Origin of the sequence: Actinoplanes ianthinogenes (genome assembly GCF_018324205.1) — a bacterium.
Taxonomy (GTDB): domain Bacteria; phylum Actinomycetota; class Actinomycetes; order Mycobacteriales; family Micromonosporaceae; genus Actinoplanes; species Actinoplanes ianthinogenes.
In genome coordinates this window covers 4647099-4704769 of the sequence record NZ_AP023356.1, presented here as the reverse complement: position 1 = coordinate 4704769, position 57671 = coordinate 4647099, and the positions used below count along the sequence as shown (strand labels likewise).

Sequence of the window (57671 nt, the reverse complement as noted above, 5' to 3'; positions counted from 1 at the left end):
GCGCCGTCCTCGTCGGCCGAGGTCTCTCGTGACGTCTCCGCGGTGGACGTGTCGCAGCCGCCGGCCGTGGCTCGGGAGGTGTTCGGCGATCGGCTGGCGCTGGCAGGGGAGTTCGCGCAGCTGCTGGCGACCGAGGGTGTGGTGCGCGGGCTGATCGGCCCGCGCGAGACGCCGCGCATCTGGGAACGTCACCTGGTCAACTGTGGGGTTATCACCCATTTATTCCCTATCGGCGCTTCTGTCGTAGACGTGGGCTCCGGGGCCGGTTTGCCCGGTATCGTGCTCGCAGTGGCTCGACCGGATCTTGGCATCACGCTGGTCGAGCCGCTGGCTCGGCGTACCGCTTTCCTGACCGAGGTGGTCGACGAGCTGGGCCTGGACAACGTCACGGTCGTCCGCGGGCGGGCCGAGGAGGTCGTCGGGCAGGTCGGTGAGGCGGACGTGGTCACCGCTCGGGCGGTGGCGGCGCTGGACAAGCTTGCCGGGTGGTGCCTGCCGCTGGCTCGGGTCGGGGGCAGGTTGCTGGCGCTCAAGGGGTCGTCGGCGGAGGAGGAGATCGACGAGCACCGGGCCGCGATCGCGCGGATCGGTGGTGGCGAGCCGGTGATCCGGCTCTGCGGGGTCGGGTTGATCGATCCGCCGGCGACGGTCGTGGAGGTCGTCAAGGAGCGGGCCGTGGGGGGCTCGGGTGCGCGGTCGGGCTCGGGTTCCGGTGTGGGCTCGGGCGGGCCGGTTCGGGGTGCGGGTAAGGGTTCGGGTGGTCGCCGGTCCGGGGGCGCCCGGGGATCGGATCAGGGCCGCGGTGGCGGGCGGGGGAACAACCGGAGGGGTTAGATGTCCAGGCGGGGTGCGAAGAAGCGGCATGCGCGCAAGGCGCGCCCCGATCAGGCATTTGAGGTACGCCCAGAGCAGCGTGACGTGGCGTCGCCTCGTAGCGCTGTCCCGGACGACGCCTCTTCGGCCTCCGCGCTGGGGGCCTCGTCTGGGCCGGTGGCGTCGGTTCTCCCCGGTGCTTCCGCGTCGGCTGCCTCGACTGCACAGCTCGCGTCGACGGGCTCGGCTGGTCCCGCGTCGGCCGGCTCGTCTGGGCTGTTGGCGTCGGCTGCCCCCGGTGCTCCCGCGGTGGCTGGCTCATCCTCTGAAGCCGGCGACTGCCCGCAGTCCTCCGGTCCGGGCGTGCGTGGGCCTGATGGCGTCGTTTCTGACGAGGCTGAGTCGCGTCCGCGGGGAGGACGAGGGAACCAGGCGCGGGTGTCGGGCGTAGAGGCGGGGGCGTCGCGGAACCGGAGGCAGCCGGGCTCCACGGAGGGGCGTTCCCGGAACGCTCGCCATTCTGGGCCGGCTGCCGATGAGGGCGGACGGCGGTCGCGTTTCGGCTGGGGTTCTTCGGGGACCGCGGATGGCGATGTTTCACGGGAAACGTGGGGGACGGGATCGGGAGTTGGACGGCGGGGTGCGGGCTCTGGGCGTACGGAAAAGGGCGTTGTGGACGCGGTCGGCGTGGAAGCGGACCTGTCAGGAACGGACGGCCCGGACACCGGCGGGGTTGATGGGTATGGCGGCACTTTGCGGCTTGTGTCGGGCGTGATGGTGTTTGTCGGTGCCGCGGAGGGTGACGAGGCGGCGTTGCGCTCGACTCATCCTGTGCACGGAGATGGCAACGGTCGCCCGCCGGCCGTAGGCTGGCCAGGCGTCGATAGTGTGGACCGGATCTCTCCCGCCGGCCTTCACGATCAACTGGCCGACCCATTCCTAGCCAACAGGGATAAAGCGGTGCATGAGTACGGTGTTTCACGTGAAACCGAGTCGCCTCTCGACCGGTCGTCGGGAGTGAATGCAGGCGGACTGCGCGCCGGTGAGCAGGGCGTTCCTCAGCCCCGCCCAGGTGGGTACGGTCCTGCGGCCTCCCACGGCTACGGCGCGCCCGCGCCACATCACCCGGACGACTTCCGTGGACCCGCGCCGGCGCCTCGGTCCGGTCCCCCAGCGGTCGGACAGGTGTCCGTCTCGCCGATTTCGGCGGCGCCCGCCGCGAGTGTCCCCGTTTCTGGTGCATCTGTTCAGCCCGACGAGCATGTTTCACGTGAAACGCCGAGCGTGGATGAGGACGATCCGCCCCTGGCCATGGAAGCGTTGCGAGCTGTGCAGATCCTCAACCCGAGCGGCGAGATCATCATGCCGCGCCCGGACCACCCACGGGTGATTTGCGTCGCCAATCAGAAGGGCGGCGTCGGGAAGACGACCACCACGGTGAACTTGGCGGTGGCGCTCGCGCTGCACGGCAACCGGGTGCTGGTGGTCGACCTGGACCCGCAGGGCAATGCCTCCACCGGTCTCAACGTGCCGCACCACGCCGGTGTGCCGGACGTCTACGACTGCCTGATCGACAACGTGCCGCTGGCCGAGGTTGCTCAGGCGGTCGAGGGTATCCCGAACCTGTTCTGTGTCCCGGCCACGATCGACCTGGCCGGCGCCGAGATCGAGCTGGTGTCGGTGGTGGCCCGTGAGTCGCGGTTGCAGCGCGCGATCAACGGACATCCGGAGAAGTTCGACTACGTCTTCATCGACTGCCCGCCATCGCTCGGTCTGCTGACCGTCAACGCGCTCTGTGCGGCGCAGGAGGTTCTGATCCCGATCCAGTGCGAGTACTACGCGCTGGAGGGGCTGAACCAGCTGATCAACAACATCAACCTGGTGCGCCAGCACCTGAACCCGACGCTGGACGTCTCCACCATCCTGCTGACCATGTACGACCGGCGTACTCGCCTGGCCGATGCCGTGGAGCAGGACGTGCGGAACCACTTCGGAGCCAAGGTTCTGAACGCGGTGATCCCCCGGAACGTGCGGGTGTCGGAGGCTCCGAGCTACGGCCAGTCGGTGATGACCTACGATCCGGGATCAAGGGGCGCAACCAGTTACTTCGAAGCGGCTCTGGAGATCGCGGTGCGCGGGGTCAACACGGGAGGAACGGCATGAAGAACCGTCCGCGGGGTGGCTTGGGCCGTGGCCTGGGCGCGTTGATCCCCACGGCGCCGGCTCCCGGTTCGTCCTCCTCTGACAACGGCGTTGAGGTGGCGCCCGTGTCGGCCGCTCCGGCTTCCGCGGTTGCGGTGTCGTCGGATGGCCTGCCGTCGACCGCCACCTTGGCGCCGCCGCAGCCGGTGCCGGTGCCCGAGCCGATCGGTCAGGGGCAGGAGGATCTTGCGCCGGTTCCCGGTGCTCGGTTCGCCGAGTTGCCGGTGTCCTCCATCGAGCCGAACGCCAAGCAGCCCCGGCACGTCTTCGACGAGGAGGCGCTCGAGGAGCTCAAGACCTCGATCCAGGAGATCGGCTTCTTGCAGCCGATCGTGGTCCGGGATCTGGGCGATGGTCGGTATGAGCTCGTCATGGGTGAGCGCCGGTGGCGGGCGGCCCAGGCGGTGGGCAAGGAGACGATCCCGGCGATCGTCCGGGACACGCCGGATGACGCCATGCTGCGGGACGCGCTGCTGGAGAACATCCACCGGGCGAACCTGAACCCTCTGGAAGAGGCGGCCGCTTATTCGCAGCTGCTGGAGGAGTTCGGGGTCTCGCACGAGGAGTTGGCTCGGCGGATCGGGCGTAGCCGGCCGCAGATCTCGAACACGATCCGGCTGATGAATCTGCCGGCTCAGGTGCAGCGGCGGGTGGCGGCTGGCGTGTTGTCGGCCGGGCATGCTCGGGCGCTGCTGGGGCTGAGCAACAGTGAGGCTCAGGAGCAGCTGGCTGAGCGGATCGTGAAGGAAGGGCTCTCGGTTCGGTCGACCGAGGAGATCGTTCAGCTTGCTCAGCATGATGCGCCGGCTAAGAAGGCGGCGCCGGCTCGGCGGGCCAAGGTGCATGCGCCGGCTCTGAACGATCTGGCGGACCGGTTGTCGGATCGATTCGACACCCGGGTGAAGGTCGACATCGGACGGAACAAAGGCAAGATCACGATCGAGTTCGCGACGGTGGATGACCTGGAACGGATAGTCGGGATGATCGGGATCGAGGAAGAAGGGGCTCGGGCTGAGGCGGAGGAGTGAGCTCCTTGCTGGCGGTTTGAGTTTCTGATGGAAGGCACGCGGTTCAACGCGTGCCTTCTTCGTTTTCGGGTTCTGTCAGAGCCATTCTCCTGGGATTTCTTTCCTCTCCGGGGATCGGGTTCGGGAGCTTTCTGACGGGCGTTTTGGCCCTTTTGGGGTCTGGCTTGGTCGCTGGGGCCGATTCAGCCTTCCTCCTGGTGGCGACCGCCCAACCGTCGCGTCGATACCGACATCCGTCTCCGCCGTAACTCCACTGCCGTCGCAATCCCTATCGGTCCGCGGCTGACTGTCAGGGTTTGACCGTCAGCGGGCCGCCCGCCGAGCCGCCGACCCGCTGACTGGCCGGTCTGACTGGCGACCTCCGACTCACGGGCGACCGGCCCGCCAGGCTATCGGTCGGCCAACTTGGACGCCGGCCCACAACCTGTCGGCGGTTGCCTTTCGGTCGGGTGCCGTCGGCTGCGCTGCGGACTACTAACCCCGCCTACCCGTCGACGGCCGAATTGCCGATCCGTCGACTCGGAGTGCCGATCGGCGACTGCACTTTTCTTCCGCCGTGGCCCCCATAACGGCCCATCGGAGCGTCGATTTAGGACGACAGCTGCGGTCAGCGAGAGGCGAAAATAAACCCGTCCTGATGTAGGTAGGGCCCTCAACCCGCTAGTGCAGCTTCGGATCTCGTCTCCTTGCGGGCTTCATTCTGTTCGTGGTCGTGTGCCCCCGAGTTTGCCGCTGAAGTCCGGGACGGTCGGGCGGCTGCGCAGGGGTCATTCGGCACGGCTACCCGGATTGGCGTGTGTCCACCGAGTGGTTGACAGCCGGTCTCAGTGGCTCGGTCGTCCCGTGGAAGGTGCCTCGGCGGCGAAGATTTATCCATCGCCGCCACCGAGGAGCGGCCATCCAGAGGGAGATTCGACATGCGACTCGACTCCGGCATGACCGCCATGATCCGCTCGATGGCCGCAGACCTTGGACTGCCCGTGCTCACCTACTACGGACTGCACGCCCTGGGGGCGGGCGACACCACCGCCCTGTTGGCCGGCACCCTGGCCGCCGGTGCACGTTTGGTCTGGGTCGCCGTTCGCAGCCGATCTGTCAGCCACTTCTCGATCGTGATGGGTGCGGTCTTCGGCGTGGGGCTGCTCTTCACCCTGCTGACCGGCGACCCGCGATTCTTGCTGATCAAACATTCGGTGATGTCCGCCGTCATCGGCTCGCTCTTCCTGGCCACCGCCTGGCGGGGCACCAAGCCGCTCACCCTCTCCGCCCAGCAGAGCTTCATGCCGGCAAAGGCCAACGACCTGGCCGCCGAATACGCGGCCAATCCCGAAGTCCGACGCGGCCACCGAGTCGCTTCTGCCGTCTGGGGTTCCGGCCTTCTCGCCGAAGCAGCCCTCCGAGTCGTCCTGGTCTACCTCCTTCCGGTACAGGTGATGGTTGGCCTTTCCACGGTCCTGACCGTTCTGACCTTCACCCTGCTGATCGCCTGGAACGCCCGGTACATCGCCGCTCACAAACAGACCGGAGCCGCAGTTCCTGCCCTCGTCTGATCTCCCGCCCTTGCCCGCTCATGAGGCTGCGGACCGAATCCCGCTTCGCCGCCTCACCGCACCACCGCACTGGCCGGCGTCGCACTGATCAGGGCTTTAGCCTCTGAGTCTCTGGCCGTCCGGACGAAGTCCACCCGCGTTCAGTCGTCGGAAGTCGGCGGGCTGCCAGCCAGCCCCTCGGCTTCCGGCGCTTCCGACTCTCCGCTCCAGCGGGTCGGCACCTAGGCGCTAGCTCATCCCGGGCTGCTGCCTCTATATGGTTCGCTGGCCCGGGTGTGACGTCGGCTCGACGGGCCGAGATCGAGCCGTGGTGCGCAACCTTGTTCCTCTGGCGTTCGTGTGGATGGCCTGCCTAGAGAGATGTGCCGGCCTGGCGCGGGTCTCCTTCTGCCAGACGGCGCCGTGCTTGGAGCCGCCTTCACGATGTTTCACGTGAAACCATCAGCCGTGTTGCTATGCAGCGAGAGCGTCGACGGAGCGCTGCTGCCTTCAAGGCGATGGCGGCGAGGAACTGTGCCTGCGGTCCCAGCCCCAATCCGTCGGCTCAGTTCTGGCGTCTGGGAAGCCGGGTTGAACGCATCCGGTGGGCCTGCTGACGATGGCGGGTTACAGGTTGAGGTGCCCGAGGCCGGGCCAGGGCCGACCCTTCGATGCAGGAGACGAGCGACAGGCTAGTACTGCGTATGGCTCCCTAATGCTCCGAAAGAGATCATTCAGCCGGGTCGTTTCACGTGAAACGACGTGTGCTGTGTCTGAGCGACGGGAGGGTTCAGCGCCGAGAGGGTCACTTGGCGACACAGCAGCCAACTCGTTAGCCTGGGGGCCGGCTGCGTCAGCTCGCCTGCTCCCGTCTGGTAGGCCCTAACAAGGCTGAATCGCCGACAGATTCGTTGAATTGCCGCCGCCCTCACGCGGACGTTTGCCAGGGCTGCAGGTCATTCTGCTCGACCCACCGACTCGGCGAAGAGCGTCCAGCGGTGTCCGGCATGTGGCGGCATAGTACGAAGGCGGGACCGGAGCATGGGGGCGTGCCTCCAGTTCCTCGTGCGCGGGCGTCGGTCGCGCTGGCCGCACCGTTGTTGCAAGGCTGCCCCGTTGCCGTAGCACCGGCAGTGCCGTTCTTCCGCACCCTGCTGCGCGGTCGTGGGCGCCGTGCTGTCATCCCCTGTTGTGTGCATCTAGTGGTCCAGTACGCGCTGTCGTGCGCGCCGCGTCCGCTTGCGTGCCGCCTCGTCGTGCGTCCCCGGCCTTCATGCATGCCGCGCGGTGCGGCATCGTGCCTCATACTCCTCCGGTGCCCGGTGCCCGGTGCCCGGTGCCCGGTGCCCGGTGCCCGGTGCCCGGTGCCCGGTGCCCGGTGCCCGGTGTGCCGTGCGTGCCCGGCTGTCGTCCGTGCCCCGATGCTGTCTTGCGTGCCCGTGTTTGTGCCTGGCCCGCTGTCCTGCGTGCCCCGGTGCTGTTCTGCGTGCCGATGTCGTACCTGCCCCATTGTCGTGCCTTGCTGTGCTGGGGCCGCGCTGTCGCGCGTCTGTGCTCCAGCGGTGGCTTGCCATTGTCCGTGCAAGGCGGTGGCTGCCCGGGATGCGCCGGATTTGCAAGCCTTCGCCGATGGGTTCGCCTTAGAGCGGAGATCTACCTTGCACGGGCGTGCTCGGCGCGTTCCGAGGAAGCGTTTTGTTCTGGGTCGCTACGCCGTTTCACGTGAAACGGCGACCACTCGGCCGTGCAGGGCCCGCTGCGTGGAATGTCTGGACGGCCGCAACCTGGTCGGTTCGTGACGGCCTAGCCGTTACTACTGATCCACGAGCCAATTGGTCGGCATGATGTCTGTTCTCTGTGCCTCTACCCAGCCGGAAGGGCGGGCGAAGGACTGGCCTAGATGTGCTCCGTGTCGGGCGAGACACGAGCGGGCATGAGTTCGGACGAGGCCGGCTGGACCGTGTCGCGCAAACCGTGGGCGAAGTTCGGAGATTCTGACTGTGCGCGGTGCGGCTGGCAGAGACTCCGGCCGCGACGCCTGATCTGAGGATGGGGCTACATGGCGGCTGGGCGCCGATCACGGCCCGGCCCGGTGCAGCCCGAGGTGGGTTGATGGGTGGGTTGGCTAGACGCACATCAACTGACGGACGGGCTATCCGGAGATCCGTCTAGCGCGCTGGGAACGGGCTGTGGGACAACCAGTTGACGAAGACAAGCCAACGGGAACAACCCCGCCGAGATCACCTCAGCGAGGTGCCGCCGACTGAGACGACGTTAGGGAGATGCCGCCCACCGACGACCTCGGGGAGGTGCCGCCCATGGAGGTGCAGCCCATGGGAGCGACGTTCACGGTGGCGATGCCCGCGGTGGCGATGCCCGCGGAGCCGGCCCAACAGAGTTAGTCGGCGGGAACTGTTGGCGAAGGTCATCTGGCGGTCGGTTGGCGCGGGCGGAGTCGGCGCGCCGGTGCGCGAGGGACGGCGAGCCAGATCCGATGGGTTGGCTTTGTGTTACCTCCGAAGCGACTCGGCGGGATGCCGACTCGATTGGATGCATGTCTGGTGGCTACCGGTCCGCCGGTCCGTCTTACACGGGAACGAGCTGTAGATGCGCCGCCGAACAAAGCTGCCCGCCAGTAGCTGACCTATTACAACGGGGGTCGGGTTTTCGTGGCTGTTGTACGGAAGGGCTTGGCCGCAGCACGAGGGTTCCGGGTGGACTGCTCTTCCGGAGGTAGTTGACCTGTGGTCGAGTCTTCGGATCAGCACGGGCGCAGCCGATCGGCGCGGCATGGGGGTGAAGGCGGAGATGGGGCCGAAATTCTCCTCGGACTGAGGCAGGGCATTGTCCGGGAGGCGAGCGATCTGAAGCGGGCCGGTTTCTGGCACCGCAAGCGGACCACGAGGCGTGGTCGGGGGCAGATATTGGCAGGGGAAACGCCTACTGGGTGCGGTTGGCCGCCGTGGCTCGTCGGACGGCAATGGGTTCGCGATCCCATGATCGTGCGAGCGTGGCCTGGAAGCGTGTTTGCCGCGGAGGCCGGCCATAGGCGGGCCGGGCAAATCGGCGTCGGACACCTGGGCTGACGCCGGGCCGGGACCCGGGACTCGGGGATGTGTGCCGTCGAGTCGTCGTCGGTACGAACCGGAACCGGCCGCCCGGAGTCTGGGGCTGACTGCGTGGCGCCGGGGTGTGTCGTCGAGTTGTCGTAGGCGGGAACCAGAACCGGCCGCCCGGAGGTTAGAGCTGGACTGCGTGGCGCCGGGGTGTGCGGGGAGCCTCGATTGGGCTGCGGCGTACCGGCCGTGCGCGGATAACGGTTGACAAGGCTGTGGCAGTCGGTGCGACGTTCGGGCCGTCCGTTGTTCTCGCGGCAGGCGAACTGCCCCCGGGCGAGCCGGTTGTGCAGTGCGGTTGACAGGGAGTACGGACGGAGCCATGAGAGCTGCCCCGGCACTGAGCGGAGACATGAGTAGAACTCGGATCGGAACCCGCCGGCTCGGCGTGCGCTACGGGACTGAGGACGGTCAAGGTTGAACCATCTGCGATGGCTCTAACCTTCTTCCGACGTGGGATCGATCCCTTGGCCTGTAGCCGTGACGATCGCTGGGCGACCGACCTGTTGCTCCGTGGCACGGAGGGGTGTTCGGCTGATTGCGCGTCGGCTCGGCCTGAAAAGCTGCCAGTGAAACCCGGCCGGATGGGTAGACGCGGATGCTCGGGGCGGCCCTGGCGCGTCGGTTGGCCGGCTTAGAGACATGGGCTGGCGCGATTATCCACAGGCTGTGGGTTGCGGAACGGGAGCTGGGGTTCGGCGCCGTTTCACGTGAAACGACGCCGATGGGCTGCGGGTCGTCCACTGCACTATCCACAGGGCGTGCAAGCGTTCTACGTCGCGTTTCACGTGAAACGGGTGGGCCTGTGGATAACTTCTGTGGATAACTTGGGGACGAGTGTGTGGAGAGTCGCATGCTCACTTTCGTCGACGTCTCCGTAGCGGATCCGTAGCCAATCCGTAGCCGCGAGACGAGATCACAGACGCGTCCCGGCGCGCCCCGATTTGGATCGACAGGCCGGCGAACTATCGCGACCCGCGAGGCATCCGTGGCCGGTCCGGGCCGGGTGCGGGCGATCGGCTCTCGTCAACTACGCACGCCCGCCCAAGGTTCCTCACGGCCAGCATGAGAACGGCCATCGCCGTTGCCGAGGCGCCGCCACGCTCGGGCTGCGAATTCAACGTCTCGGTACGCCAGATCGGCGCCTCTCATGGAGACCGAGCGACGGACTGATCGGCGGAACCATGGACGGCAACTGACCCGCGGTGCTGCCAGCGAGGATCGCGCCGGTGCAGAGCGGAAGACGATAACCGTCGGCGAACCGGAACAGGGCGCGGGCTGAGGGGCGATCACCGGAGTGGGCGAAGGGCTCGAAGGTGAACGCCAGTTGCAGACGAAGGAGTGAGACGGAGTGCAATCCCGTGGACGGCTTGAGGTGGAACGCAATCCGTCGACGGTCAAGGGGGAGCACAGGCTTCGGGTGAGGAGTCGGGCAGACCGGAGTGGAAGGCCACTGCGGAACGTGGGCGTGCGGACCGGCCGTCTGGATCGCGGTTGCCAGGGTTGCGTGTGTGCGGGCATCCGTGTCGGGAGGACGTCGGCAGCCAGGAAGTGACTAGCAGGCAGACGAAGAACAAGCGCGGCCAGCCGACGACGAAGCTCCGGAGTGCAGGCAGATCGGGGTGGCTGCCTGGCCGGTGGTGGGACAGGCGGCGGGTCGCAGGCGGGAAGACAGAGCGGTGAGCAGCGCGGCCTGGATCGTGCCGTCCGGCGTGAAGTCCGACCGGTCACCACGTCGGCGGCGTGCTTACTGCGGCTTGAGACTCGAACGATCGAACTGTGCGACCTGACTATGGCCGCGGTGGTCGAACGATCGAGCCGGCTGCGACCTGACTATGGCGGTGGCGGTCGAACGATCGAGCCGGCTGCGACCTGACTATGGCGGTGGCGGTCGAACGATCGAGCCGGCTGCGACCTGACTATGGCCGTGGCGGTCGAACGATCGAACTGTGCGACCTGACTATGGCGGTGGCGGTCGAACGATCGAGCCGGCTGCGACCTGACTGTGGCCTGTTGGTCCAGCGATCGAGATGTCGGCGCGCGTGGACTGTGGTTTAGCTCGCGGAGAACTGCGAACGGTGGCCGAGCGACAGAGGCAGGCGGTGGGAAGAACGGCTGGGGCTGAGGGCGGTATGGCGCGTTGCGGGCGGCGGCGATAAACGGGAAGGGTCAGCCGGCCGTGGGGCGGTGAAGCAGGCAGCGGATGGAGGCTGTGGGCAAGGCCATGATGGACGGTGTGCGGCACGCGCACGGTGCGTCCGCGCCCAGGGGATCGCGCTTCAGGTAGGAAGGCTCAGCTGCCCGGATCATGCAGCCAAGTCTGTGGACAGAGACGCAGCGGGAAGCCTGGTTCCTCGGCCGGAATGGAGGTCCGGCCGCCGGCGGACACATCCGGTCTCGAGGACGGATCCGGACACCACAGGCCCCACGATGGGGAGGAGACCGCAGGGTTCGGGCGTTGGAACGGAGAGCGCCGGTCCTAAGGCGGGAAGTGGAAGCTGCACGGTCGGGATCGGAGCGGCTGCTGCGGGGCCCGGTGGATATGGCCCAGAGATGGGATCGGAGAAGCACGGTCTGAGACGGAACACTAGGTCGGCCGGATGAAGCGCGGAAGCCGAAGTTTCCGGCGACGGGGGCAGAAGTCGCAGCCCGAGAGAGGTGGCGGAGTCCGCGGTCCGAAAGACAAAGAGCGCGAGCCGCAAGCCAAGCCCGAAGACAAAGAGCGGAACCCGCACGCCGAGAGAACCGAGCGGAATCCGTCGCGGACCCGAGGTGCGACGTCGAACATCAGTCGCGGAAGAGGCCAAGACCAGGCCGAACCGCGATGAGGCCAGCACCCCCGCCCACACCAACTGCGTACTCGCAGCGCTCCCCGGACACCCCGCAAATCAGGCTGCCAGACACCGCCGCACAAGACCACCGGGAGGGCTCCCAACGCCCTCCCCCGATCGTGCGAAATTGACCCGGGACAGCCCGTTGTGACCTGGGCTAAGGTCACGTCGTGTCCGAGAACACCGCCCCCCTCCCTGACTTCACCCGCTGGCCGTCGTTCCCCTTCGAGGGCGACATGCGAGTCAAGAAACTCGCCTCGCCGGTGGAGGTGGAGCCCCCACGGAGCGGCGAGGACGGCTCCGACTGCGTGGCCTGCCGGACACCCGACGACGCCTACATCTGGGTCTCGGAGCGCTGGCGCGTCCGCGCCATGGACCGCCCCACCGGCCTCCCGATGGTCCTCATCCTGGAGTGCCGCTCCCACCTCGACCTCGGCGACCTCCCCAACCTTCTCGCCGCCGAGCTCGGTGTCATGACCGTCCGCCTGGAGCGAGCGATCCGCTCACTCGACGGCGTCGCCCGGGTGCACGTCAACCGCTGGGGCGACGGCTCGGCGCACCTGCACATGTGGTTCCTCGCCCGCCCCTACGGCCGGCTGCAACTGCGGGGCACCTTCCTGTCCCTCTGGGACGACATCCTGCCGGTCATCCCCGAGCCGCAGTGGCGAGAGAACCTGGCGCTCGTCGCCGCATGGCTGGCCGACTTCGACGGTCACGCCAACGCCGAGCCCGCCCACATCGAGTGGGAGTCGCCGGCCACCCTCACCGTCCCGACCGCCAAAACCGAGGAGGAGCGCCGCCCGGCGACGCTGGGCGACGTTCAGGCCGCTGCCCCACAGGCCGATTCTTGGGTACGCCACACCGACTCCCCAGCCGCCGGCAGCCCGCCGGGCGCCGCCCCCACCGCGGACGGCACCCCGATTCCTCAGCAGCCGACGGCCCCGCCCGCCACCCCGAGCCTCGCCAGCGTGATCGGCGACATCGAGGGAGTCGAGCACGCCCCCTGACCCGGCAGGGCCGCGCCCCGTTTCACGTGAAACACCGACCGCCCCGGTCAGTTCGCCCGAGCGACCGCCCGCTCCACCAACGCCCCGAGAACCGCCCCGAGATCCACCCCAGCGGCCTGCACCGCCAACGGCAGCAGCGAGGTCTCCGTCAGCCCCGGCGACACGTTGCACCCGAGGACCTGCGGCTCCCCGCCCTCCGCCACGATCACGTCGATCCGGGAGAGGTCCCGCAGCCCGAGAGCCTTGTACGCGTTCAACGCCGTCTCCGACACCCGAGCCGCCACGGCGGGGTCCAGACGCGCCGGCACGTGCCAGGTGGTCAGCCCGGCCGTGTACCGCGCCGCGTAGTCGTACACCCCGTCCCGCGGAACGATCTCCACGATCGGCAGCGCCTCCGGCCCGGTACCCAGGTCGACGATCGAGACGGCCAGGCTGGTGCCGGTGACGTACTGCTCGACGAGCGCCGTCGAGTCGTACGCGAAACAACCCACCATCGCGGCCGGAAGGTCCGCCGCGTCCCGGACCACCGCGGCACCCAGACCGGAACCGCCCTGGGTGGGTTTGACCATCAGCGGCAGACCGAGCCGCTCCACGATCCGGTCGAGCACCGCGACCGCGCCCAACTCGGAGAACCGGTCGTGCGGCAGTGCCACCCAGTCCGGCGTCGGGATCCCGGCCTCGCGCAGCCGCGACTTGGCGGACGGCTTGTCCCAGGCCATCCGGGCGGTACGCGCGTCGGCGCCGACGTAGGGCACCCCGCACAGGTCGAGCACCCCTCGCAGCGAGCCGTCCTCCCCGGTCGCCCCGTGCAGCGCGATCACCACCGCGTCCGGCGGGTCGGCCTGCAACGCCGGCAGCAGCGAGACGTCGGCGTCGTGCAGCTCCGCGGTCATGCCGGTGGACCGGAGGGCGTCCAGGACCCGGCGGCCCGATCGCAGCGAGACGTCCCGCTCGTACGAAAGACCGCCGGCCAGCACCAGCACTCGCAACTCGTCACGCGTACCCATAGGGGTGATCATGCCAAGTCGGGTCCGGGGGCGTCCGCAGCGGCCGGACCACGGCGGCGCTGGGACGCGATGGCGGCGGAGCCGCCGAAGACCGCGCGCATGGCGATCTCCTGCTCCATCACCCCGGACAGCCGCCGCACGCCCTCACGCAGCCGCTCCGGGGCGGAGAACGAGAAGTTGAGCCGCATGTTGCCCCGGCCGGTCCCGTCGGCGTAGAAGCCCGTTCCGGGCACGTAGGCGACCCGGGCGGCGATGGCCCGCGGCATCATCGCCTTGGAGTCGAGACCCTCGGGCAGGGTGGCCCAGACGAACAGGCCACCGGCTGGGCGGGTCCAGGTGGTGCCGGCCGGCATCAGGTCGGTCAGCGCGCTCAGCAACGCGTCCCGGCGCTCGCGGTAGATCTCCCGGTACACCTTGATCTGCTCGCGCCACGGCATGGTCGTCAGGTACTGCGTGACGGCGCCCTGGGCGAACGCGCTCGGGCAGAGCACGTTCGCCTCGCTCATCATCACCAGCTTGTCCCGCACGGCGTGCGGGGCGAGGATCCAGCCGACCCGCAGACCCGGGGCGAACGTCTTGGAGAACGTGCTGCAGTAGAAGACGCCGTCGCGGCGCCGGGCCCGCAGCGGCCGCGGGGCGTCGCCCTCGAACGAGAGCATCCCGTACGGATCGTCCTCGATCACCAGCAGCCCGGCGCGCTCGCAGATGTCCAGCACCCGCTCGCGCCGCTCCTCGGAGAGGGTGACGCCGGCCGGGTTCTGGAACGTGGGGATGGTGTAGAGGAATTTCGCCCGGGGGTTGGCCGCGATGGCCTCCTCCAGTGCCTCCGGGATCAGCCCTGCCTCGTCCATGGCCACGTGGCGTACCTGTGCCTGGGCGGCTTGGAGGACGCCGAGTGCGCCGACGTAGGTCGGCCCCTCGGCGAGCACCACGTCGCCCGGGTCGAGGAACAGCCGGGCCAGCAGATCGAGGGCCTGCTGGCCACCCACCGTGACGACCACGTCGTCGGGGGAGGCGTTGTGGATGCCGGAGAGGGCCATCACCTCGCAGATGCGCTCACGCAGCTCGATGGTGCCCTGGCCGATGCCGTACTGAAGGCTGGTCGCGCCGTGGGTCGAGCCGAGCTCGTTGAGCATCTGGCCGACCGCGTCGAGCGGCAGGGCGGCGATGTAGGGCGAGCCGCCGGCCAGCGACACCACCTCGGGCCGGCTGGCGACGGCGAACAGGGCGCGGATCTCGGACGTGGTCATCCCACGAACCCTCCGCGCGTACCGATCGGTGTAATCGTCTTGAGTGGTACCGGTCATGCGGGTCACCCCCAGAGGAAGAGCGGAAACTGGGACCAGCCTAATCGGCGGAGACATCCACGACTGCTCCCGTTCATGGGTGCTACGACGTACGCTTTTCCAGGGCGCGGACGCTGCGGCCCGGTCCGTGTCTCCGTGCGGGGAGTTCGCCGATGTCGCGACGCCTGGTCAATCTCACCCTCGACACCCTCGAGGACCTGCCCCGGCCGTGTCGGCAGTGTGTGTATTGGGAGCTTGACCCGGTCTCCGCCGAGCGGGCCTGCGCCACCGGCGACCCGGGGCTGGACAAGGAGGCGTGGGTCTCCCAGACGCTCCTGGAGTGGGGCTCCTGCGGGAAGCTGGTCTACGTCGACGGCATGCCGGCCGGTTTCGTGATGTACGCCCCACCCGCCTACGTCCCTCGTTCGATGGCCTTCCCCACCTCCCCGGTCAGCGCCGACGCCGCTCTGCTCACCACCGCCAAGGTGGTGCCCGCGTTCGTCGGCGGCGGCCTGGGCCGGATGCTGGTGCAGGGCGTCGCCCGGGACCTCACCAAGCGCGGGATCAAGGCGATCGAGGCGTTCGGCGACGCCAAGCCCGACGAGGAGAAGGAGGGGGCCTGCGTCGCCCCGGTCGACTTCTTCCTGTCGGTGGGCTTCAAGACGGTCCGGCCGCACCCGCGCTATCCCCGGTTGCGGCTCGAGCTGCGCACCGCGCTGTCCTGGAAGTCGGATGTGGAGTACGCGCTGGAGAAGCTCCTCGGCTCGATGAGCCCGGAGAAGCTCCTCCGCCCGATGCCGGCGACCAGCTCGATGGAGAACTAGGAACTAGCCCCGCTCGGCCAGCGCCATCCGCAGCTGCCGCACGTCGATCGACCCGGTCGGCACGTCCCGCTCCACCGGGAAATACATCCGCTGCACCGCGGCCAGGATCGCCTCGACGATCTGCTCCCGGAACATCGGGTCGATCAGCCGCTCCCGGTCGGCCGGCGACGTCAGGTAACCCAGGTCGACCCGGACCGTCGGCATCCGGGTCAGGCGCAGCAGGTCCCAGGTCTTGGCGTGGGTGCGGCAGTCGTGCATCCCGGTGCGCACCACGATCTCGCGCTGCACCAGCGCGGCCAGGCGCTCGCCGACCGTGCTGCTCAGCCCGCTGCCGGTGCCGTAGTGATAGGTCGCCACGCCCTCGGCCGCCGGCGAGTCGACGCCGTCCAGGTGCAGCGAGATCAGCAGGTCAGCACCGAGACTGTTGGCCAGCGCGGCCCGCGCGGAGCCGCTCATCGCCTCGGCGGGCTGCGGTCCGCGGGTCAGGTGCACCCGCATGCCGGCCGCGGCCAGCCGGCCCTCCAGGCGGGCGGCCAGGTCGAACACCAGGTCGGCCTCGGTCCAGCGGAGCGGCCCGTCGGGCACCACCACGCCGGTGTCGTCGCCGCCACCGTGTCCGGGATCGATCACGATGGTCTTGCCCACCAGGTTGGGCCCGGACTGCCGGAACGCCTCGGCCTCGCGCAGCCACTGCGGGCGGCCGCCGACCACCTTGCGACCGAGCCGGCGCAGCGCCTTCATCGTCTGCGGGCCGACCGAACCGTCCTGGACCAGGCCCACCTCGCGCTGGAACTGGGCGACCGCGCGAGCGGTGCGGGCGCCGTAGATGGAGTCCGGGCGACCGGTGTCGTAGCCCATCTCCAGCAGGCGCTCCTGCAACGCCCGGACGTCCTCGCCGACCAGCGCGCCGGGCACCGAGTGGAACAGCGTGCGCGAGCCGAGTCGCCAGCGGGCGCCGTCCAGCGCGCCCCACGTCTCGTCGCCGACCATGCCGTCCACGCCGAGCCCACGGCTCTGCTGGAACGCCCGGACCGCATCCTCCACGCTCTCGTCGAAGAGGTCCGGCTCACGGTCGGCGAGCAACTCCAGGCCGGCCAGGATCGACCGGATCTCGGAAACGGCAGGGCCGGTGTCTCCGCGTCGGATGGACCGCACTCACGACTCCCTAGGGGCGAGAAGGGACGACCTTCCGGAGCGTACTCCGGGGCACAAAGAGAACCCCGCGTCCGACTGCGGACGCGGGGTTTCGAACGTCGGTCAGAGTGCCGACTCGATGAAGTTGACCAGGAAACTCTTCGGCTTGGCGCCGGTCACCAGATTGACCCGCTCGCCGCCCTTGAAGATGGCCAGGGTCGGCACCGACATCACCTGGTAGGCGAGCGCGGTCTGCGGGTTCTCGTCGATGTTGACCTTGACGATCTCCACCTGCGAGCCCAGCTCCGAGTCGGCGATCTCGGCGAGCAGCGGGTCGACCTTCTTGCACGGGACGCACCACTCGGCCCAGAAGTCCACCAGCACAGGCTTGTCGGACTCCAGCACGTCGGTGGCGAACGTCTTGTCGGTGACGACCTTCACGTGGACCCTCCCGGTCTTACAGCTCTACGAATGAAGCGATGAAGCGCTCGGCGTCCAGCGCCGCGGCACAGCCGGTGCCGGAGGCGGTGATGGCCTGCCGGTACGTGTGGTCGACCAGGTCACCGGCGGCGAACACGCCGGGGATGTTGGTCCGGGTGCTGGGCGAGTCCACCTTCACATAGCCCTCGTCGTCCAGCTCGACCTGGCCCTTGAACAGCTCGCTGCGCGGGTCGTGACCGATCGCCACGAACACGCCGGTCACGTCGAGCACCTTGCTCTCGCCGGACTGCACGTTCTTCAGCCGGACGCCGACGACCTTGCCGTCGTCGCCCAGGATCTCCTCGACGACCGAGTTCCACTCGACCTTGATCTTCTCGTTCTCCAACGCGCGCTTCTGCATGACCTTGCTGGCGCGGAACGAGTCGCGGCGGTGCACGATGGTCACGCTCTCGGCGAACCGGGTGAGGAACGTGGCCTCCTCCATCGCCGAGTCGCCGCCGCCGACCACCACGATGTGGTGACCGCGGAAGAAGAAGCCGTCACAGGTGGCACAGGACGAGACACCGTGGCCGAGCAGCTCCTGCTCGCCGGGCACACCGATCGGGCGCCACGCGGAGCCGGTCGCCAGGATCACGGCGCGGGCGAAGAACTGCTGGTCGCCGACCCACACGGTCTTGAGGCCCTCGGTGCCGGCCTCGGTCGGCTTGTCGGTCAGCTCGACCCGGGTGACGTCGTCGGTGATGAACTCGGCCCCGAACTTCTCCGCCTGGGCGCGCATGTTGTCCATGAGCTCCGGGCCCATGATGCCGTCGCGGTGACCGGGGAAGTTCTCCACCTCGGTGGTGGTCATCAGGGCGCCACCGGACTGCACACCCTCGATCACCAGAGGCTTGAGGCTGGCGCGCGCGGCATACAACGCGGCCGTGTACCCGGACGGTCCCGAACCGATGATGATCAGATTGCGGACCTCGTCCACTGCCGACTCCTCAAGATTGGTGTGTACGCCCGGTAGAACGCCATGCTAGGCATTCACCATTCCCCAGGTCCCGGCTCGTGTCGGACCTCACGGGGTGGCGTTCAGCGTACCGGCACCTTGCCGAGGGTGTCCGCGCCGCCACCAGCCAAACCGCAGTCGGCGCCGCTGGCCCACGCCCACGCGCCGTTGTCCGCGGTGAACCGGACCACCAGCGCCTCCTGTCCCTCGAACCGGGCGTAGTCGGCCGACTCGGTGGTGATCGGGCCGGCGCCGTTCTCCGCGGCGATCGCGTTCAGGCAGTCCAGCAGCGCGGCCGGGGCGCGCAGCCGGGCCAGCCCCTGCTCGTCGGCCGCGTTGATGCCCGCGGAATCCTCGGACGCCATGGTGCGTGGCGTGTCGGTGGCCCGTTTCAGGGTCTGCCCCAGCGTGCCCAGGGTGTAGTCGAGGCCGCTGGTCATGGTCAGGGCCGGGATCGCGTTGACCATGGCCTCGCCGGCGGCCGGTGCGGCGGCCGAGGAGCCGGCGTCGTCGGAGGCCGACTCGGGACCGGCCAATCCGTACCCCAGGAAGGCGACCGCGCCCGCGGCGATCCCGATCGGCGCGGCGATCCGCAACCACCGGTGGCGGCCGCGCTTGCGGCGCCGCACATCAAGATCAGAGACCGATTTCGGTACGCCCGGAGCCGCCTCGTCCACCGTGACGGTCGCCACCGGGCCGCCCGCCGTGGCGAGCGCGGCGTCCAGGCGGGCCACCACGTCGGCCGGCATCGGCTCCACCGGCAGATCGCCGAGCAGCGCGCCGACGGCGGCCATCTCCGGCGCGAGCAGCGCGTAGGCCTCCTGCCACGCGGGCTCGCCGGCGATCAGGGCGGCCACCCGCTCCGACTCCGGGGTGCCGTCGAGGGCGCCACCGACATAGTCGGCCAGCAGGTCGATGTCGACCCCGTCGAACTCGGCGCCGGTCACCGCTGGTCCCTCCCCTCACGCCCGGTCGGTAGCGGGATCACCGCGCCCGACCTGGATGGGACGTCGCGGGCGCCGCTCCGGTTCCCATGGTGCCCCGGCTCACTCGACGGCCCGCCGCGAAGGTCACGCAGCGCCAGCGCCATCCGGGCCCGGCCGCGGGCACAGCGGCTCTTCACCGTGCCCTCGGCGACCCCGAGGATCTCGGCCGCCTCGGCCACGCCGTAGCCCTGCACGTCGACCAGCACGATCGCGGACCGCTGCTCGACCGGCAGGGCGGCCAGCGCCTCCCGGACCACCAGCACGGTGTCCTGGTCGGGGGCGGGTGCGGCCGGCTCCGGGCGGGACGGGTGCTCGTCGCCGGGCCGGGAGCCGTCCGGCAGCGGCACGGTCGGGTGCGCCTGCCGCCGCCGGATCCGGTCCAGGCAGGCGTTCACCACGATGCGGTGCAGCCAGGTGGTGACCGCCGAGTCACCACGGAACCCGGCGGCCGCGCGGTGCGCCGACAGCAGCGCGTCCTGCACCGCGTCGGCGGCCTCCTCACGGTCCCCGACGGTGCGCAGGGCCACCGCCCAGAGCCGGTCCCGGTGCCGCCGGACCAGCTCGCCGAACGCCTGTGGGTCGCCCGCCACGTGGGCACGCACCAGCTCGGCGTCACTCGGCACGGAATCGCCCGCGCCGGTGCCGCCGGACGGAACGTCCCGGTAAGTCACGCCAGCAATGTATGTCATGGGCCCGCCGGCCGGAGTCCCCCGGTGTCACGAAAAAGGGGCGGTTTCCCGCCCCTTTCCTGTGAACGATCCGCGGATCAGTAGCCGTACAGCTCGATCTCGTTGACGTTGACCTGGTAGCCCGGGGTGTCCTCGTTGCGCGGCAGCTTGGTGAGGAAGACCAGCACGTACTGATACTTCTTGTCCGGGTCGAAGCCGTTCAGGATCTGCTTGTCGCCGGTGAGGTCGGCGCTGTCCGCGTCGCTGAGCCTGGCGTACGTCTTGACGATCGTGTCGTCGCCCTTGGAGGTGTCACCCGGGTCCTTGTCACCGACCCGCAGGTCGACGACCGCGCCGGGGGCCGAGGTGAAGACGCGCACGTCGGACAGGGCGCGGGGCTCCGGCAGGTGGATCAGGACGCCCATGCCGGCCTTGCGGCCGCCGAAGTTCGGCTGCTTGAAGTACGACAGCTTCCACGCGGTCTCCAGGTCGCCGTCGACCACGTATTTCGACTCGCCGGTGTCGTCGCGGTCACCCTGCGGCGGGTCGACGATCCGGACCATGTCGGCGGTCAGCGGGATCTTCACCGGGTTGCCCTGCGACGGCGCGTCGCTGGGGTCGGTGCCCGGCTGACCACCCGCGTTCGCGCCGACGGCGGAGGTGGGCGCGGTGCCCGGCTTGCTGGAGTTGCTGATCGCCCGGATGCCGAAGACCAGGCCGACGATCGCGATGATCACCAGCGTGCCGACGCCGAGCAGGATTTTCGGAGCGCTGCGCGCCTGCTCGGGGGACGTGCCGCCGCCCTGCACGAAGCGCAGCGGCCCGACGTCCTCGAACTCCTCCTCCTCGGCGGCCGCGTCCAACCGGCCCAGCTCGGCGGTGATCGCCTCGGCGGCCGGCGCCGGCACGCGCCGGTCCAGCAGGTCCATGGTCAGATCGTCGAGGTAGGCCGGGACGCCGGCGCGGATCTGGCGGGGGGCGGCCGGGTTGCCGGCGCTGTCGCGGGTCGCGTCCGGCAGCGCGGAGCGGCCGATCTCGGTGTGCGGCCAGTGGCCGGTGAGCGCGAAGTAGAGGATGCCGCCGACCGCGCGGACGTCGGCCTCGACGCTGTCCGCCTCGTCGGCGCGGGCGTCGGCCAGCACGACCCGGCCGTCGTCGCCGATCAGCGTGGTGCCGGGGTGCACGTTGCCGTGCACCATGCCGGTGGCGTGCACCGCGGTCAGCGCGTCGGCGACCGAGTGCGCGATGGCGATCGCCCGGGCCGGGTCGAGCGGGCCCTCGGCGGCGACCAGGTCACGCAGCGACTCGCCCTCGACCCACTCGCGGACCACGTAGGCCCGCTGCTCCTCGTCGATGGCGTCGTAGACCCCGACCAGATGGGGGTGGAGCACCCGGCTCGCGGCGACCGCGGCCTGCAGCATCTCGGCGGCGGAGTCGCCGCCCGGATGCCGGAGCACGACCGCGACCGGCCGGCGCAGCACCACGTCGATCCCGCGCCAGACCTGCCGGCCGGCACTGTCGTTGTTGACGTGCTGCTCGAGTTGATAGCGCTCGGCCAGGATCTCACCGACGGTGGGTGCACCGAAGGTCAAGACCGGACCGGCCTCGTCGGCCGCGGTCTCGTGGCCTTCGCCGACCTGGGTCACCAGTCCTCCCTCGGTGGTGCATGTCTCGGTGCTCGGGACAAGGTGCTCCTGAGCACATGCCGACAACGACCATACCCGCACTCAGCCAGGGTCGGGCAGGTCGTCCCCCCGGCGCGGCATTGGCGTGGCCCCGTACGAACGGGTGTTTTTCCGGGCAGTCCGGCGGAAGTGGCCCTGTTCAGGGCAGGTCCGGCAAAGATCAGCGGCCGATTTTGCGCCGGACCATCCCGACCACCTGGGTCACCTCGCGAACTCGCAGCAGGTACGCGGCGGCCAGGTAGGCGAACATGATCACGATGCCGGTCGGCACCAGCTGGACCAGCGCCTCTACCCGCCCGCCCGGCGCGCTCCCGCCCGGCAGCAGGTGCAGCACCAGCAGGCCCAGCCCGGCCGCGATGGCGGCGGCGACCGCGACCCGGCTCAGCGAGGCGGCCACCGAGCCGAGGTTCAACCGGCCGATCCGGCGGCGCAGCACGGCCAGCGAGATCAGTGCGGAGATCAGATAGGAGATCGCGTTGCCGGCGGTCATGCCGGCCGCCAGCAGCGACTGCTTGAGCACCTCGGCGAGCAGGAAGTACGCGCCGATCCGGACCGCGACCACGGCCAGGTTGATCAGCGCGACGGTCTTGTTGCCCTGCAATGAGTAGAACGCGTAGGTGCACAGATAGCTGAGCGACAGCGGGATCACCGCGAACGCGGCGACGGTCAGCACCGTTCCGGTGGCCAGCGCGTCCGCGTTGGTGTACCGGCCGCCCTGGAACAGGAAGACCGCGATCGGCGCGCTCAGCACCGCGTAGACCACGACGATCGGGGCCAGGGCGGCGGTGGTGAGCTTGATGCCCCGGCTCAGGTCGGCGCTGACCTCGTCGTACCGGCCCTCGGCGGCGGCCGCGCTCATCTTCGGCAGCAGCGCGGTCATCACCGACACGCCGACGATGCCGTGCGCCATCATGGTCAGCAGGAAGACGTTGTTGAAGGCCAGGATGCTGGCGCTGTCGTTGCTGCCGGTCACGTCGCTGAGGACCCGGACCACGAGGAAGACGGCGAGTTGGTTGGCCCCGGCGTACACCAGCATCCAGCCGGCCAGCTGACCGATTTCGCGCAGGCCGAGCGCCCGCGGCGCCCACTTCCACCGCCAGCGGAAACCGACCTTGCGCAGGGCCGGCATCAGGCCCAGCGCCTGGACGACGATGCCGAGCAGGGTGCCGCCGGCGATCAGCACGACCTGGGCGGTGGTGATGTTCTCCGGGGTCAGCTCCTTCTGACTGCCGTAGACGAGCAGGAACAGGCCGCAGGTGGCGATCACCACGATGTTGTTCAGGATCGGCGCCCACATCGGCGCGGCGAAGTGCCCGCGGACGTTGAGCACCGCGCCGGCCAGCCCGGACAGGCCGGTGAAGAAGATGATCGGGAGGATCAGGTACGCGAAGTGGGTGACCAGGTCCTGGTACGCCGCGCTGGTGCCGTCGCCGGACTGGATCGCGGTGATCACCGGGGCGGCCGCGACCACCAGGAGCGTGGCGACGCCGAGCGACACCACGGCGAAGGTCAGCAGCCGCTGGGTGAACTCCTGGCCACCGTCCGGGTCGCTCTTGCGCCGGCGGACCAGCAGCGGCACCAGCACGCTGGAGAGGATGCCGCCGAGCAGCAGCTCGTAGATCTGGTTCGGCAGGAACTGGGCGCTGGTGTAGGCGTCGCCGACCACCTTGCCGACCGTGATGCCGATCAGCGCGGTGCGGACGAAACCGATCACCCGGCTGACCATGCTGCCGACCGCCATGATGGCGCTCTGGCCGGCCGTGCTCCCGGCGGTGTCACTCGCGGCGGGCGGCAGCTCCTCGGGGGCAGCGCCTGATCGCCGGCGGCGGTGGGCGACTGGTCGTCGACCGAGACGACCGTCACACCCTCCTGCGGGTGCGGGTTGCCGTCCGGCGCCGCGTGCGTGCTGCGGTACAGGCCGCCGTTCACCATGCCTCCCGAGCCGTACCGAATGTTGGAGCCACCATAGAAGCTAAACGTCACACGTGGTGACGCAGGAGGGTGCCCGGTTCGGCCCCGGCCAGGGTCTCCACCATCCAGCAGGCCTCCAGAGGCACGAGAGGCTCACTCAGCGCATCCAGGACCGTCGGATGGTCGCAGCCCGCCTCGGTCAGCGCGCCGAGCAGCGCGGGCACCGGGCTCAGGTCACCGGTGTCGGCGATCTGCCGGGCCAGGGGACGGGTGCCGGCATACCAGTGCCGGCCGGGCAGGGCCTCCAGGTGGGCGGTGGCACGGCGTACCAAATCAGTCAGCTCCTCGTGCGGGAACCGTTTGTCCGCGCGGACCTGGTCCCCGGACTGCGCCGGGCCGCTCAGGGCCGCGATCGCGGCCTCGTCCAGGACCTGCGGCGACGGCATCGGCGGCGCCGGCCACCAGTGATCCGCGGTGAACAGCGGCAGCGGCGCCTGCTCCGGACCGGACGGCGGGGGCGGCGGCACCGCACGGCGCAACGACCGGTACGCCGCCTCGCGCATCCCGGCCACCGCGGGCACGTCGTCGTCGGCGGTCGCCGGGGCGAACGGCGACAGCAGCGCCACCACCAGCCCCGGATGCGGCAGCATCGGGTCGGCCAGCGCGATCACCCGGGCGCACGTCTCCAGCTCCCACCAGCGCAGTGCCGCCGGAAAGGGCCCGGTCGCCGGCGCCCAGCCGAGCTGGATCGGCTCGCTGGTGGACGGGCGGCGCAGGCCCAGCGACCGCTCCCCGGACGGCAGCTCGATCTCGAGCACCAGGGCATAGCCGTCGAGCACCGGGAAGGAGACCCGGAGCTGCTCGGGGAGGAACTCGGTGTCGCTGATCTCGCCCGTCCAGAACCCGGGGTCCAGGCTCAACCGGCGCAGCACCTCGGAAACGGGCACGTTCCCATCCTGCCCGCCGACCCCTCGCGGCGCCAACGCAGCCGTCCGGCCGTTCCACCCACCACCCGGAAACGGTAGTGAGGCCAGATAGGCTGATAGCCCCATGTCTGTCTTGAACGATGCCCAGCAGAACGCGGTCGCCGAGCTCCTCCGCGTGTCCCCCGTCGCCGACGAGCTGGGGCGCCGCTTCGGCGCCGCCGGTCATGAGTTGCACCTGGTGGGCGGTTCGGTCCGGGACGCGTTGCTCGGTCGCCTCGGCGACGACCTCGACTTCTGCACCGACGCCCGGCCGGAACAGACGCTCGCCCTGGTCACCGGCTGGGCCGACGCGATCTGGGAGACCGGTCGCGAGTTCGGCACCATCGGCATCCAGAAGAACGGGCTGCGGATCGAGATCACCACGTTCCGCGCCGAGGCGTACGACGGCGTGACCCGGAACCCGGTGGTCTCCTACGGCGACTCGCTGCTGGACGACCTGTCCCGGCGGGACTTCACGATCAACGCGATGGCGGTGTCGCTGCCCGGTCACGAGTTCACCGACCCGTTCGGTGGCCTGCGGGATCTGGCGGCCCAGGTGATCCGGACGCCCGGCACCCCGCAGGCCTCGTTCGGCGACGATCCACTTCGGATGCTGCGAGCCGCCCGATTCGCGGCGAAGCTCCGGTTCACAGTGGATGAATCGGTCATCTCCGCCATGCGGGACATGGCGGAGGATCTGGACCGGATCACCGCGGAGCGCATCCGCGACGAGTTCACCAAGCTGATGTGCGGCGCCGACCCGATCGCCGGCCTGCGGCTGCTGGTCGACACCGGACTGGCCGACCGCTTCCTGCCGGAGATCTCCGGGCTGAAACTGGAGATCGACGAGCACGCCCAGCACAAGGACGTCTACGAGCACACGCTGATCGTGGTGACGAACGCGATGCGGCTGGAGGGCGACGAGGCGCCGGACTTCGTGCTGCGGATGGCCGCGCTGATGCACGACGTCGGCAAGCCGGCCACCAAGGCGGTCGGACGGGACGGCCGGGTCAGCTTCCACCACCACGAGGTGGTCGGCGCCCGGCTCACCAAGCAGCGGATGAAAGCCCTGAAATACCCCAAGGACGTCACCGCCGAGGTGGTCGGCCTGGTCGCCCTGCACCTGCGGTTCTACGGGTACGGGCGGGGCGAGTGGACCGACTCCGCGGTGCGCCGCTACGTCACCGACGCCGGCCCGCTGCTGTCTCGGCTGCACAAGCTGACCCGCTCCGACGTGACCACCCGCAACCGGCGCAAGGCTGCCCAGCTCGCCGCGGACTACGACGCGCTGGAGGACCGGATCTCCCGGATCGCGGCCGAGGAGGACCTGGCCAAGGTCCGCCCCGACCTGGACGGCAACGCGATCATGGAGCTGCTCGGGGTGCCACCGGGCCCGATCGTCGGGCAGGCCTGGCGCTATCTCAAAGAGCTCCGCCTCGACCGTGGGCCGCTGGATCACGACGAGGCCGAGGCGGAACTCTTCAAGTGGGCCCGCGAGCAGGGCCACATCTCCTGACTAGCCGACGCCGAGGCTGACGGCGCGATCGGCGAAGTCGGCCGGCAGTTGGACGCCGGCCACCCGCTTACCGGTCAGGTCGTAGACCCCGGCGTCCCGCCCGTTGAGCGCCAGCACCTGGTCGTTGCCGAGGAACCGCACCTGCGACGTGACGGCCGGGTAGTTGAAGGCCGCGATCGGGATGATGCCGACCACCCGGCCGGTCGCCACCTCGGCGATCCGCATGCCGTTCTCCTCACTGGCGTCCGGCAGCAGGACGACGTAGCGGCCGTCCGGCGACCAGGCCGCCGAACCGGCCGGCACGCCGGGCACCGGCAGCGTGCGCACCAGCTTGCCGGACGCCACCGAGTACACGTCGATCGTCTTCACCGTGCTCTGCGTCGCCTCGGACCGTGGGACGTTGGGGTCTCGCTGCGCGATGGCGACCTCCTTGCCGCCCGGCAGCCAGGTGTAGAAGCAGTAGTCCGGGCAGAACGCGGTGCCGTTGTAGATCACCGTTTCCTTCTCGGTCCCGGTCTTCGCGTCCATCACCCGGATCCCGCCCTCGAACAGGGTGACCAAGGCCTTCCTGCCGTCCGCGGACCACTCCACGGCGCCGCTGCCGGACCCGTGATCGAGCAGCCGGACCTTGCCGGTGACCGCGTTGAGGAAGCCGACCGGTGCGTAGTTGCGACCGGCACCCTCGTCCGCGACCAGGACGTATCGGCCGGTCGGCGCGCCGACAAACGCTTGGTACCTGGGGTGGAAGAGCTGGTAGCGGCCGGTGACGCGATTCAGGGCCACGTTGCCGTGTTGCAAGTCTTGGGTGGAGGGGAGTTCGGTGCCGTTCGCGTCGGTGCCGGGATCTTTCCGGCCGACCGAGGTGACCACGACGCCGCCGGGGAGTTCGACCGGCGCGTTCCACCAGTCCTTGCGAATCTTGGGCACGGTCACCGTGGTGGAAGGCGTGGGAACCGCGAGCCTGCTGGGCGGCACCGAGGCGACCGGCTGCGGTCGCCGGCCGTCGCGGTGCCCGTGGAAGACCGCGTAAGGCGTGATCACCATGCCGGCGAGCAGGATCACCGCCGCGCCCAGCACGGTCTGCCGCCGGCGGCGGATCCGGCGGCCGCGGATCCGGGCAACCATGGCCATGTCGTTCAGCAGCGGCGCGGACGCGGCGAGGTCCCCGACGGTGTCGCGCAGCCTGTCTTCGAGATGCCTCATCGGGCGGCCTCCGTCCGGTTCGTCCAGTCCTCGACGCCGCCGACCAGGTCGCGCAGTTTGGCCAGGGCGCGCGAGGCCTGGCTGGCCACGGTGCCGGGCCGGCAGCCCAGCATCTCCGCGGTCTCCTCGACGCTGCGGTCCTCCAGGTAGCGCATCACCAGCACGGCCCGTTGCCGGGAGGGCAGCGACAGCAACGCCTCGCGCAGCGCCAGGCGCTCGGTCACGTCATGGTCGTGCCGTCCGGCCTGCGGCCGTTCCGGCACGTCGGCGACCGTCACTTCGTTCCGGCGCCCCGGCCGGCGCCAGGCCGACACCCGGTCGTTGTAGATGATTTTCCGTACGTACGCCTCCGCCTCGCCGTGGATGCGCGGCCAGCGGGCGTACGCCTTGGCCAGCGCACCCTGCACCAGGTCCTCGGCGGCCGCCCGGTCCCCCGTGAGGGCATGCGCGATCCGGAGCAGCGCCTGCCCCCGATCCGCGACGAATGCGGTGAACTCCGCTTCGAGCGCTTGCTTCACCGGTCACCTCCGCCCGGTATGACGCGCGAGGCGATCGAAAACCTTGCACGGTTCACCGGCCGAATGTCAGCTGCCGCCCGGCCAGCCCGTCCGGCAGGGTCAGTGTCTCGATCGGCTGGCCGTCGGCGGCGTACCAGGTCACCTTCTTCCGGTCCGTGGCGAGCACCGTGCCGTCCGGCCGGAACACCGCGGTCTCGGCCGGCAGGCTGCCGAGCACCCGGCCGGTGGCGGCGTCGGCGATCGACACGTGACCGATCTTGCCGGTGTCCAGGGTGAGGACCAGCCGGCCGTCCGGCGACCAGGCGTCGCGGCCCAGCGGCGCTGCGGTCACCGGGATGGTGCGCAGCAGCTCGCCGGTGCCGGCGTCGAAGATCGCCAGGCCGGTGACCTGTGGCGCCTCACTGTTGCGCGCCACGGCCTGAGGCAGCGCGACCTGCTTGCCGCCGGCCAGCCAGGTGAACTGGCAGCGGTTGAGGCAGCGGGTCTCGCCCGGATCGATGTCGTGGTCGACCGCCTGTCCGGTGGCCGGATCGACCACGGAGAAGCCGGTTTCCCGGGTGACCAGCAGCCGGGTGCCGTCGGAGGACCAGACCGCCGCGGTCGCGATCGGATACGGCAGGGTCCATTCCCGGCCGGTGGTGACCTCGACGAGGTGGGGGTGCTCGGCCTCCAGCCGCTCGACCAGCGCGTACCGGCCGGTGGGCGCGACGTTGAGCGATCCGGTGAACCCGGAGATCGACCGGTATCCGGCGCTGCCCGGGGGGAGCACCAGGGTGGCGGTGTCGCCGGACGAGCCGTATCGGAAGGCGCCGACCAGCCGGGCGCCACCCGGTAGCGCGTATGCCTGCTGGGGGTCGAAGGGCGGGATGCCGAGATCGGCGGCGACGGCGGCGGGCGGGGCCGGGGCGTGCCGGTGGGTCAGCGTGTACGGCACCGCCGCGGTCACCCCGACCAGCACCGCCGCCGCGACCGAGACGACCGTGTGGCGGAGGCGTCGCCGTCGTTGTCCGGCGGCCAGGGCCCGGGCGGCGAACGCGTGCGGCGCGCCGGCTTCCCCGGCGAGGTCGCGCACTGTGGTGCGGAGCAGGTCGTTGGCGGTCCGGGTCATCGCAGCACCTCCGCGGCGGTCGTCTCGTTCAGCTCGGGGATCAGGTCACGTAGCTTGCGCAGCGCCCGAGTCGCCTGGCTGGCGACCGTGCCGCGCCGGCAGCCGAGGATGTCCGCGGTCTCGTCCACTGAACGGTCCTCCAGGTAGCGCAACACCAGGACGGCTCGTTGCCGGGCGGGCAGCGCGAGCAGCGCCTGCCGGAGCGTCAACCGGAGCGTTGTGTCGTGGTCGTGCCCGGAGTGCGGATACAGGTCGGGCACCTCGGCGACCGGGAACTCGTGGATTCGAGACTGCCGGCGCCAGATCGAGATCCGGTCGTTGTAGATGATCCGCCGCACGTACGGCTCGGCGTCGTCCCGGATCCGTGGCCACTTCGTGTAGGCCTTGGCCAGCGCGGACTGCACCAGATCCTCGGCGGATCGCTGGTCGCCGGTCATCGCGTACGCGATCCGCACCAGCGCCGCGCCACGTTCCTCGACGAACGCGATGAACGCGGCGTCAGTCGATTCCTTCACGGTCACCTCCAGCGGATAAGACGTACGGGTGACGCCGATGTCTGCACGGCCGCCGGAGTTTGTCGTACCCCCGAGGCAGAATCGAGGGGTGTTCGTCGTCGAGTCACCGATCGGGCCGCTCGGCGTCGCCGTCGAGGGCGACGTCGTGGTGGGGGTGCGCTTCGGCGCGCGGCCGGGCGACACCGCGGACCATCCGGCCGCGGTGCAGCTGGCGGCCTATTTCGCGGGGGAGCTGACCGACTTCACGGTGCCGGTGGAGCTGCGTGGCGGCTCCGAGTTCGAGCGCGCGGTGTGGGCCGAGATCGCCCGGATTCCGTACGGCGAGATGGTGACCTATGGGGCGATCGCCACCGCCCTGGGCGATCCGGGAGCCGCCCGTGCGGTCGGCACGGCCTGCAACCACAATCCGGTGCCGGTGATCGTCCCGTGCCATCGGGTGGTCGGCGCCGGCGGCAAGATGGTCGGCTTCGGCGGCGGCCTGGAGCGCAAACGCAAGCTGCTCGAGCTGGAGGCCGCGGTGGCGCTGACCCGGGCCTGGGGGTGAACCGGGAGCGTGCTGTGTGCGTATGAAAAACGGGGTTGTGAAGTAAAAAGGCCGGCCCATGAGCTGGGCCGGCCTTGTTCACGCGGAGCGGGTCAGCGCTCGACCTCGCCCTTGATGAAGGCCTCGACCGCGTTGTGCGCGTCGTGGTCGCTGTACTGCACCGGCGGGGACTTCATGAAGTAGGAGGACGCCGAGAGGATCGGGCCACCGATCCCGCGGTCCTTGGCGATCTTCGCGGCGCGGACCGCGTCGATGATCACGCCGGCCGAGTTCGGCGAGTCCCACACCTCGAGCTTGAGCTCGGCGTTCAGCGGGGTGTCACCGAACGAGCGGCCCTCCAGGCGGATGTACGCCCACTTGCGGTCGTCGAGCCACGGCACGTGGTCGGACGGGCCGATGTGCACGTCGCTCTTGATCATCTCGTGCGGGATCTGCGAGGTGACCGACTGGGTCTTCGAGATCTTCTTCGAGACCAGGCGGTTGCGCTCCAGCATGTTCATGAAGTCCATGTTGCCGCCGAAGTTGAGCTGGTACGTGCGCAGCAGCTCGACGCCACGGTCTTCGAACAGCTTGGCCAGCGCGCGGTGCACGATGGTCGCGCCGACCTGGCTCTTGATGTCGTCGCCGACGATCGGGAGGCCGGCGTCGGTGAACTTCTGCGCCCAGACCGGGTCGGAGGCGATGAACACCGGCAGCGCGTTCACGAACGCACAACCGGCGTCGATCGCGGCCTGCGCGTAGAACTTGTCGGCCTGCTCGGAACCGACCGGGAGGTAGGAGACGACCACGTCGACCTCGGCGTCACGCAGCGCCTGCGCCACGTCGACGGCCTCGGCCGAGGACTCCTCGATGATCTCCCGGTAGTACGTGCCCAGGCCGTCGAAGGTCGGGCCGCGCTGCACGGTGACGCCGGTCGGCGGCACGTCGGTCAGCTTGATCGTGTTGTTCTCGCTGGCGACGATCGCTTCGCTCAGGTCCATGCCGACCTTCTTGGCGTCCACATCGAACGCCGCGACGAACTTCACGTCGGATACGTGGTAGTCGCCGAAGGTCACGTGCATGAGACCCGGCACGCGGTCGTTGGGGTCGGCGTTCTTGTAGTACTCCACGCCCTGCACGAGGGACGAGGCGCAGTTACCCACACCGACGATGGCGACGCGGACGGAACCCATCGCGTTTGCCTCCTTGTTGTTCATCACGGCCGGTCCAGGTGCGGACGCGGTGTTTCCGGGGGTGTCTCCGCTGCCGGCGACAGCCCGCCGGAACGGTTGCGGAAGGCCGGGGTTCGGCCGGACCGCTCGTTGGTGATCAGCTCCTCCAGCCAGCGGACCTCGCGCTCGCACGCGTCGAGGCCGTGTCGCTGGAGTTCGAGCGTGTAGGCGTCGAGGCGGTCGGCGGCGCGGGCGAGAATCTCCCGCAGTCCCTCCCGGCGCTCCTCGATCCGCCGTCGGCGCCCCTCCAGGATCCGTAGCCGGGTGGCCTGGTCGGTCCGGGCGAAGAACGCGAAATGCACCCCGAAACCGGCGTCGTCATACGTCTCCGGCCCGGCGGTGGCGAGGAGCTCCGCGAAGCGTTCCTTGCCCTCCGCCGTGATCTTGTAGACAACCCGGCCCCGTTTGCTGGTCATCGGGGGAACAATTTCGTTGGTGTTCGCCTCGGCTTCGCTGATCCAGCCGGCCAGCTTCAACCGCTTCAGCGTCGGGTACAACGTCCCGTAACTGATCGCGGCGCGAAGCGTGCCCAGTTTGGTGGCCAGCTCCTTGCGGAGTTCGTACCCGTGCATCGGGGCCTCCTGCAGAAGCCCGAGGATCGCCAACTCCAGCACCTCGACCCTCCCTCAGAGTGTGTCCCGATGTATCGGCCCGATACATCGTCACCGTAGATCGGGATCGCGGGAGGCGCAACTCGGACATGCTGCGCGGTCGCCACGCCACGCTCCGTGATGGCGGTCGCCCCGGTCGCGGTGACCGCGTACTCTTCTCGCCATGCGCACGCAGCGGCAGGTTGTCGACTACTCGCTTCAGAGGCGGGCAGTCCTGCGTGACGTGCGGAATGGCAAGGTCAGCCCGCTTGAGGTGTGCGACGCGTCGCCGTACTTGAAAAACGCTGCGACGTTCCACGGCGAGCCGACCGAGGAGCGATGCCCGATCTGCCGTCGCGACAACCTGACTCTGGTGCACTACGTCTATGGCGACGAGCTGAAGCAGTCCGCCGGCCAGGCGCACAAAGTTGCCGAGTTGCCGGTCCTCGCGATGACGCTGCGTGAGTTCCAGGTCTTCGTCGTCGAGGTGTGCCGCTCCTGCTCCTGGAACCACCTCATCGAGCGCTACGTGCTCGGTCGCGACGCGCTCGGTGAGGACGAGTCCCCGATTCAATGGAAAACGGGTTCTGTTTCACAGGTCGGGGAGGGCCGACGGTGAACCGGATCGATGTCAGTAACGTGGACACGTTTAGGACAGGCTCGTTTTCGGTGTCGGAACCATCGGCTGCCGGTGACGCAGCCTCAAACGCCCGCTCGTGGCGCGGCCTCCGGGAGCATCTCCCGGCGGGGCGGGCCGCGCCCCCGCGAACGGTAGGTGTGAAGGAATGAACGCGTACGGCGATCCGCAGAACGCACGAGCCCGGGCCCGAGTGCCCGGGCCGTCCGCTGCTTCCGGACCGGACGAGCAACGTCCCGCACCCGATGCCTATCGGCGGCCATCCGGTTCGGCTTCGGTCGGCTCCGCGTCGGTGGGTTCGGCGTCGGTGGGCTCCGCCTCGGTCGGCGGGCGCGCCTCGGTCGGCTCCGCCTCCGTGGGCTCGGCCGCCCCAGGCCGTGCGTCGGTCGGTGCCGCGTCAGTCGGTGGCCGCGCGTCGGTGCCGCCTCCCACGTCCGGCGGGGGTTCCGCCGGCGTCGGCGGCGGTGGCGGGGGCAAGCGCCCGCGGACCAAGGCCGACAAGAAGTACCGCCGTGCGAACATCCTGACCGCGGCGGCCGCCGTGCTGGTCATCATGATCGGCGCCGGCATCGTGGGTGGCACCTACTTCTTCGATGACGTCGAGCTCCCCACGCCCAAGGCTGAGGACCAGATGAACGTCGTCCTCAACGCCAAGGGCCAGACGCTCGCCAAGCTGGGCAAGCCCCGGGTCAACGTGCCGTACCAGAACATCAGCGACACCATGGCGCACGCCGTCGCCGCCGCTGAGGACAAGAACTTCTACACCCACAACGGCATCGACATGAAGGGCATCGCCCGCGCCGCCTGGAACAACTTCACCGGCGGTGACAAGCAGGGCGCGTCCACCATCACCCAGCAGTACGCGCGACACGTCGCCGACCTGAAGGACATCAGCTACAGCCGCAAGCTGCGCGAGGCCGTGATCGCCCGCAAGCTGGAGTCGAAGTACACCAAGCCCGAGATCATGGGGCTGTACCTGAACTACATCGACCTCGGCGAGGGCCGGCTCGGCGCGGAGGCCGCGGCGAACGGCTACTACAACGTCAGCATCGTCCAGAAGGGGTCCGGCGGCCGCAAGGAGATCAACGCCTACCAGGCCGCGGCGATCGCCTCGATCATCAAGCAGCCCTACCCGACCGCCACGCACAAGGGTTACGACCCGAACATCAACCCCACCGATGCCAAGATCCGGTGGGAGTACACGATGCGCAACATGTACGACATGGGCTGGATCACCAAGGACGTCTACGACAAGCGGGTCTGGCCTCAGCCGCTGCCGAACAAGGCCAGCGCCACCTGCAAGACCTGCGCGGACGGCAAGCCGGTCGGCATGATTCTGCGGCACGTGACGTACGAGCTGAACCAGCTCGGCATCAACAGCGACGCCCAGGAGCGTGGTGGTCTGACGATCACCACCACGATCGACCCGGTGATCCAGAAGGCGGCTGAGGAAGCCGGCTCCCGCAAGAGCGACGAATCGCCGCTGCACGGACGTCCGGCCACGTATCAGGCCGCGGTGATCGGCATCGATCCGGACACCGGCGAGGTGCTCGGTTACTACGGCGGTGACGATCCGACCGGCACCGACTACGCCGGTTACATGGACGGTGACGGCAACGGCGTGATCGAGAACGGCGGCGGACAGTCACCGGCCTCGTCCTTCAAGATCTACACGGCGACCACGGCACTGGCCAACAACTACTCCTTCAAGACCACCTGGGACGGCACCAAGACCCGGGCCAACGGCAAGAAGATCAGTAATGCCGGTGCCGACGACAGCCTGTGTGACGGCAAGATCAAGTTCTGTGACCTGGAGACGGCGACCGTCCGGTCCTACAACTTCCCGTTCTACTGGATCGCCGACCAGCTCGGCTCCGAGAAGGTCCTCGCCACGGCCAAGAAGGCCGGTATCCGGTACATCTGGACCAACTCCACGGACAAGCACCCGCAGGGCGAGCGCATCGACCTGGAGAAGGCCAGCCCGGAGACGCTGCACAACAACTTCAGCAGTGAGGTCGGTTTCGGCCAGTTCCGGGTGGTCCCGCTGGAGCACGCGACCGGCGTCGCCACGATCGTGGCGCAGGGCGTCCGCCACCAGACGCATTTCATCAAGTCGATCAAGGCGGTCGACCAGGCCACCGGTAAGACGAAGAGCCTGACCACGGTCACCAAGGAAGGCACCAAGGTCTTCGACGCGCAGCAGATGTCCGACCTGACCGGCGTGCTGAAGCGGATCCCGGAGCATGCCAAGCACACCCTGGCGAACGGCCGGGACGCGATCGCCAAGAGTGGTTCGTGGGAGCTCAACTCCACGAACAGCAGCGCCAACGGTGATGCCTGGTTCGTCGGCGGCATCCCGCAGCTGGCCGCCACCGTCTGGGTCGGCGGCAAGAAGAACCGCGTGCCGCTGACCGAGGAGAGCGGCAAGAAGATGTTCGGCTCCGGCACGCCGGCGTCGATCTGGAAGAAGTTCCTCGACACGGTGGCCGAGAAGAAGGACTGGGAGAAGGCCAGCTTCCCGGATCGGATCCCCGGCGGTGACGACTCGCGCGGCAACGGCCAGACGCCGCCGCCGGACCCGGTCCAGGACAACAGCGGGGTCTGTAACGGCGCGCTGTCGATCCTCTGCCAGAACCAGGACAACGGCGGCGGCCCCGGCAACAACACGGGTAACACCGGCGGCGGTAACGGTGGCAACGGCGGTAATGGGGGCAACGGCGGCACTGGCGGTAACGGCGGTAACGGCGGTTGATGTCCCACTGATCTGAGCGGCGCCCACCTCATCGAGGTGGGCGCCGCTTTTCATCCGGTATCTCTCGGTGTGCCGTATCCGGTCGGCGGTCGATCTTCGACGTTGATGCGGCATGATGCCAAGACATGAGCGCGCAACCGTCCCCCGATCGGCCCGACGCCCCCAGCGACGGCCCCAGCGTTTCTACCTCCACCGCGACCTCGGACGGTTTCGTGCGGGGGCTGTCGCAACTCATCGGCGGGCCGCTCGGCTCGCACGCGACCCGTCCGGAGGCCCGGCCCGGCCGGTTCTGGACCGCGTCGCGGATCATCATGGCCCTGACCTGCCTGATCCTGGCGCTGTCCTGGGTGCAGAAATCGCCCTGCATGAGCGGCGACTGGCAGAAAAACATCCAGTACACCCGGTTCTGCTACACCGACGTGCTCGCCCTCTACTACGCCGAGGGTCTGAGCGACGGCGCCGTCCCCTACGTCAACCACCAGGTCGAGTACCCGGTCGTCACCGGTTACTTCATGGGGGCACTCGGGCTGCCGGTGCACTGGTACGGGGTGAAGCACCCGGACATCAACCAGGGCAGCTGGTTCTACAACGCCAATGCTCTGGTCCTGTCGCTGTTCGCGGTGATCACGGTGGGAGTGATCCTGGCGCTGCGCCGACGAAGGCCGTGGGACGCGGCGATCTTCGCGCTCTCCCCGATCATCCTGGTGACCGCCACGGTCAACTGGGACTTCCTGGCGATCGGCCTGGCCGCCATCGGCCTGCTGCTGTGGGTGCGCCGGCAGCCGCTGTGGGCCGGCGTCCTGCTCGGGCTCGGCGGCGCGGCCAAACTGTGGCCGCTGTTCATCATCGGGCCGCTGTTCATCATCGCGTTGCGCTCCGGGCGGCTGCGTTCCTGGCTCCTGGCGACGGTGGGCGCGGTGGTCGCCTGGGCCGTGGTCAACTTCCCGGTCTGGTACTGGCAGCACGAGGCGTGGCTGCGGTTCTTCCGGCTCAACTCGGAGCGGCCGGTCGACTGGGGCACTTTCTGGTACGTCGGCCGGTACCTCGACGGTAAGTGGAGCAGCACCGGAGGCGGCCCGTTCCAGTGGCTCAGCGACCACGTGCCCACGCTCAACCTGGTGACCTACGCGCTCTTCGGCCTGGCCTGCTTCGGCCTGCTGGTGCTCGGTCTGCTCGCCCCGCAGCCGCCACGCCTGGCCCAGCTGGCGTTCCTGGTCGTCGCCTTCTTCCTGATCTTCAGCAAGGTCTGGTCGCAGCAGTATGTGCTGTGGCTGCTCCCGCTGATCGTCCTGGCCCGCCCGAAGTGGGGCGCGATCCTGGCCTGGACCGTCGCCGAGATCTGCTACTTCGCCGCGTTCTACGCCGAGCTGATCGGCGCCGGCGACGGCGGCAAGTCGGTGATCCCGGAGGGCACGTTCGTGCTGGCCTCCGCCCTGCGGCTGATCACCGTGGGGGTGCTGTGCGGCCTGGTGATCCGGGAGATCTGGCGGCCGGAGCTGGATGCGGTCCGGCAGACCTACGGTGGGGCCGATCCGGACGCCGGCTTGGCGGAAGGCCCGGATGAGGGCTGGGTGCAGCGGTTGCGGTGGTCGCTCGGCTTCGGCCGGCCGCCGGTGGCGCCGGTCGGTCTGCCGCCGGAGCCGCCGGTGATGGCCAAGGTCTAGCTTGTTTCTCCGGGCGGGGCACACCTTCGGGTGTGCCCCGCTTCGCTTCTCTCTCCCGGCCGCTTCCGCTTCCGGTTTTCGCTTTCGGTACGCCCTCAGCCCGGTCCCGCCCAGCGCCAGCCCTGGTCCCGTGTGACCTCGGTCCCGTGTCATCCAGCGCCAGCCCGGTCCCGTGCCATCCAGTGCCAGAGCCCGGTCCCGTGCGATCCAGCGCCAGCGCCAGCCCGGTCCCGTGCGATCCAGCACCAGCGCCAGTCCTCACCCGCGCCGCCCAGCCTTGCCCCCGGCCCGCTAAGTCCGGCCCAACGCGCCCAGCGCAGCTCGGAGCCCCGTGCCGCCTGCGCGGCTCCGAGCTCCGTCCCGCCTGCGCGGCGAAGTTCCGCGCCCCTCCCGGCGGTGCGACTCTCAGCTCAGCCGGAAGACGACCGCGTCGGGAAGGTCCTCGCGACGGATGCCGAGCGCGTCGACCGGAAGATCACCCGCCTGCTCCCAAGGCGTGCCGACAACCTCGGACCGGATCAGCAGAACCGTGCCGACCCCCTTCTCCCGCAGGTACTGAATGCTCGCCAGGTCCGGGAACGACGTGACCTTCTGCCGCATCTCCGCCTGGTTGGCGGCAGCCACAATCCCGCCGCCGTTGGTCACCTGCTGGTATCGCGACGTGCTCCACAGCTGAACGGTCTGGTCGCTGAGCTCCGCCGTCGGCAGCACGAGCATCGGGCCACCCACCGTACGCAAAGCGGCCGGCTGGACCGGAACCACCGGATGCGCAGTCGCGTTCCACCCCTCCAGCACCACCAGGAGCAGGGGAATGGTGGTCGCCATCCGCAGCCACGGACTCGGCCACGGCGGCGTGCGCTGCGCCGCGAAGTGCTCGATCCGCCGCACGAACTCGTCGATCGCCCCGGCCGCCAGAACCGCCAGCAGCAACGTCGTCCAGAGCATCAGCCGACCGGAGATGCGCAGGTCGAACGAGGCCGGGAAGTGCCCGAAGAGCGGCAGATAGGTCCACCGTCCGCCGAAGAACTTCGTGCCCAGAGTGAGGATCACCGCGGCTGCCAGGGACAGCACCAGGACCAGTCGCTGCCGCCACCGCCAGATCGAGAAGATCAGTCCCGCCAGGGCCAGCGCATAGAGCACGAACCCGGGAAGCAACGACATCTCCGCCGGCCAGGCCAGCGAGGCCCGCGGTGTGGCGTGCGCGGCACCCCAGATCCGCGATTCGGCCGGCCCGATCAACAGGCTCCGCACCGGCGGCGAGAAGAAGTCGATCTCCGTACTCCGGGTCGCCGAGTCCGGCGCCCGCAGATACGGAATCGCAATCACCGCACCGACCCCGAGGAAGAACAACACCCCCAGCACGTTGGCAACCAGGAGCCGCCAGCCAAGGACCGCCCGACTCTCCCGCCGAGGCCCAACCTTCCCAGCCCGCCTTCGACCGCCAGCCCACCTCCGGCCAGCCTTGCCCCCGCCAGCCTTGCCGCCACCGGTTTTGTTGCCACCAGTCGCCCCGCCACCGGTCTTGCTGTCAGCGGCCTTGCTGCCGTCGGGCTTGCTGTCAGCGGCCTTGCCGCCGTCAGCCTTGTCGTCAACCGCCTTGCTGTCACCGGTCTTGCCGCCGTCGGGCTTGTCGTCGGGCTTGCTGTCACCGGCCTTGCCGCCGTCAGCCTTTTCACTACCGGCCTTGTCGCCACCGGTTTTGTCGCCACCGGCATCACGGGCCTTGCCGCCCGCGGCCTCGTTCTCACCAGGCTTACTCTCGCCGACCTCGCCCCCGCCGGCTTCACCCTTGTCAGCCTTGCCCTCACCCGGTTTCTCATCACCGGCCTTACCAGCGGCTACCTTGCTTTCACCAGGCTTGCTCTCGCCCGACTCCGACTTGTCAGCCGAGCCTCTGCCGCCAGCGTCCTGGCTGGCCGCAGACTCACCAACGTCCTTGCCGGAAGCGTCCTTGCCACTCTCATCCTCGCCCGTCTCAGCCTTGCCGGATGAGGCCAGGTCCGCGTCATCTTCGCCGGATTCGTCCCTGGAAGGCCCATCGTGGGCCGCATCCTTTTTGGCCGACCGCTCCTTACGGATTTCCGGACCGCTGACCACCCCGTCGCGCGCCCCTGCCTTACTCGGCAGCCCGTCCCGCGCTTCAGTCTTGCTCGGCCCCTCAGCGCGCGCTTCACCCTTGCTCGGCACTTCACCGCGCGCTTCAGCCTTGCTCGGCACCTCGTCGCGCGGCGCGCCCTCACCGACATCCGTCGCCCGGGCCGCTGCCTTGCCGGCATCACCCGCACCCGGTCCCGGCTTGACCGATTCCGCCCCGGCCGTGCCCGGCGAGCCCGCAGCCCGTTCCGTCGAAGCCGGACTCGCTGCCTGCCGCTTCTCCGCAGCAACAGCGGCGGCCTTGTCGCCCACCGTCTCATGGCCAGACCCGTCCCCCCGCGAACCCACTTTCTTCCCGGCTTTGTCGGAGTCCTCGTCACGCGCCGCTTCCTCGCCGGCTCCGCCCGCCCCAGCATCCTTCTCGTCGACCTTGCCGGAGGCCGCAGCACTCGCCGCCTTCCCGCCGGACCCTGCCGAGCCGGACCCTGCCGAGCCGGACCCTGCCGAGCCGGACCCTGCCGCGCCCGACCCTGCCGCGCCCGACCCTGCCGCGCCCGACCCTGCCGCGCCCGACTCTGCCGAGCCGCCCCGCTCCTTCTCCCGCCGCTTCTCCCGCCACCGCCGACGAATCCGCCGAACCGGCACCCCCACCAGCAGAAACAGCACAACCCCCGCAAGCACATAAGCGAACGGAAGCCCCAGCGAGAACCCAAGACTCAACTGCCAGGTCGCCACCACCCAGCCGAGCGCCGCCCACGCCGCCCGCCGCCGATCCGGCCGGAACCCGTAGCGCAACGACCACCCGTGCCCCCGCGCCAGCAGCGCCAACGCCAGCGGAATCGCCCCTGCCGAGATGATGTCGAGATGCCCTTCCTGGGCAAGACGCCACGGCGCGTACGCAAAGGCGGCCGCCGCCACCGCCGCACCCATCGGCCGTGCCCCGAGCTGCCGCACCAGCGCATACGCACCGAACAGCAGCAGAGCGTGCGCCAGCACGAAGAGGATGTTGTACCGCAGCACGGCAGCGCCCGGCCCGTCCCCGACCAGACCGAAGCCGGCATATCCGAGCAGGCTGTCGCCGTACGCAAAGCTGTTGGGGTTGGGGAAGTAGGCGTTTGATTGCCACAGCTTGACCGGGTTCGTCCGCAGCACGTGGCCCAGCCAGGACACCTGCCAAGCCTGCCGCGACGGGTCGCCCAGGTCCTGCGGCAGCGTGTGCAGTGGGTACCGCAGTGTCGGCCAGGTCAGCCCGATCGCAAGAACCGCGGACACATAGGCGGCCAGCGCGTACTCATGCACGAACGTGCGCCGGACGGCCCGGAATCCACGCCGGATCCGGCCCGGCGGCTTCTCCGCCGCGATGGCGGTGAATGCCGTCCAGGGGTCCTCCGGAGCTCCCGGCGGCCGGGTCTCCGGGAGCGCCTTCCGCTTCCGCCTCGCCGGGCTCCCATGTGGACCGCCGGACCCCTCCTCGCCCCCACCCGCAGCTGCCGAATCCTTGGCCGCGGTGTCGCCGGCGCCGCTGCTCGTGCCCGCCGAATCCGACTCAGCGTCTTTATCCGATTTATCCGCCGAAACAGCGGCCTTCAGCTTGGCGGCCCCGGACTCACCCGCCGTCCCGGCCCCAGCCGCGATCTGCTCCGCCCGAGGTCCCAGTTTCTCGGCCTCAGTCGAACCCGATCCGCCCTTTTTATCCGCCCGACGAGACCCGAAGATCCCGAAAAGCCGTCGCCCCTTCGACCCCTGCACGGCATCCCCATCGGACCGAATCGAGAGCGGTTGCGGCTGCTCGGTCATGACCCTCCCCGGACCAGTACGTCAGGCGCCCGACCGCGCCCGCAGCAGGGCGATGTCGGCACTCTGCCCCTCCACCCCACCCGGGGTCTCCACAATGGCGGGAGCACCGGAAGCACGAATGGCAGCGACCACCAACTCGGGGTCGATCTTCCCATTACCCAGGTTGTCGTGCCGGTCTTGGCCCGAGTCGAATCCACCTTTCGAATCGTTGGCGTGGATCAGGTCGATCCGCCCGGTGATGGCCTTGATCCGATCGACGATGCCGACCAGGTCCTCCCCACCCGCGAAGGCGTGGCAGGTGTCCAGGCAGAAGCCGGCCCCGAACGAGCCGACCGCCTCCCAGAGCCGAGCCAGATTGTCGAAGCGGCGAGCACACGCGTTGTCCCCGCCGGCGGTGTTCTCGATCAGGATCGGGAGGGGCAGACCGCCGTCCTTCTCCGCATACTCGAACGCCTTGCGCCAGTTGTCGAAGCCGGCCGCGAGGTCGCCGCCGTCGACGTGCCCGCCGTGCACGATCAGCCCTTTCGCACCCACCTCGGCGGCCGCCTTGGCGTGCGCGACCAGCAGTTTCCGGCTCGGGATGCGGATCCGGTTGTTGGTCGAGGCGACGTTCAGCCGGTAGGGCGCGTGGATGTAGATGTCCACGTCGGAAGCCCGCAGACGGTCGACGTCCGCACGTGGCTGCGGATTCTTGTAGCTCTGTGGGTCGGACAGGAAGAACTGCACCGCCTCGGCGCCGCGAGCGGCTGCCTCGGCCAGCGGGTCGGCGGAATCGACGTGGGCTCCGATGCGCATGGACCGAGCCTACGACGCGCCACCGACACTTTTCCGGGAGCGTCACCGGCCTCCGCCGCGCCTCGTTAGCCCCATCGATCACGTTTGACCGATTGCCGGTCGTGACCGGCGGCGAACTGGGGAGTAGTGCATGTCGCGGCAGTTCCGCAACCGGGTGGCAGCCCTGGTGGCCAGCGGTTTGATCTTCGGTGTGCCGCTGATCGCCACCGGCACGGCGAGCGCCGACCAGCTCCAGCCGGGCGATCGCCGGGTCACCTTCGGCGGCGGCATGCTGGGCTTGAGCTGCGATTCCAAGCCCAGCGTGGAAAAGCTGACGGTGCCCGCCGAGAGCACCCTGCACGTGATCAACCGGACCGGCCACGACGCCCGGCTGGAACTGGCCGGCGCGCGGAAGGGCGTCATCCCGGACGACGGCGCCGCCGAGGTCGTCTTCCGGCGCGGCACCACGCCGGTCGTGCTGACTCCGGACTGCGCCGACCCCGAAGACCCGGTCCCGATGCTGGTCACCGCGGTCCCGTCGGCCTCCGCCACGCTGCCGGACCCGGCCCCCGGCGACTCCGGCGCCACCTCCGTGCCGTCGATCGTCGCCGGCTCCTCGAGCCTCTCCTCGGCCACCGGCTCGGCCGTGCCGGACACCCGGTCCCGCCCGATGCGCCACTCGGCCGATGCCGCCCGGCGCCGGACCGACACGCGCCAACCGGCCACCCGAGCCGCCGCCGACACGACCGCCACCACGCCACGCGACAGCACATCCCAAAAGATCAAGAACAAGGATTTGCGTACGACCACAGCAGGCGCCCCACCCTTCGCCGGTATGCCCCCCGGCGAGCGCAAGGCCCTGGTCCCCGCCGATCGTGCCTCGGTGACCGGCGTGACCACCGCCGACGCCACCACACCGGCCGCCGCGGCGGCCCCGGTCCAGGACCTGGACAGCCCCATCACCGCACCGGCGGCCGAGCCGGTCGCCGCGGTCGAGCCGATGCGGACCGCCCGGCCCATCGGCCTGCTCGGCCTGACCGCGCTGGTCTGTGTGCTGGGCGTACTCACGGCGGCTATTCGGGCATTCGTGTCGCAACGTGCATCTCGGGCAAATTTGGCGTAAGCTCTGCTTCGTAAGGCTCCGCGGGGCGACCGTGTCCACCTCATCGGTGTGGTCGTTCCTCCCCAGGTCCCACCCAACGAACCGGACCGGACGCCCCGCGGCTCTGCACGGCGAGAGACCCCGTCCCCGGACGGGGTCTTCGTTTTGGGCTGGAGCACCCCACCTGGGTATGCTGGCTCGGTTCGCAGACTGTCCGCCGTGGGGCGCACTTCTTCCCACGGCTTTGTTCTGCGTGCGACACAAGACCTCCTGCCACGGAAAGACCGTGGCCGCATAGCCCACAGGAGGTGAATGTCTTGCGTCATTACGAACTGATGGTGATCCTCGACCCTTCGCTCGAGGAGCGCACCGTCGCCCCGTCGCTCGACCAGTACCTGAACGTGATCAGGACCGCGGGTGGCTCGGTGGAGAAGCTCGATGTCTGGGGCCGTCGCCGGCTCTCGTTCGAGATCAACAAGAAGGCTGAAGGCATCTACGCGGTCGTCGACCTGCAGGCGACGCCCGAGGCCGTGGCCGAGCTGGACCGTCAGCTCCGGCTCAACGAGTCCATCCTGCGGACCAAGGTCATCCGTCCCGAGACCCGCTGAGGCGTTTTTGTCAGAGGGTCCTGAGACCCTTTGCATCGACGACTTGAGCGGCGAGGAGAAGTTTCATGGCTGGAGAAACCGTAATCACCGTCGTTGGCAACCTGGTCAACGACCCGGAGATCCGCTTCACCGCGTCGGGAGCGGCGGTCTGTTCGTTCCGCATCGCTTCCACGCCGCGGACCCTGGACCGGCAGTCAAACGAGTGGAAGGACGGCGAGCCACTCTTCCTGTCGTGCAGCATCTGGCGTGATGCCGCCGAGCACGTCTCGGAGTCGCTGACCCGCGGCACCCGGGTGATCGTGCAGGGCCGGCTGCGCCAGCGCACCTACGACACCAAAGAGGGAGAGAAGCGCACCGTCATCGAGCTCGAGGTCGACGAGATCGGCCCGTCGCTGCGCTACGCCACGGCGAAGGTGCAGCGGATGAACCGGTCGGGCGGCGGCGGGGGTGGCTTCGGCGCCTCCGGTGGCGGCGGCGGCAACTTCGGTGGCGGTGGCGGTGGCGGCAACTTCGGCGGTGGCGGCAACCGGCAGCAGTCGGGCGGGGGCGGTCGGAGCAACAACGACTTCGACGACCCCTGGGCCACGGCTGCGCCGTCCGGTGGCGGCCGCTCCAGCGGTGGCAACAACTCCTCGTTCGACGACGAGCCTCCCTTCTAAGCCTTCGGGCTTTCCTCAGTTCAGGAGTAAGAGCAATGGCTAAGGCTGCGGCGCTTCGCAAGCCGAAGAAGAAGGTGAACCCGCTCGACAAGGACGGGATCACCTACATCGACTACAAGGACACCGCGCTCCTGCGCAAGTTCATCTCCGACCGCGGCAAGATCCGTGCCCGCCGCGTCACCGGTGTGACCTCGCAGCAGCAGCGGCAGATCGCCCGCGCGGTCAAGAACGCCCGCGAGATGGCGCTCCTGCCGTACACGGCTACGGCGCGCTGAGGAGGATCACCCAAATGAAGATCATCCTCACTCAGGAGGTGTCGGGCCTCGGCACCCCCGGCGACGTCGTCGAGGTGAAGAACGGCTACGGCCGTAACTACCTCCTGCCGCAGGGCTTCGCGATCCGGTGGAGCAAGGGCGCGGAGAAGCAGGTTGTCGTCATCAAGCGGGCCCGCGAGGCTCGTGAGATCCGTGACCTGGGCCAGGCCAACGAGGTCAAGGGCCAGCTGTCCGGCCTCAAGGTCACGCTGAGCGCGCGCTCCGGCAACGGCGGCCGCCTGTTCGGCTCGATCACCCCGGCCGAGATCGTCGACGCGGTCAAGGCCGCCGGCGGTCCGGCGCTGGACCGTCGTCGTCTCGAGCTCCCGGGTCACATCAAGACCACGGGCTCGTACAACGTCCAGGTCAAGCTGCACCCCGAGGTGACCGCCACGTTCCCGGTGAACGTGGTCGCCGCCAAGTAGTTCGTCGCACCACCGCGAACGGCATGCCGGGCTCACGCCCAGCATGCCGTTCGTGCTTTGCCACTCGGCTCACCGCCGTGCTGTGTGATCCTCGTCATCGACGGTCCTTTATTCCGGGACCGCGAGTGCGCCTCGCGTTCCACTACCCTGGGCGGGCACGAGAACCGACCTCGACGGTCGGCTCTGAGCCCGCGGGGAATGGACGAAGTCATCAACAACGGCGACCGGACCGTTTCGGGAATCGCCGGGCGCGTGGTGGCATGCACGGTCCTGGCCGGCCTCGCCGCCCTCTTCTACGCCTGGTACGGCAACCGTCACCACTACTTCGACCTGCACATCTACTACGACGCGCTGACGTGGTGGGCCGGCGGCCGAAACCTGTACGACTACGCCCGTCCGGATCCGGTCCAGGGCGCGCTCTACTTCACCTACACCCCGTTCGCCGCGATGATCATGCGGCCGATGGTCCTGCTCCCGTTCGGCGGGGTCGCCGTCCTCTTCACCGTCGCGACCATCGCCCTGCTCGCCCAGACCACCCAGCTGACCCTCCGCACGGCGCTGCCGGCCGCGGACCGGAAATCATCCTGGTGGCTCACCCTCGCGGTGGTCCCGGCCGTGCTGATCATCGAACCGATCCGGGAGAACCTGACGCTCGGCCAGATCAACATGCTGCTGGTCGCCATGGTCCTCGTGGACTTCTGCTACGCCCTGCCCCGCCACCGGAAGTACGCGGGCATCGGGATCGGCCTGGCCGCGGCGATCAAGCTCATCCCGGCGATCTTCATCGTCTATCTGGCGGTCACGCGCCGCTGGCGTGCCTTCACCGTGTCCGTCGTGTCGGCCGCCGCCGCGACGCTGCTCTCGGCGGCGATCGCCCCGCGTGAGTCGTGGCTCTTCTGGACCAGCGCGCTGTGGGACAGCGACCGGGTCGGCCAGGCCTTCTACACCGGCAACCAGTCCATCAAGGGCCTGCTCGCCCGGCTGGTCGCTCCGTCGCCGCCCAGCACCGTCCTGTGGTGCGTGCTCGCCGCCACCGTCACGATCGTCGGCCTGCTGCGCGCGGTCAGAGCTCACCGCGCCGGGAACGATCTGATGGGCGTCACCCTGATCGGCCTGACCGCCGGCCTGATCAGCCCGATCACCTGGCCCCACCACATCTACTGGTTCATTCCGGCCATGATCCTGCTGCTCGTCCACGCCCGCGGCTGGGCCACCCGCCGCCGCATCCTGCTGTGGTCCGGCCTGGCGACGCTGTACGCCGCCCTGATCTGGGGCACCGTCTCGTTCATCGTCTGGGGCGACGCCGAAGCCACCCCGACCACCACCCCGCGCGACTTCCTCCTGCGCAACCTCTTCGTGCTCTGCTCCCTGCTTCTCCTGCTCACCCTGCCCACAGCGGCCCCGCTCGCCAGGGCCACCAGGATGCCCACCGGCCCCGCTCCGTTGCCGGCGCCGCCCCCCATCCCGAAACCTGACCTAGGCACCCCGGAGCCGTCTCGTCGATCAGCCCGGATGCGGTACTCGGCGGCGTGACGATCAGGCCGTCGGGCGCGGTTGATGCGGAGAGGTGAGGCTGCCTCCCTGCCGACGGAGGCGGCCGGTCAGCTGAGGCTGTTACCGGTGATCGCGGAGCTGAGGACCGTCGCCAGGCCGCCACCGACGACCGCCGCGGCCAGTCCGACGCTGGCGGACTTCCACGCCGTGGTCGCGAAGCGCAGACCGAACGCGACGACGATGCTCAACGCCAGCGAGATCCCGAACTCAGGGGCCGCGTCGGCCAGCGTCTGCAGAGCGTGCGCCCGCTGCCCGGTGTTCAGCAGCAGCATGCCCAGGACGAAGAGAACCACCGGAACGCCATACCAGACGACGGTGTAACCGACCGCGGCCAGCGGGCTGTTGGAGGTCTCTTCCTCTTCCTCGTCGTCCGGGTTGAGCAGGTCACTCTGCCGCCCGGAGAGCACCCCGCTGCTGACCGGCCGCCGCTCGTAGGACCCGGTGCTCTCGAAGAGCGCGCCGCTCACGGCCCGCCGAGGCGGCCAGGACGTGTCCTCCCCGGCCTCGCCCGGCGTCGCGGTGATGACCGAGGTGGCGCTCAGCGCCAGGTTCTCCCTGCCGGCGACCGCGGCTGAACCGCTCGGCCGGAACGACGGGAAGTCCGAGGTGCTGAACCGCTGCGCCTCGCCGTCGTCGGTCAGGTCGGCGTTGAGCTCACGACGCCAGTCGCCGGTGGCCGGCGCGGCCGCTGCGGCGGTCGCGCGGTATCCCGTAGTGCCGGCCGCCGCGGCAGCGCCCGAGGTCGGTGCCGCGCTCAGGTCGGCCCGCCAGTCACCGCCGGCGGCCGCCCTGTACCCGGCCGCGCCGGACGTGGGCGCGGCGGTGCCACCGGTGAGCTCGGCTCGCCAGTCAGCCCCGGGCGTGGACGAAACCACAGGGGCACTGCCGGTGGCGCTGACCGCGGTCGGCCCCGCCGGTGCGCCACCGTTGAGTTCGGCTCGCCAGTCACCCGGCGGCGTCGCGGTGGCCCGATACCCGGAGACCGGAGCGGCGCTGCCGCCTCCGTTCAGCTCCTGACGCCAGTCGCCGCCGGGGGCGGCGGTGGCACGGTAGCCCGCGCTGCCGGAGACCGGCGCGGCACTACCGCCGGGGGCGTCTGTGTCGGCACTGGCGCGCCAGCCGCCCCCCTCCGGCGCGCCGCCGCTGCTGTAACCGGGATCCGGTGCGCCGCGGCGATAACTGCCATTGCCCGGTCCGGCCCCGTTCCACCCGTTGACCGGGCCGGAGCCGCCGTTCCAGGAAGCCCCGCCGGATGGCCCCGGGGCTCGCCAATCACCCTGCCCACGGGCGCCACCGCCGCCTCCACCGTACGGCGGGTCGTCCCGGTCGTCCCGACGACGCGGGTTGCCGTAGCGATCCGTCTCGTCGTAGCCGGGCGCCTCCGCGGCCGGATCGGTCCACGAGGACGGGCCGCCGGGCAGCTCGCGCTGCGCTCCGTACGCGGGTTTACGCGGGTCACGCCACGCGGGGTCACCCCCGGCCATGCCATAACCGTCGTCCCGCCGCTGCGGGGCAGCGGGCAGCTCACGAGCGCCGTAGGACGGCCCACCGGCGGGCAGTTCCCGGGCACCCCCAGGTCGCCGCAGGTCGGCCCACGACCGGCCGTCGTCCTCCGAAGGCCCGTAGCCGTAGCCGGGACCACCGGTCCGCCGCGGCTCGGGCTCCCGCTCCGCCCAGCCGGAATCCTCCGGCGGCAACGAGCCGTAACCGGTCTGCCGCGGCACCCCGCGCTCCGGCTCGGGCCAGGTGGATCGACCGGCCGGCAGCTCCCGCTGCTGGCCGGGGTAACCCGGCTCGGCCCAGCCACCGGAGCGCCCGGCGGGCAGCTCACGCGGCGGATCCTGGCGCGGCGGCAGCGGACCCTGCCGCCAGCCCTCGGTCTGGTACTCGTCGCGCCCGGTCGACCGGGACGGCCAAGCCTCCGGCTCCGGCTCGGGAGCACGCCGCCGAGCACCGGTGTCATTTCCGTACGCCTGCCGGGAAGCGTCCGGCGGGTACTGGTCCGTGCGGAACCGCCCGGAGGTGTAGGGGTCCGGCTGTTCGGCGCCGTTCCACGGAGCACCGGCGCTGCGCGGAGTGGCCGGTCCGGGCATGGCCGCGCCGGTCGACCAGGTGCCGCCGCTGCTGGGCATGGCGCTGCGCGGGCGGGGGCCGTCCGGCATGCCGCTGCTGGGCAACGGGCCGCCGGGCACCCCGCCGACCGGCCCGGTGGGCTCGTCGGCACGCCGTCCGCGCCGCCCCTCGCCACCCCAGCCGGGCTGCTCGGGCTGCGGCTCGGCGCCGTCATCCTTGATCCGCTCACGCCGGGCCGCCTCGGCGCGCCAGGCCAGCACGCGCGGATCGTCCTCGGCGCGGCTCCACTGGCCGGTGTCCGGGTCGCGGGTCCAGTTGCTGGTGTCCGGCTCCGCCTCCCAAGAGGAGGTGTCCTCGCGCCAGTTGGTCGGGTTCGCGTTGTAGCGCTGCGGCTGCTGGGCGCGGCGACCGGCACCGCGCTGCCGCGCTGGCATACCACCGGAAGCAGCGGCGCTCTCGTCACCGAACTGGCCGGCGCCGCGCTGGCGCCCTGGCACACCGCCGGAAGCAGCAGTGCTTTCGTCACCGAACTGGCCGGTTCCGCGCTGCCGCGCGGGCAGGACGCCGGAAGCAGCGGGGCTCTCGTCGCCGAACGAGCCCGCGCCCCGCTGCCGCTCAGGCAGGCCGGCGGGGCCGCGGTGCCGCTCGGGCAGGCCACCGGATGCTGCCGCGCCCTCGTCGCGGAACGCCACGGGACCGTCGTCGGGGGCGGCCCGGCGGGACAGCCGGGTCGACGACTCGGGACGAACGCCGTACCGAATCGGGGTCTGACCGGTGCGCTCAGCACCGTAAGCGTCCGAATATCCCTCCGGCTCCGCGGGCTGACCGCGGCGCGCGGAGCGGCTGCCCCACGAGGGTGCCGGCGCGCCCTGGTCGGCCGTCGGTGACGTCGGGGAGAGCGCGATGTTGCCGGTGTCGGTGTGCCCGGCCCAGTTGTCCGTGTCCGAGGTGGTGGACCAGCCGCTGCCGCCGGTCGGCGGAACCTCCGGCTCGGGCGCACGCCGTCGGCCGCGGCGGGTGGACCACTCGGTCTCCGCGCCACGCTGCCAGGCGGCCCGGTCGTCCTTCCGGACGAAGTGCCGGCCGTCGTCCCGCGGACCGGCCTGCCAGCCGGGCCCGTCGGACCGCTGATCCCAGCCGCCGATGTCGGTGGTGTTCTCCCCCCGGGTGGCGCCGCGCCGATCGGCGCTCCACGAATCACTCACCGGCGCCGAGGACGACCAGGACTCGGCGGCGGGCCGCTGCCACGACGGAGTCGAGCCGGCCGGCTGCTGCCAGGACGGTGTCGGCGCGGCCGGCTGCTGCCAGGACGGGGTTTGCGTGGAAGGTTGCTGCCAGGACGGAGCCTGCGTCGACGGCTGCTGCCAGGACGGCGTCTGTGCCGACGGACGCTGCCACGACGGGGTGCTGGAGCCGCTGCTCCAGGTCTGCTCGACCGGGGTGGTCGCGGCCCGTCCGGTGTCCGCCTCCCGTCGCCAGGACGGCGTGTCCGACCAGCTCTCCCGGCCGGCGCTCTCCTGTTCCGTGGTGGGCCAGCTCGTGCCGGAGATGGTGGGGCGGGCCGGCGTCGCCTCCGCCTCGTTCTCCGACTGCCAGGCCTCGGTGGTGGAGCGCCAGACGTGCGAACCGGTCGACGAACGCCACTCGGTGGTCTGCCGCCAGCGCGCGCCGGTGGCCCGCCACTCCGAGGTCTGGGTGCGCCAGCCGGTGCCGTCGGCCGGGAAGGTGGGCCGTCCCGTCGAGGTCACGTCGGACCAGCGGTTCGCCGGCTCCACGGCCTGGCCGCCACCTCCGGCATAGGGCTCGATCTCGCCCTGGCCCTGCCCTTGACCCTGGCTCTGCTGCGCCCACGCGTCTGCGCGGCGCTGCCAGGTGAGGGCCTCCGGGCTCGGCGTCATGCTGCCGGTATCGGTCAGCGAGGACCACCGGGATTCCGATTCGTCCCTTTCCTGCTCGGGAATGGGCCAAGCCTCCGCACCGCGCCTCTCGCGCGACATGCGGGCGCCGTAGTCCCACTCCCGTTGGTCCACCTGAAAAGGGTGACGTGCCGGAGGCGGAACCGCAACGCCTCACAGCGATGGCTTGCTCACCCGAGCCGGTATTTTCGCAGATCCATCAGCTTTTCTGCCCTCCACAGGAAGACCACGGAAAAGTGCTGCTGAGGCTCTTTCCCCAGAAGTTGTCCACATGGTGTGCACAGGGCTACCCACAGCCAAAGGGGGTGCTGTCCACAAGTTGTCCCAAGACTCGTCCACCGAGGCAGTTGGGCAGGTGGCAGCCAGGTTCGTACAGTGGGCGAGCCCTTGATCGACCGGATCTGCTGAAGTCACGGCGAGATCGGCCGAAGGAGTCGGACGAGGGCTGTTCGATCGTTCAAGCGGCATGGTCAGTTAGGGGGATGTCCCGGTGTCGATCACCGACGACGCACGACCGGATCCGCGGCCCCCATCTCAGCCGTCCGGGGGACCCCAGGGCGGTAAACCAGGCCGCTCCGAGGGCTCCGGCGGCGGCGGTTCGTTCGACAAGGCGCCCCCGCAGGATGTCGCGGCCGAGCAGGGCGTGCTCGGGGGCATGCTCCTCTCCAAGGACGCGATCGCTGATGTCGTCGAGATCCTCAAGACCAACGACTTCTACCGCCCGATCCACGGCACCGTCTTCGACGTCATCCTGGATCTGTACGGTCGCGGCGAGCCGGCCGACGCGCTGACCGTGGCGGCCGCCCTTGCCGACAGCGGCGAGCTCCAGCGAGTCGGCGGTGTGCCCTACCTGCACACCTTGATCGAGAGCGTGCCCACCGCCGCCAACGCCTCCTACTACGCACGGATCGTCGCCGACCGGGCCATCCTGCGCCGCCTGGTCGAGGCCGGCACCAAGATCGTGCAGATGGGTTACGGCGCCGGCGGCGCCGGTGGCGGGGACGTCGACGACATCGTCGACCGCGCGCAGCAGACCATCTACGACATCACCGAGAAAAGGGTCAGCGAGGACTTCGCCGCCCTCGGCGACATGCTCCAGCCGACCCTCGACGAGATCGAGGCGGTCGGCGCCAGCGGTGGCGTCATGCAGGGCGTCCCGACCGGCTTCGCCGACCTGGACCGCCTGCTGAATGGTCTGCACCCCGGCCAGCTCGTCATCGTGGCCGGTCGACCCGGTCTCGGCAAGTCGACCGCGAGCATGGACTTCGCGCGCAACGCGGCGATCCGGCACGGCTGCGCCAGCGCCATCTTCTCCCTGGAAATGAGCAAGATCGAGATGGTGATGCGACTGCTCTCCGCCGAGGCGCGAGTGCCGCTGCACACCCTCCGGTCCGGCCAGCTCTCCGACGACGACTGGACCAAACTCGCCCGGCGGATGGGCGAGATCAGCGAGGCTCCGATCTTCGTCGACGACACGCCCAACATGAACCTCATGGAGATCCGCGCCAAGGCCCGTCGCCTCAAGCAGCGGCACAACCTCAAACTGCTGGTCATCGACTATCTCCAGCTGATGTCCTCGCCGAAAAAGACGGAGAGCCGCCAGCAGGAGGTCTCCGAGCTGTCCCGTGGCCTCAAGCTCCTGGCCAAGGAGATCGAGTGCCCGGTGATCGGCGTCAGCCAGCTGAACCGTGGTCCCGAGCAGCGCACCGACAAGCGCCCCCAGCTCTCCGACCTGCGTGAGTCCGGCTCCATCGAGCAGGACGCCGACGTGGTGATCCTGCTGCACCGCGACGACTATTACGACAAGGAGTCGCCCCGAGCCGGCGAGGCCGACTTCATCGTCGCCAAGCACCGTAACGGCCCTACCGACACCATCACCGTCGCCGCTCAGCTGCACCTATCCCGCTTCGTCGACATGGCCATCTAGGTTCCGACCCAAGACCACCCCTTTTCGGTACGCAATTCCGCCCGGTCTGTGCCTGTCCCTGCGGTGTGGTCGTGCTGGTCGCGTCGACTTTGCCCGGCTCGGGGCTGGGGCGGTGGCGTCTGGCCGTTCGCGCGGTGGACGGTTCGGGCGGGGAGGGCCATGCGAAGGCCGTCAGGCTTGATACCTCCGCATGGCCCTCCCCGCCCGAACCTCGCCTACTCACCGGGACTGACGCGCCTTGGGGTCGTCCGGCGGCATGCGTCCAGGCCCGTCGGCCGGCATCCGGATCCCCGCCGGGACGACCTGTCGGCCGACGTTGTCCGTATGCCCGTGACGCTCACTGTTTCCTGCACTGAGGTGGTGGGAGTCGCCGCTCTGCGGTGGGGTATCGCAGGCTGTTGGCTGCTGAGTTCCCTGGATCGCGCGGCGGGGCGGTTGGCTTTGTCGGTCGCTGCTGCGGGGTGACCAGGCCGGGTGCTGTTCGCCTGCGGTGGCGTGCTTGAGCCGCGGCTTTGCTGGGCGCTGGCCGTGAGGGCATAGGTCGGCTATGTCGGTCACATACGGCGGGGCGGCTGCGGCCGAGCTTCGCTGTTGGCCTGCGGTGACGTTTGGGTTTCGGGTTCGCTGGGCGCTGGTCGCGGGGGCATGGGTCGGCTATGCCGGTCGCTTATGGCGGGGCGGCTGCGGGCCGGGTTCTCGGGTTATCGCTCACGTTGATCGGCAGAGCAGTTCGGGCGCCACCGAGGTGGACGGGTAGGTCGGCTTTGCCGGTCGCTGACGGCGGGGCTGCTCATGTCGAGCTTTCTGTTTGCCTGCCCAGCGCCTCGCTGAGCACGGTGGGCGTTCTGGGTCACGGGCGGCTTGGTGGCGTTTCACTGGTTGCCCGCGGAGATGTGGGGGACACCGGCTCTACTGGCGAGGTGTGGTTGGGTGCCAGGTGCCAGGTGCCAGGTGCCAGGTGCCAGGTGCCAGGTGCCAGGTGCCAGGTGCCAGGTGCCAGGTGCCAGGTGCCAGTGCCCTTGTGGCCGCTGGTGTGGCGGATGGTTGAGGCGCGGTGGGGCCAAGCAATGCCGGCGTGCTTCAGTGCTTTGCGAAGGCGACGCACTGGGCGATATTTCCGGATAAAGGCGTTCTCGTCCTTTGTGGATTTGCGCCGTGGCTAGCTGGTCTTGATGGAAGCTGTGAACGTGGGCGCACGCCGGGTCGCGGCTGGTGGCCGCGGCCCCCGACCGGCGTGCACCGCATTCGGGTGCGAGCCGCTGCTGGCTGGCTCGCGGGTGGTCAGGCCGTCTCGTCCGACTGGCGGTGGGCGGTGACCAGGTTTTCGACCTGGCGGTGTTTGCCGGCCGAGGCGCTCTGCACGGTCTCGACGATCACGCGGGCCAGAGTCTCGACGTTCCACTCGCGGCAGGCCTGCTGGTCGAGGCGCAGGGCGACCAGGTCGCCGTCGGCGTTCACGGTGGCCTGGACGGCACCGTCCGGCGACTGGGCGCTCACCTGCATGGTGGCCAGGCTGCGCTGGAGTTCGTCCACTCCGGAGCGCATTTCCTCATACCGGCCGTAGACGTCTTCCAAGTCGTTCCGCAGGTCCTGGGTCGCCGTGCGATCAGCTGTTTCAGTCACGGTTCTTCCTCCGTTCGCCGCGACAGGGGGCGACGTGACAATACCCAAGATCCGCGACGTTGCGTATTCCAGCGACTTCGTAACGCGAACGAAAAGAGAGACCTATCGAAATAGTTCTCTTTTAAGTGACGGCTTGACTCCGTTTTGTGGTCACTCAGAGTGATCAATGACACTCTCGATGGTCGGTTCGCTGTCTGCGCAGCGCTCGCTGCTGATCAGTTGCCGCTGGTGGCGGTGTCGCTCCCAGGAAGCGCATCGACGGATCGGCAGAGGGGTGCATGGTCGCTCTCGGTCAACGGCGATCGCCCGAGAAGCTTCAGTGACATCCCGCGCCCGTCCCAATTCGCGGGCACTGCGATATCACCGATTAGACGGTCAAGGCCGAACGCCGCCACGTCCATCGCCGAATCGGCTGGTCGCGGCCCTGCCGGACAGACACCGATCATGGTCTGGGTGGCGCACCCCGGCTGCCATGTTCAGGTCGCCAAGAAAGTCCGGAAGGCCGAGAAAGCGGCGGGCAAGCAACGCCGCGCGAGGCCGATCAAGAATCCGGAACGCCGAGCGATGCCTGAAGGGCAAACCGTGCGAGCTGGCTAAGACGCCCAAAAGGCCGGGAAGGCGCGGGCCGCGCAAGGCCCGTGATGTCGGCCAGAAGGCCCGGCAAACCCGAGGAATCGCCGAAGCGCAAAGCCGGCAAAGCCGATCAAGGAAGGGCGTTCCGAGAAGGCAATGAAACGAAAAGACCGACAAACCCGGAAAGTCAGTCGTCCAGGGAAATAAGCGGTTGGAGAAAGCCTGGCAGACGGGACGGCGCGGTCTCGGGCACGGAGCCGTAAAAGAACGGGGCAGGACTTCGAGGCAGACCGGGAAAGAACGGGCAGGTCCCCGGTGGGCGGGCCCGAGAAAGCGGGCGGGTCCCCGCGGGCGGGCCCGAGAAAGCGGGCGGGTCCCCGTGGGTTGGTTCGAAAGAGGGGGCAGGTTCCCGTGGGCGGGCTCGAAAGAGGGGGCAGGTTCCCGTGGGCGGGCCCGAAAAAGCGGCGGGTCCCCGTGGGTGGGCCCGAAAGAGCGGGCAGGTTCCCGTGGGCGGGCCCGAAAGAGCGGGCGGGCCCCGTGGGCGGGCTCGAAAGAGCGGGCGGGTCCCCAATGGGCGGCTCGAACAGGAGCCGACATCCGAGGTAACGCTGAAGAGCCGCAGGAACAGGCAGATGCGGGAAGTAGAAAGGCAGGCGGGACCCGCTCCGGCCCGAAGACTGGAGCGGGTCCCGCGACCGTCAACAAGCCGGCCGGGCCGTCACACCACCAAGCGGACCATCAGTCGAACAGGTCGTGCAGGAAACCCCGCCGACGGTAATGCCCATGGTGCCCGTAGTGCCGATAGTGCCCGTGGTGCCCATAGTGCGGCGCCGGCGGATAGTGCGCGGCCGGCGGAGCGTGGTGCACCGGAGCGCCGTAAGCCGGCGGCGGCGGGGGCGGCGGAATGTACCCGTGACCACCATGCGGCGGGGGAGGCGGCGGCGGGGTGTGTGCGGCCGGACCCGGCGCCGGCGCGGAACGGTTGTAATTGGCCTCAGCGGCGAAGAGTTTCTCCAGCTCACCGCGGTCCAGGAAGATGCCGCGGCACTCGGTGCACTGGTCGATCGTGACGCCGCTGCGCTCGTAGACCCGCATCTCGCCGTGGCACTTGGGACAGGTCATCTGCATTTCATTGACGGTACAAGGCTGTGTCATGCCGTGGGGCGGAAGAACCTGTGCGATTCCTGAGCACCAGGGCGGGTGCCCACACGAGTAGCGCGACCGGGTAGAGCAGGTACCCGAACCGGGTGGTCGGCATCAGCAGGATCGCCGCGAGCAGGCCCCAGCCGCAGAACAGCGCGGCCCTCCCGGCATCCCGCGGCGGTCGCCGCAGCAGCAGCCAGCCGATCACCAGCGCGGCCGCGCCGAGCAGGCCGGCCGCCAGGAACCGGCCACCGGGCAGATGCTGGGCGACCAGATATCCCGGAAAGGGTGACTGTGCCGGGCTGGTCACCAGCCCGTGCCCGAGCGGGAACCGAAGCACGTTCTCGACCAGGGCGTCGAGGTTCACCAGCAGCGGCGGGACGAGCGCCAGGACGGGCAGCCCGACCGCGAACGGGATCAGCCGGCGACCCCGGCCGGCCACCACGGCGAGCACCACGAGCACCGCCACCACCGGGAAGGCGAACAGTTTGGCGGCCGCCGCGGCCCCGACCGCGACACCCGCCCCCAGGAAGCGGCCGGTCGTGGCGAGCGCCAGGGCGAGCAGGCAGAGGGCCAGCACCGGGATGTCGTCACCGCCGGTGGCCAGGGTCAGCGCCGTCACCGGGAGGACCGTGGCGGCCTGCACCGCGCGTACCGGAAAGGGGTTGAAGGGACGCAGGACCGCGACGGCCGAGCCGACCGCGAGCACCGCGGTGATCGCGAACCAGACCCGCGCGTCGGTCCACCAATGATCACCGGCGAGCGCCCGCGGCAGCCCGAAGATCGCCATCCCGGGCTGGTAGGGGCGATAGCCGAGCAGCCGCTCGTCGATCGGCAGGGCGGCGATGTCGGCCCGGCTCAGGTACGGCGTCCCGTGCTCGACCAGCGATTTCCCCATCGCCTCGACGACCAGCACCTCTTCCTGCGCCCGGTCGCTGCGCCCGCCCGCCCGCTGCACCGCCTCGACGACCAGCGGAACCAGCGCCACCGCCCCCCAGGTCAGCCACGCAAGCCAAGCCCGAAACCGATCACCCGCAAGACCCAAACCCGAAAAATCCGATTTCGGTAAGCCAGGAGCACGCGCAACCGTCGACCCAGCCCGCCGGACCACCATCTGAACGATCACCAGCACCGTGGCCGCCGCATAGCCCCACGCCGCGATCAACCCCCACGCCCGATGCGGCAGCAGCGTCGACGCCAACCCGGTGGTCAGCGCGAACACCGCGGACACCAGATACAACCCGAGATCGGCCGCGAGCCCGCCACCCGCCCGCTCGATCCGTGCGAGAAGTCCTGAAGTCACGCGGGCAAGTGTGGCAGAGAAGATCTCCCCGCCCCGGACGACCGGCGAACCGGCATCCGCACCACCGACCCGGCGTCGTGCAACGCCGCCGCCAGCGCACCGGGCCGCCCCGCCGACCCGCGCTGCAACGTCCCGAGGAACCGCGCCGCCGACAGCGGCCGCGCGAACAGGTGCCCCTGCCCGGCCAGGCAGCCCAGCTCCCACAGCGCTCGCCGCTGCGGCTCGCTCTCGACACCCTCGGCGACCACCGTCAGGTGCAGGTTGCGGGCGAGATCCACGGTCGTCCGGATCACCGCGGCCGCCTCCGCCGAGGTCTCCACCGTGGCGACGAACTCCTGGTCGATCTTGAGCTGGTGCACCGGGATCCGGGAGAGCACGGAGAGCGAGGAGACCCCGGTGCCGAAGTCGTCGACGGCCAGCCGCACCCCGGCGTCGCGCAGCTCGGCCAGCACCCGGGCGACCACGTCGAGCTGACTGATGGTGAGTGTCTCGGCGAGTTCCAGGACCAGCCGGTCGGCCGGCACCTCGTGCCGCTCCAGCCGGCTCAGCACGGCGGCCGGGAAATCCGGGTCGAGCAGGCTCCGCGGCGACACGTTGACCGCCACCGGCAGGTCGAAGCCGGCCTCCCGCCAGGTCCGCATGGCCACCAGCGACTGGTCCAGGACCGCGTCGGCGAAGGCCGGCAGCTGACCGGAGCGTTCCACCGTCTCCAGGAACTGGACCGGGTCGAGGTTGCCCTGACCGGGGTGGTGCCAGCGGGCCAGCGCCTCGGCCGAGATCACCTCGCCACTGCCCAGGTCGACGATCGGCTGGAAGTCGACGGTGAACTCCTGCCGGTCCACCGCGCGGCGCAGGTCGCCGGTGAGCATCAGCCGCTCGACGTCCGCGGTGTCCCGCGCGTGTGTGTAGGCCATGGTCGGCTCGCCGGCGCGTTTCGCCTGGTACATGGCGATGTCGGCGCGGCGCATCAGCTCCTCGACGCTGCCCGTGCCGGCCGCGAGCGCGATCCCGCCGGCCGCCTCGACGGTGATCAGCATGCCCTCGACCTCGATACCCGGCTCCAGGGCGGCGAGCATCGTGCCGGCCCGATGGTTGGCCAGC

Annotated in this window: 40 protein-coding genes and 1 pseudogene (2 of these 41 cut by a window edge); 18 read left to right on the top strand and 23 right to left on the bottom strand. The window is 69.8% G+C overall.

Annotated elements, in window-relative coordinates; genetic code table 11:
• The 5 genes from rsmG to Aiant_RS21115 form a co-directional block, all read left to right on the top strand.
• Positions 1-834 carry the 3' portion of a 16S rRNA (guanine(527)-N(7))-methyltransferase RsmG gene (gene rsmG / locus Aiant_RS21135; protein ID WP_212847119.1) on the top strand. It extends 117 nt beyond the left edge of the window, so the window shows 834 of its 951 coding nt (coding positions 118-951); its start codon lies beyond the left edge, outside the window; the stop codon is at positions 832-834.
• A 1179-nt stretch (positions 835-2013) separates the two neighbouring features.
• Positions 2014-2976: a ParA family protein gene (locus Aiant_RS21130; RefSeq protein WP_280528274.1), complete on the top strand. Its 963-nt coding sequence runs from the start codon at positions 2014-2016 to the stop codon at positions 2974-2976.
• On the top strand, positions 2973-4043 hold the full coding sequence (locus Aiant_RS21125) for a ParB/RepB/Spo0J family partition protein (RefSeq protein WP_189332013.1): 1071 nt from the start codon (positions 2973-2975) through the stop codon (positions 4041-4043). The genes Aiant_RS21130 and Aiant_RS21125 overlap by 4 nt, the downstream gene beginning before the upstream one ends.
• Positions 4044-4960: 917 nt before the next feature.
• The gene (locus Aiant_RS21120; protein ID WP_189332014.1) at positions 4961-5593 is read left to right on the top strand and encodes a VC0807 family protein; all 633 of its coding nucleotides are present in this window, start codon (positions 4961-4963) and stop codon (positions 5591-5593) included.
• 6096 nt (positions 5594-11689) lie between these two features.
• A complete protein-coding gene (locus Aiant_RS21115; RefSeq protein ID WP_229830343.1) occupies positions 11690-12526 on the top strand; it encodes a hypothetical protein in 837 nt (278 codons plus the stop codon).
• A gap of 47 nt (positions 12527-12573) precedes the next feature.
• On the opposite strand, the gene Aiant_RS21110 is transcribed toward Aiant_RS21115, so the two are convergent.
• Positions 12574-13533, bottom strand: a complete 960-nt coding sequence (locus Aiant_RS21110; RefSeq protein ID WP_425322682.1) for a D-alanine--D-alanine ligase family protein — start codon at positions 13531-13533, stop codon at positions 12574-12576.
• A gap of 8 nt (positions 13534-13541) precedes the next feature.
• The gene (locus Aiant_RS21105; RefSeq protein ID WP_189332016.1) at positions 13542-14840 is read right to left on the bottom strand and encodes an aminotransferase-like domain-containing protein; all 1299 of its coding nucleotides are present in this window, start codon (positions 14838-14840) and stop codon (positions 13542-13544) included.
• Between the two features lie 152 nt (positions 14841-14992).
• Between Aiant_RS21105 and Aiant_RS21100 the strand changes: the two genes are divergently transcribed.
• Positions 14993-15643 carry a GNAT family N-acetyltransferase gene (locus Aiant_RS21100; protein WP_189332017.1) on the top strand — a complete coding sequence of 217 codons (651 nt, stop codon included), beginning with the start codon at positions 14993-14995 and terminating at the stop codon, positions 15641-15643.
• A gap of 3 nt (positions 15644-15646) precedes the next feature.
• Here Aiant_RS21100 and Aiant_RS21095 read toward each other — a convergent pair whose 3' ends face one another.
• The 8 genes and pseudogenes from Aiant_RS21095 to Aiant_RS21060 form a co-directional block, all read right to left on the bottom strand.
• Positions 15647-16798 (bottom strand): N-acetylmuramoyl-L-alanine amidase, encoded by a 1152-nt coding sequence (locus Aiant_RS21095; protein WP_189332018.1) that lies wholly within the window; start codon positions 16796-16798, stop codon positions 15647-15649.
• Between the two features lie 102 nt (positions 16799-16900).
• Positions 16901-17218, bottom strand: coding sequence for a thioredoxin (gene trxA / locus Aiant_RS21090; protein ID WP_189332019.1), 318 nt, complete (start codon positions 17216-17218; stop codon positions 16901-16903).
• Between the two features lie 16 nt (positions 17219-17234).
• A complete protein-coding gene (trxB, locus tag Aiant_RS21085) occupies positions 17235-18194 on the bottom strand; it encodes a thioredoxin-disulfide reductase (protein ID WP_189332020.1) in 960 nt (319 codons plus the stop codon).
• A gap of 101 nt (positions 18195-18295) precedes the next feature.
• Entirely contained in the window at positions 18296-19159 is an 864-nt protein-coding gene (locus tag Aiant_RS21080) for a hypothetical protein (RefSeq protein WP_189332021.1), read from the bottom strand.
• Positions 19156-19887, bottom strand: coding sequence for an RNA polymerase sigma factor SigM (gene sigM / locus Aiant_RS21075; protein ID WP_189332022.1), 732 nt, complete (start codon positions 19885-19887; stop codon positions 19156-19158). The genes Aiant_RS21080 and sigM overlap by 4 nt, the downstream gene beginning before the upstream one ends.
• A gap of 77 nt (positions 19888-19964) precedes the next feature.
• Positions 19965-21512, bottom strand: a complete 1548-nt coding sequence (locus Aiant_RS21070) for a protein kinase family protein (RefSeq protein WP_189332023.1) — start codon at positions 21510-21512, stop codon at positions 19965-19967.
• A 199-nt stretch (positions 21513-21711) separates the two neighbouring features.
• Positions 21712-23483: pseudogene (gene murJ, locus Aiant_RS21065) on the bottom strand (murein biosynthesis integral membrane protein MurJ).
• Positions 23484-23530: 47 nt separating this feature from the next.
• Complete coding sequence (locus Aiant_RS21060; protein ID WP_229830346.1) at positions 23531-24409, bottom strand: hypothetical protein; 879 nt, start codon at positions 24407-24409, stop codon at positions 23531-23533.
• A gap of 103 nt (positions 24410-24512) precedes the next feature.
• Here Aiant_RS21060 and Aiant_RS21055 point away from each other — a divergent pair, with 103 nt between their 5' ends.
• Positions 24513-25943 carry a CCA tRNA nucleotidyltransferase gene (locus Aiant_RS21055; protein ID WP_189332026.1) on the top strand — a complete coding sequence of 477 codons (1431 nt, stop codon included), beginning with the start codon at positions 24513-24515 and terminating at the stop codon, positions 25941-25943.
• Here the strand turns inward: Aiant_RS21055 and Aiant_RS21050 are convergent, their stop codons facing one another.
• Genes Aiant_RS21050 through Aiant_RS21035 form a run of 4 tightly spaced genes read right to left on the bottom strand, consistent with a single transcriptional unit; the run spans position 25944 to position 29287 of the window.
• Positions 25944-27146 carry a WD40 repeat domain-containing protein gene (locus Aiant_RS21050; RefSeq protein ID WP_189332027.1) on the bottom strand — a complete coding sequence of 401 codons (1203 nt, stop codon included), beginning with the start codon at positions 27144-27146 and terminating at the stop codon, positions 25944-25946.
• Entirely contained in the window at positions 27143-27664 is a 522-nt protein-coding gene (locus Aiant_RS21045; RefSeq protein WP_189332028.1) for a SigE family RNA polymerase sigma factor, read from the bottom strand. The genes Aiant_RS21050 and Aiant_RS21045 overlap by 4 nt, the downstream gene beginning before the upstream one ends.
• Positions 27665-27716: 52 nt before the next feature.
• A complete protein-coding gene (locus Aiant_RS21040) occupies positions 27717-28772 on the bottom strand; it encodes a beta-propeller fold lactonase family protein (protein ID WP_189332029.1) in 1056 nt (351 codons plus the stop codon).
• The gene (locus Aiant_RS21035; protein WP_189332030.1) at positions 28769-29287 is read right to left on the bottom strand and encodes a SigE family RNA polymerase sigma factor; all 519 of its coding nucleotides are present in this window, start codon (positions 29285-29287) and stop codon (positions 28769-28771) included. Before Aiant_RS21035 ends, Aiant_RS21040 begins: the two co-directional genes overlap by 4 nt.
• A gap of 88 nt (positions 29288-29375) precedes the next feature.
• Between Aiant_RS21035 and Aiant_RS21030 the strand changes: the two genes are divergently transcribed.
• Complete coding sequence (locus Aiant_RS21030) at positions 29376-29831, top strand: methylated-DNA--[protein]-cysteine S-methyltransferase (protein WP_245006663.1); 456 nt, start codon at positions 29376-29378, stop codon at positions 29829-29831.
• A gap of 92 nt (positions 29832-29923) precedes the next feature.
• Here Aiant_RS21030 and Aiant_RS21025 read toward each other — a convergent pair whose 3' ends face one another.
• Together Aiant_RS21025 and Aiant_RS21020 are read right to left on the bottom strand one after the other, a co-directional pair.
• Complete coding sequence (locus Aiant_RS21025; RefSeq protein WP_189332032.1) at positions 29924-31003, bottom strand: inositol-3-phosphate synthase; 1080 nt, start codon at positions 31001-31003, stop codon at positions 29924-29926.
• Between the two features lie 23 nt (positions 31004-31026).
• Positions 31027-31656 carry a PadR family transcriptional regulator gene (locus Aiant_RS21020; RefSeq protein WP_189332033.1) on the bottom strand — a complete coding sequence of 210 codons (630 nt, stop codon included), beginning with the start codon at positions 31654-31656 and terminating at the stop codon, positions 31027-31029.
• A 160-nt stretch (positions 31657-31816) separates the two neighbouring features.
• Here Aiant_RS21020 and Aiant_RS21015 point away from each other — a divergent pair, with 160 nt between their 5' ends.
• The 3 genes from Aiant_RS21015 to Aiant_RS21005 all read left to right on the top strand — a co-directional run bounded on the left by Aiant_RS21015 (position 31817) and on the right by Aiant_RS21005 (position 36685).
• Positions 31817-32251 (top strand): DUF5318 domain-containing protein, encoded by a 435-nt coding sequence (locus Aiant_RS21015; protein ID WP_189332034.1) that lies wholly within the window; start codon positions 31817-31819, stop codon positions 32249-32251.
• Between the two features lie 436 nt (positions 32252-32687).
• Entirely contained in the window at positions 32688-35021 is a 2334-nt protein-coding gene (locus tag Aiant_RS21010) for a transglycosylase domain-containing protein (RefSeq protein WP_229830347.1), read from the top strand.
• A gap of 125 nt (positions 35022-35146) precedes the next feature.
• On the top strand, positions 35147-36685 hold the full coding sequence (locus Aiant_RS21005) for a glycosyltransferase family 87 protein (RefSeq protein ID WP_189332036.1): 1539 nt from the start codon (positions 35147-35149) through the stop codon (positions 36683-36685).
• 405 nt (positions 36686-37090) lie between these two features.
• On the opposite strand, the gene Aiant_RS47030 is transcribed toward Aiant_RS21005, so the two are convergent.
• Both Aiant_RS47030 and Aiant_RS20995 read right to left on the bottom strand, forming a co-directional pair.
• Positions 37091-40576, bottom strand: a complete 3486-nt coding sequence (locus tag Aiant_RS47030) for a hypothetical protein (protein ID WP_189332037.1) — start codon at positions 40574-40576, stop codon at positions 37091-37093.
• Positions 40577-40597: 21 nt separating this feature from the next.
• Complete coding sequence (locus tag Aiant_RS20995) at positions 40598-41371, bottom strand: deoxyribonuclease IV (RefSeq protein WP_189332038.1); 774 nt, start codon at positions 41369-41371, stop codon at positions 40598-40600.
• 130 nt (positions 41372-41501) lie between these two features.
• On the opposite strand from Aiant_RS20995, the gene Aiant_RS46570 reads away from it, so the two are divergent.
• The 6 genes from Aiant_RS46570 to Aiant_RS20965 all read left to right on the top strand — a co-directional run bounded on the left by Aiant_RS46570 (position 41502) and on the right by Aiant_RS20965 (position 45991).
• Entirely contained in the window at positions 41502-42473 is a 972-nt protein-coding gene (locus Aiant_RS46570) for a hypothetical protein (protein ID WP_189332039.1), read from the top strand.
• 296 nt (positions 42474-42769) lie between these two features.
• Positions 42770-43060 carry a 30S ribosomal protein S6 gene (rpsF, locus tag Aiant_RS20985; protein WP_014448192.1) on the top strand — a complete coding sequence of 97 codons (291 nt, stop codon included), beginning with the start codon at positions 42770-42772 and terminating at the stop codon, positions 43058-43060.
• A gap of 65 nt (positions 43061-43125) precedes the next feature.
• On the top strand, positions 43126-43719 hold the full coding sequence (locus Aiant_RS20980; protein ID WP_189332040.1) for a single-stranded DNA-binding protein: 594 nt from the start codon (positions 43126-43128) through the stop codon (positions 43717-43719).
• Positions 43720-43754: 35 nt separating this feature from the next.
• Positions 43755-43994, top strand: a complete 240-nt coding sequence (gene rpsR / locus Aiant_RS20975; RefSeq protein WP_007073789.1) for a 30S ribosomal protein S18 — start codon at positions 43755-43757, stop codon at positions 43992-43994.
• A 14-nt stretch (positions 43995-44008) separates the two neighbouring features.
• Positions 44009-44458: a 50S ribosomal protein L9 gene (rplI, locus tag Aiant_RS20970; protein ID WP_189332041.1), complete on the top strand. Its 450-nt coding sequence runs from the start codon at positions 44009-44011 to the stop codon at positions 44456-44458.
• A 198-nt stretch (positions 44459-44656) separates the two neighbouring features.
• Positions 44657-45991, top strand: coding sequence for a glycosyltransferase 87 family protein (locus Aiant_RS20965; RefSeq protein ID WP_189332042.1), 1335 nt, complete (start codon positions 44657-44659; stop codon positions 45989-45991).
• A gap of 68 nt (positions 45992-46059) precedes the next feature.
• Here Aiant_RS20965 and Aiant_RS20960 read toward each other — a convergent pair whose 3' ends face one another.
• Positions 46060-49983: a hypothetical protein gene (locus tag Aiant_RS20960; protein WP_189332043.1), complete on the bottom strand. Its 3924-nt coding sequence runs from the start codon at positions 49981-49983 to the stop codon at positions 46060-46062.
• A 508-nt stretch (positions 49984-50491) separates the two neighbouring features.
• Between Aiant_RS20960 and dnaB the strand changes: the two genes are divergently transcribed.
• Complete coding sequence (dnaB, locus tag Aiant_RS20955; RefSeq protein WP_189332044.1) at positions 50492-51928, top strand: replicative DNA helicase; 1437 nt, start codon at positions 50492-50494, stop codon at positions 51926-51928.
• A gap of 1281 nt (positions 51929-53209) precedes the next feature.
• Here the strand turns inward: dnaB and Aiant_RS20950 are convergent.
• The 4 genes from Aiant_RS20950 to Aiant_RS20935 form a co-directional block, all read right to left on the bottom strand.
• Positions 53210-53551, bottom strand: a complete 342-nt coding sequence (locus Aiant_RS20950; protein WP_189332045.1) for a YbaB/EbfC family nucleoid-associated protein — start codon at positions 53549-53551, stop codon at positions 53210-53212.
• 1311 nt (positions 53552-54862) lie between these two features.
• Complete coding sequence (locus tag Aiant_RS20945; RefSeq protein WP_189332332.1) at positions 54863-55246, bottom strand: TFIIB-type zinc ribbon-containing protein; 384 nt, start codon at positions 55244-55246, stop codon at positions 54863-54865.
• 7 nt (positions 55247-55253) lie between these two features.
• On the bottom strand, positions 55254-56570 hold the full coding sequence (locus Aiant_RS20940; RefSeq protein ID WP_189332046.1) for a glycosyltransferase 87 family protein: 1317 nt from the start codon (positions 56568-56570) through the stop codon (positions 55254-55256).
• On the bottom strand, positions 56567-57671 hold the end of the coding sequence (locus Aiant_RS20935; RefSeq protein ID WP_189332047.1) for a putative bifunctional diguanylate cyclase/phosphodiesterase. 1424 nt of this gene lie beyond the right edge of the window; the window shows 1105 of its 2529 coding nt (coding positions 1425-2529); its start codon lies off the right edge, out of view; the stop codon is at positions 56567-56569. Before Aiant_RS20935 ends, Aiant_RS20940 begins: the two co-directional genes overlap by 4 nt.

Coding starts and splice junctions, on each gene's coding strand:
- Aiant_RS21125 (WP_189332013.1), top strand. CDS start 2,973: ATGAAGAACCGTCCGCGGGGTGGCTTGGGCCGTGGCCTGGGCGCGTTG.
- Aiant_RS21120 (WP_189332014.1), top strand. CDS start 4,961: ATGCGACTCGACTCCGGCATGACCGCCATGATCCGCTCGATGGCCGCA.
- Aiant_RS21110 (WP_425322682.1), bottom strand. CDS start 13,533: ATGGGTACGCGTGACGAGTTGCGAGTGCTGGTGCTGGCCGGCGGTCTT.
- Aiant_RS21105 (WP_189332016.1), bottom strand. CDS start 14,840: ATGACCGGTACCACTCAAGACGATTACACCGATCGGTACGCGCGGAGG.
- Aiant_RS21100 (WP_189332017.1), top strand. CDS start 14,993: ATGTCGCGACGCCTGGTCAATCTCACCCTCGACACCCTCGAGGACCTG.
- sigM (WP_189332022.1), bottom strand. CDS start 19,887: ATGACATACATTGCTGGCGTGACTTACCGGGACGTTCCGTCCGGCGGC.
- Aiant_RS21055 (WP_189332026.1), top strand. CDS start 24,513: ATGTCTGTCTTGAACGATGCCCAGCAGAACGCGGTCGCCGAGCTCCTC.
- Aiant_RS21050 (WP_189332027.1), bottom strand. CDS start 27,146: ATGAGGCATCTCGAAGACAGGCTGCGCGACACCGTCGGGGACCTCGCC.
- Aiant_RS21040 (WP_189332029.1), bottom strand. CDS start 28,772: ATGACCCGGACCGCCAACGACCTGCTCCGCACCACAGTGCGCGACCTC.
- Aiant_RS21025 (WP_189332032.1), bottom strand. CDS start 31,003: ATGGGTTCCGTCCGCGTCGCCATCGTCGGTGTGGGTAACTGCGCCTCG.
- Aiant_RS21015 (WP_189332034.1), top strand. CDS start 31,817: ATGCGCACGCAGCGGCAGGTTGTCGACTACTCGCTTCAGAGGCGGGCA.
- Aiant_RS21005 (WP_189332036.1), top strand. CDS start 35,147: ATGAGCGCGCAACCGTCCCCCGATCGGCCCGACGCCCCCAGCGACGGC.
- Aiant_RS47030 (WP_189332037.1), bottom strand. CDS start 40,576: ATGACCGAGCAGCCGCAACCGCTCTCGATTCGGTCCGATGGGGATGCC.
- Aiant_RS20995 (WP_189332038.1), bottom strand. CDS start 41,371: ATGCGCATCGGAGCCCACGTCGATTCCGCCGACCCGCTGGCCGAGGCA.
- Aiant_RS46570 (WP_189332039.1), top strand. CDS start 41,502: ATGTCGCGGCAGTTCCGCAACCGGGTGGCAGCCCTGGTGGCCAGCGGT.
- Aiant_RS20980 (WP_189332040.1), top strand. CDS start 43,126: ATGGCTGGAGAAACCGTAATCACCGTCGTTGGCAACCTGGTCAACGAC.
- rpsR (WP_007073789.1), top strand. CDS start 43,755: ATGGCTAAGGCTGCGGCGCTTCGCAAGCCGAAGAAGAAGGTGAACCCG.
- rplI (WP_189332041.1), top strand. CDS start 44,009: ATGAAGATCATCCTCACTCAGGAGGTGTCGGGCCTCGGCACCCCCGGC.
- Aiant_RS20965 (WP_189332042.1), top strand. CDS start 44,657: ATGGACGAAGTCATCAACAACGGCGACCGGACCGTTTCGGGAATCGCC.
- Aiant_RS20960 (WP_189332043.1), bottom strand. CDS start 49,983: ATGACGCCGAGCCCGGAGGCCCTCACCTGGCAGCGCCGCGCAGACGCG.
- Aiant_RS20945 (WP_189332332.1), bottom strand. CDS start 55,246: ATGACCTGTCCCAAGTGCCACGGCGAGATGCGGGTCTACGAGCGCAGC.